The organism is Pelagicoccus mobilis (assembly GCF_016595505.1).
In the GTDB taxonomy this organism is placed as follows: Bacteria; Verrucomicrobiota; Verrucomicrobiia; order Opitutales; family Opitutaceae; genus Pelagicoccus; species Pelagicoccus mobilis.
Genome location: NZ_JAENIL010000048.1, coordinates 1 through 56,452, shown reverse-complemented (window position 1 = coordinate 56,452; position 56,452 = coordinate 1). Strand labels below are relative to the sequence as shown.

48 protein-coding genes and 2 tRNA genes (1 of these 50 cut by a window edge) are annotated in these 56,452 nt (G+C 53.6%); 18 read left to right on the top strand and 32 right to left on the bottom strand.

All coding sequences use genetic code 11. The features are described 5' to 3' along the window. A protein-coding gene (locus tag JIN87_RS21475; protein WP_200357682.1) for a glutaredoxin domain-containing protein crosses the window boundary here: on the top strand, positions 1-13 show its end. It extends 260 nt beyond the left edge of the window; 13 of the gene's 273 nt are visible here — the last part of the coding sequence; the start codon falls outside the window, past its left edge; the stop codon is at positions 11-13. A 133-nt stretch (positions 14-146) separates the two neighbouring features. Here JIN87_RS21475 and ilvB read toward each other — a convergent pair whose 3' ends face one another. The 4 genes from ilvB to queA form a co-directional block, all read right to left on the bottom strand. Beyond that, entirely contained in the window at positions 147-1,928 is a 1,782-nt protein-coding gene (gene ilvB / locus JIN87_RS21470) for a biosynthetic-type acetolactate synthase large subunit (protein ID WP_200357681.1), read from the bottom strand. 40 nt (positions 1,929-1,968) lie between these two features. Then, on the bottom strand, positions 1,969-2,973 hold the full coding sequence (locus JIN87_RS21465) for an acetyl-CoA carboxylase carboxyltransferase subunit alpha (RefSeq protein WP_200357680.1): 1,005 nt from the start codon (positions 2,971-2,973) through the stop codon (positions 1,969-1,971). A 101-nt stretch (positions 2,974-3,074) separates the two neighbouring features. Beyond that, positions 3,075-3,452, bottom strand: coding sequence for a tetratricopeptide repeat protein (locus tag JIN87_RS21460; RefSeq protein ID WP_200357679.1), 378 nt, complete (start codon positions 3,450-3,452; stop codon positions 3,075-3,077). A 57-nt stretch (positions 3,453-3,509) separates the two neighbouring features. Further along, positions 3,510-4,586, bottom strand: coding sequence for a tRNA preQ1(34) S-adenosylmethionine ribosyltransferase-isomerase QueA (queA, locus tag JIN87_RS21455; RefSeq protein WP_200357678.1), 1,077 nt, complete (start codon positions 4,584-4,586; stop codon positions 3,510-3,512). Between the two features lie 228 nt (positions 4,587-4,814). Between queA and JIN87_RS21450 the strand changes: the two genes are divergently transcribed. Then, complete coding sequence (locus JIN87_RS21450; RefSeq protein WP_200357677.1) at positions 4,815-5,681, top strand: SRPBCC family protein; 867 nt, start codon at positions 4,815-4,817, stop codon at positions 5,679-5,681. Positions 5,682-5,921: 240 nt separating this feature from the next. Here the strand turns inward: JIN87_RS21450 and JIN87_RS21445 are convergent. The 6 genes from JIN87_RS21445 to JIN87_RS21420 all read right to left on the bottom strand — a co-directional run bounded on the left by JIN87_RS21445 (position 5,922) and on the right by JIN87_RS21420 (position 13,104). Continuing rightward, a tRNA-Tyr gene (locus tag JIN87_RS21445) sits at positions 5,922-6,007 on the bottom strand. Positions 6,008-6,102: 95 nt separating this feature from the next. Then, positions 6,103-6,822, bottom strand: coding sequence for a RadC family protein (radC, locus tag JIN87_RS21440; RefSeq protein ID WP_200357676.1), 720 nt, complete (start codon positions 6,820-6,822; stop codon positions 6,103-6,105). A 162-nt stretch (positions 6,823-6,984) separates the two neighbouring features. Continuing rightward, positions 6,985-7,968, bottom strand: a complete 984-nt coding sequence (locus JIN87_RS21435; protein ID WP_200357675.1) for a peptidylprolyl isomerase — start codon at positions 7,966-7,968, stop codon at positions 6,985-6,987. Between the two features lie 22 nt (positions 7,969-7,990). Next, a complete protein-coding gene (gene mfd / locus JIN87_RS21430; RefSeq protein WP_200357674.1) occupies positions 7,991-11,425 on the bottom strand; it encodes a transcription-repair coupling factor in 3,435 nt (1,144 codons plus the stop codon). A gap of 51 nt (positions 11,426-11,476) precedes the next feature. Beyond that, positions 11,477-12,268, bottom strand: coding sequence for a ribonuclease III (rnc, locus tag JIN87_RS21425; RefSeq protein ID WP_200357673.1), 792 nt, complete (start codon positions 12,266-12,268; stop codon positions 11,477-11,479). A 47-nt stretch (positions 12,269-12,315) separates the two neighbouring features. Then, positions 12,316-13,104 carry a ParA family protein gene (locus tag JIN87_RS21420; RefSeq protein ID WP_200357672.1) on the bottom strand — a complete coding sequence of 263 codons (789 nt, stop codon included), beginning with the start codon at positions 13,102-13,104 and terminating at the stop codon, positions 12,316-12,318. A 164-nt stretch (positions 13,105-13,268) separates the two neighbouring features. Between JIN87_RS21420 and JIN87_RS21415 the strand changes: the two genes are divergently transcribed. Genes JIN87_RS21415 through JIN87_RS21405 form a run of 3 tightly spaced genes read left to right on the top strand, consistent with a single transcriptional unit; the run spans position 13,269 to position 16,631 of the window. Further along, positions 13,269-13,679 carry a hypothetical protein gene (locus JIN87_RS21415; RefSeq protein ID WP_234033546.1) on the top strand — a complete coding sequence of 137 codons (411 nt, stop codon included), beginning with the start codon at positions 13,269-13,271 and terminating at the stop codon, positions 13,677-13,679. A gap of 14 nt (positions 13,680-13,693) precedes the next feature. Beyond that, the gene (locus tag JIN87_RS21410; RefSeq protein WP_200357670.1) at positions 13,694-14,053 is read left to right on the top strand and encodes a PadR family transcriptional regulator; all 360 of its coding nucleotides are present in this window, start codon (positions 13,694-13,696) and stop codon (positions 14,051-14,053) included. Further along, the gene (locus JIN87_RS21405) at positions 14,046-16,631 is read left to right on the top strand and encodes a VIT domain-containing protein (RefSeq protein WP_200357669.1); all 2,586 of its coding nucleotides are present in this window, start codon (positions 14,046-14,048) and stop codon (positions 16,629-16,631) included. Before JIN87_RS21410 ends, JIN87_RS21405 begins: the two co-directional genes overlap by 8 nt. A 111-nt stretch (positions 16,632-16,742) precedes the next feature. Here the strand turns inward: JIN87_RS21405 and JIN87_RS21400 are convergent, their stop codons facing one another. The 4 genes from JIN87_RS21400 to JIN87_RS21385 all read right to left on the bottom strand — a co-directional run bounded on the left by JIN87_RS21400 (position 16,743) and on the right by JIN87_RS21385 (position 20,233). Next, positions 16,743-17,603 (bottom strand): TolB-like translocation protein, encoded by an 861-nt coding sequence (locus tag JIN87_RS21400; RefSeq protein WP_200357668.1) that lies wholly within the window; start codon positions 17,601-17,603, stop codon positions 16,743-16,745. A gap of 4 nt (positions 17,604-17,607) precedes the next feature. Beyond that, positions 17,608-18,468 (bottom strand): alpha/beta hydrolase, encoded by an 861-nt coding sequence (locus JIN87_RS21395; protein ID WP_200357667.1) that lies wholly within the window; start codon positions 18,466-18,468, stop codon positions 17,608-17,610. A gap of 107 nt (positions 18,469-18,575) precedes the next feature. Further along, positions 18,576-19,607: an A/G-specific adenine glycosylase gene (locus tag JIN87_RS21390; protein WP_200357666.1), complete on the bottom strand. Its 1,032-nt coding sequence runs from the start codon at positions 19,605-19,607 to the stop codon at positions 18,576-18,578. A gap of 44 nt (positions 19,608-19,651) precedes the next feature. Beyond that, on the bottom strand, positions 19,652-20,233 hold the full coding sequence (locus JIN87_RS21385) for a lipocalin family protein (protein ID WP_200357665.1): 582 nt from the start codon (positions 20,231-20,233) through the stop codon (positions 19,652-19,654). A gap of 120 nt (positions 20,234-20,353) precedes the next feature. On the opposite strand from JIN87_RS21385, the gene rnhC reads away from it, so the two are divergent. Together rnhC and JIN87_RS21375 are read left to right on the top strand one after the other, a co-directional pair. Then, on the top strand, positions 20,354-21,358 hold the full coding sequence (gene rnhC / locus JIN87_RS21380; protein WP_200357664.1) for a ribonuclease HIII: 1,005 nt from the start codon (positions 20,354-20,356) through the stop codon (positions 21,356-21,358). A gap of 52 nt (positions 21,359-21,410) precedes the next feature. Next, a complete protein-coding gene (locus JIN87_RS21375) occupies positions 21,411-22,166 on the top strand; it encodes a ribonuclease HII (RefSeq protein WP_200357663.1) in 756 nt (251 codons plus the stop codon). Between the two features lie 423 nt (positions 22,167-22,589). Here JIN87_RS21375 and JIN87_RS21370 read toward each other — a convergent pair whose 3' ends face one another. From JIN87_RS21370 to JIN87_RS21360, 3 genes are all read right to left on the bottom strand, one after another. Beyond that, entirely contained in the window at positions 22,590-22,829 is a 240-nt protein-coding gene (locus tag JIN87_RS21370; protein WP_200357662.1) for a hypothetical protein, read from the bottom strand. Positions 22,830-23,466: 637 nt separating this feature from the next. Beyond that, on the bottom strand, positions 23,467-24,165 hold the full coding sequence (locus JIN87_RS21365) for a 3-keto-disaccharide hydrolase (RefSeq protein ID WP_200357661.1): 699 nt from the start codon (positions 24,163-24,165) through the stop codon (positions 23,467-23,469). Positions 24,166-24,291: 126 nt separating this feature from the next. Next, positions 24,292-26,898 carry a PQQ-dependent sugar dehydrogenase gene (locus JIN87_RS21360; protein WP_200357660.1) on the bottom strand — a complete coding sequence of 869 codons (2,607 nt, stop codon included), beginning with the start codon at positions 26,896-26,898 and terminating at the stop codon, positions 24,292-24,294. 136 nt (positions 26,899-27,034) lie between these two features. On the opposite strand from JIN87_RS21360, the gene fdhD reads away from it, so the two are divergent. Both fdhD and JIN87_RS21350 read left to right on the top strand, forming a co-directional pair. Beyond that, positions 27,035-27,859, top strand: a complete 825-nt coding sequence (fdhD, locus tag JIN87_RS21355) for a formate dehydrogenase accessory sulfurtransferase FdhD (protein ID WP_200357659.1) — start codon at positions 27,035-27,037, stop codon at positions 27,857-27,859. A gap of 21 nt (positions 27,860-27,880) precedes the next feature. Next, positions 27,881-30,175, top strand: coding sequence for an FdhF/YdeP family oxidoreductase (locus JIN87_RS21350; RefSeq protein WP_200357658.1), 2,295 nt, complete (start codon positions 27,881-27,883; stop codon positions 30,173-30,175). 71 nt (positions 30,176-30,246) lie between these two features. Here JIN87_RS21350 and JIN87_RS21345 read toward each other — a convergent pair whose 3' ends face one another. The 3 genes from JIN87_RS21345 to JIN87_RS21335 are packed head-to-tail and all read right to left on the bottom strand — an operon-like array spanning position 30,247 to position 32,790. Next, positions 30,247-31,461: an immunoglobulin domain-containing protein gene (locus JIN87_RS21345; RefSeq protein ID WP_200357657.1), complete on the bottom strand. Its 1,215-nt coding sequence runs from the start codon at positions 31,459-31,461 to the stop codon at positions 30,247-30,249. Between the two features lie 4 nt (positions 31,462-31,465). Then, a complete protein-coding gene (locus tag JIN87_RS21340; RefSeq protein ID WP_200357656.1) occupies positions 31,466-32,560 on the bottom strand; it encodes a hypothetical protein in 1,095 nt (364 codons plus the stop codon). Beyond that, on the bottom strand, positions 32,560-32,790 hold the full coding sequence (locus JIN87_RS21335; protein WP_200357655.1) for a hypothetical protein: 231 nt from the start codon (positions 32,788-32,790) through the stop codon (positions 32,560-32,562). The genes JIN87_RS21340 and JIN87_RS21335 overlap by 1 nt, the downstream gene beginning before the upstream one ends. Before the next feature lie 124 nt (positions 32,791-32,914). Between JIN87_RS21335 and JIN87_RS21330 the strand changes: the two genes are divergently transcribed. After that, positions 32,915-34,531: a GH35 family beta-galactosidase gene (locus JIN87_RS21330; protein ID WP_200357654.1), complete on the top strand. Its 1,617-nt coding sequence runs from the start codon at positions 32,915-32,917 to the stop codon at positions 34,529-34,531. Positions 34,532-34,589: 58 nt separating this feature from the next. Here JIN87_RS21330 and JIN87_RS21325 read toward each other — a convergent pair whose 3' ends face one another. From JIN87_RS21325 to purE, 7 genes are all read right to left on the bottom strand, one after another. Continuing rightward, positions 34,590-36,818: a beta-galactosidase gene (locus JIN87_RS21325; protein ID WP_200357653.1), complete on the bottom strand. Its 2,229-nt coding sequence runs from the start codon at positions 36,816-36,818 to the stop codon at positions 34,590-34,592. Positions 36,819-37,018: 200 nt separating this feature from the next. Continuing rightward, positions 37,019-38,035: a lipase family protein gene (locus tag JIN87_RS21320; protein WP_200357652.1), complete on the bottom strand. Its 1,017-nt coding sequence runs from the start codon at positions 38,033-38,035 to the stop codon at positions 37,019-37,021. After that, positions 38,010-38,501, bottom strand: a complete 492-nt coding sequence (locus JIN87_RS21315; protein WP_200357651.1) for a hypothetical protein — start codon at positions 38,499-38,501, stop codon at positions 38,010-38,012. Before JIN87_RS21315 ends, JIN87_RS21320 begins: the two co-directional genes overlap by 26 nt. 107 nt (positions 38,502-38,608) lie before the next feature. Further along, the gene (locus JIN87_RS21310) at positions 38,609-41,170 is read right to left on the bottom strand and encodes a DEAD/DEAH box helicase (RefSeq protein WP_200357650.1); all 2,562 of its coding nucleotides are present in this window, start codon (positions 41,168-41,170) and stop codon (positions 38,609-38,611) included. Between the two features lie 55 nt (positions 41,171-41,225). After that, positions 41,226-42,167, bottom strand: coding sequence for an archaemetzincin (locus JIN87_RS21305; protein ID WP_200357649.1), 942 nt, complete (start codon positions 42,165-42,167; stop codon positions 41,226-41,228). Between the two features lie 89 nt (positions 42,168-42,256). Further along, complete coding sequence (locus JIN87_RS21300; RefSeq protein WP_200357648.1) at positions 42,257-43,381, bottom strand: 5-(carboxyamino)imidazole ribonucleotide synthase; 1,125 nt, start codon at positions 43,379-43,381, stop codon at positions 42,257-42,259. A 111-nt stretch (positions 43,382-43,492) separates the two neighbouring features. Beyond that, positions 43,493-43,984: a 5-(carboxyamino)imidazole ribonucleotide mutase gene (purE, locus tag JIN87_RS21295; RefSeq protein WP_200357647.1), complete on the bottom strand. Its 492-nt coding sequence runs from the start codon at positions 43,982-43,984 to the stop codon at positions 43,493-43,495. A 151-nt stretch (positions 43,985-44,135) separates the two neighbouring features. Between purE and JIN87_RS21290 the strand changes: the two genes are divergently transcribed. After that, complete coding sequence (locus JIN87_RS21290) at positions 44,136-44,984, top strand: ThuA domain-containing protein (protein WP_200357646.1); 849 nt, start codon at positions 44,136-44,138, stop codon at positions 44,982-44,984. Here JIN87_RS21290 and JIN87_RS21285 read toward each other — a convergent pair. The 4 genes from JIN87_RS21285 to JIN87_RS21270 form a co-directional block, all read right to left on the bottom strand. Beyond that, on the bottom strand, positions 44,981-47,095 hold the full coding sequence (locus tag JIN87_RS21285) for an FAD-dependent oxidoreductase (protein ID WP_200357645.1): 2,115 nt from the start codon (positions 47,093-47,095) through the stop codon (positions 44,981-44,983). The genes JIN87_RS21290 and JIN87_RS21285 overlap by 4 nt on opposite strands. A 152-nt stretch (positions 47,096-47,247) precedes the next feature. After that, positions 47,248-47,321: transfer RNA gene (locus tag JIN87_RS21280), tRNA-Cys, on the bottom strand. A gap of 98 nt (positions 47,322-47,419) precedes the next feature. After that, entirely contained in the window at positions 47,420-47,902 is a 483-nt protein-coding gene (locus JIN87_RS21275; RefSeq protein WP_200357644.1) for a cell wall hydrolase, read from the bottom strand. A gap of 85 nt (positions 47,903-47,987) precedes the next feature. Further along, on the bottom strand, positions 47,988-48,977 hold the full coding sequence (locus tag JIN87_RS21270; protein ID WP_200357643.1) for a helix-turn-helix transcriptional regulator: 990 nt from the start codon (positions 48,975-48,977) through the stop codon (positions 47,988-47,990). 209 nt (positions 48,978-49,186) lie between these two features. Between JIN87_RS21270 and JIN87_RS21265 the strand changes: the two genes are divergently transcribed. After that, a complete protein-coding gene (locus tag JIN87_RS21265) occupies positions 49,187-49,579 on the top strand; it encodes a hypothetical protein (RefSeq protein ID WP_200357642.1) in 393 nt (130 codons plus the stop codon). Positions 49,580-49,656: 77 nt separating this feature from the next. On the opposite strand, the gene moeB is transcribed toward JIN87_RS21265, so the two are convergent. Beyond that, positions 49,657-50,844: a molybdopterin-synthase adenylyltransferase MoeB gene (gene moeB, locus JIN87_RS21260; RefSeq protein ID WP_200357641.1), complete on the bottom strand. Its 1,188-nt coding sequence runs from the start codon at positions 50,842-50,844 to the stop codon at positions 49,657-49,659. 118 nt (positions 50,845-50,962) lie between these two features. Between moeB and JIN87_RS21255 the strand changes: the two genes are divergently transcribed. The 6 genes from JIN87_RS21255 (at position 50,963) to leuD (ending at position 56,352) form a co-directional block, all read left to right on the top strand. Continuing rightward, positions 50,963-52,051 (top strand): mannose-1-phosphate guanylyltransferase, encoded by a 1,089-nt coding sequence (locus JIN87_RS21255; protein WP_200357640.1) that lies wholly within the window; start codon positions 50,963-50,965, stop codon positions 52,049-52,051. A gap of 15 nt (positions 52,052-52,066) precedes the next feature. Next, positions 52,067-52,531 carry a Holliday junction resolvase RuvX gene (ruvX, locus tag JIN87_RS21250; RefSeq protein ID WP_200357639.1) on the top strand — a complete coding sequence of 155 codons (465 nt, stop codon included), beginning with the start codon at positions 52,067-52,069 and terminating at the stop codon, positions 52,529-52,531. Then, positions 52,531-53,268, top strand: a complete 738-nt coding sequence (gene truA, locus JIN87_RS21245; protein ID WP_200357638.1) for a tRNA pseudouridine(38-40) synthase TruA — start codon at positions 52,531-52,533, stop codon at positions 53,266-53,268. The genes ruvX and truA overlap by 1 nt, the downstream gene beginning before the upstream one ends. Before the next feature lie 74 nt (positions 53,269-53,342). Beyond that, positions 53,343-54,215 (top strand): helix-turn-helix domain-containing protein, encoded by an 873-nt coding sequence (locus JIN87_RS21240; RefSeq protein ID WP_200357637.1) that lies wholly within the window; start codon positions 53,343-53,345, stop codon positions 54,213-54,215. An 88-nt stretch (positions 54,216-54,303) separates the two neighbouring features. Continuing rightward, positions 54,304-55,728 (top strand): 3-isopropylmalate dehydratase large subunit, encoded by a 1,425-nt coding sequence (gene leuC / locus JIN87_RS21235; RefSeq protein WP_200357636.1) that lies wholly within the window; start codon positions 54,304-54,306, stop codon positions 55,726-55,728. 21 nt (positions 55,729-55,749) lie between these two features. After that, positions 55,750-56,352, top strand: a complete 603-nt coding sequence (gene leuD / locus JIN87_RS21230) for a 3-isopropylmalate dehydratase small subunit (protein WP_200357635.1) — start codon at positions 55,750-55,752, stop codon at positions 56,350-56,352. The last annotated feature ends 100 nt before the right edge of the window (positions 56,353-56,452 follow it).

The following is a 56,452-nucleotide window of genomic DNA, read 5'->3' as shown; positions in this document are numbered from 1 at the left end:
TGTGTTTCGGTAGTCGGTAGCGCGGTGCTTTAGCCCGCGTCCGTACCGTTTAAAATTACGCGGACTGAAGCATCGCGCTACGGCTATGAAAAAGCCGCTCCCATTTCTGGAAGCGGCTTTGAAATTTGGATACGTCTTTCGATCGATTAGCGGACGATCATTTGGTCGACGGTCTTGCCGGCTGGGATCATTGGCAAAACGTGTTCGTCGTATGGCGTGATGACGTCGAGTACGAAGGCTTCGTCGCTGTCGAGCATCTCTTGGATCGCGTCCTTGAGCTCGCTCTTCTTGTGGACGCGGCGACCCGGGAGTCCGAATCCTTCAGCGATTTTGACGTAGTCTGGGTAGAGTCCTCCGAGATTCTCGGGAGTTCCGATGTTGCTTTCGTCGCCGAGGATGGTGTTGCCGCGAACGCTGTTGTAGAAACGGTCTTCCCACTGAACAACCATGCCAAGGTGCTGGTTGTTGAGGATCATCGCCTTGGCCGCGATCTTTTCGATCTTAGCGGTAGCGAGTTCCTGAACGTTCATTGCGAATGAGCCGTCACCATCGATGTCGATGACTTCGCGATCTGGAGCGGCAACCTTTGCTCCGAGAGCGGATGGGTAACCGTAGCCCATGGAGCCGAGTCCGAGAGAGGAGATAAGGCTGCGTGGGTGGTTGAAGTCGTAGAACTGAGCGGCGAACATCTGGTGCTGGCCAACTCCGGTTGTGATGATGGCCTCGCCCTTGGTGAGCTCCATGAGGACCTCGACTGCGTGTTGAGGTACGATGTGCTCGCTCTCGTTGTAAGAGAATGGGTAGTCACGTTTCCACTCTGCGCACTGGTCGCGCCAGGCTTGGATCTCTGGCGCTTTGAAGCCCTTTTGATCCATGAGCTCGAGCATGCGGCCGAGGGCGTGCTTGATGTCGGAAACGATTGGGTGGTGGACGATCTTGTTCTTGTTGTGCTCGGATGGGTCGACGTCGATGTGGACGATTTCGGCCTGCGGAGCGAACTTGGTTACATCACCCGTGATACGGTCGTCGAAGCGAGCGCCAAAAGTGAGGAGGAGGTCGGATTGGTGAACTGCCCAGTTGCCGAATGCGGAACCGTGCATACCGAACCATTTGAGAGAGAGCTCGTGGGTTTCTGGGAACGAGCCGGCCCCCATGAGAGTCGAGGCGACAGGGATGCCTGCACGTTCAGCGAATTGGGTGAGCTCCTTGTGGGCTTCTGCGGATACGACGCCACCGCCGAAGTAGATCACAGGGCGCTTGGAGTCTTCTATTCTGCGAAGAACGTTTTCGAGTTCTTGGTCGGAAGCCTTAGCTGGCATCTTTGACTCGCGGTAAGGAACGTCTTCGTCGCTTGGCCAAACGGGAGAAACGAGGGCCTGCTGAACGTCCTTTGGAATGTCGACTACGACTGGGCCGGGGCGGCCGGTGGTAGCGATCTTGAAGGCTTCCTTGATGATGCGTGGCAGGTCGTTTACGTCGAGCACGAGGTAGCTGTGCTTTACGACCGGGAGGGTCATTCCGAAGAAGTCGGTTTCCTGGAACGCTGCCTTGCCGATGAACTTGGAGTAAACCTGACCGGTGATGCAAACGAGCGGGGTGCTGTCCATGAATGCGTCTGCGATCGCGGTCATGAGGTTGGTCGCACCGGGACCTGAAGTCGCCATACAAACACCAGCCTTGCCGGTGACGCGGGCGTATCCCTCTGCGGCGAAGGAACCGCCTTGCTCGTGACGAGGGAGGATGGTGCGGATGTCGTCCTTACGCTTGGCGAGGGACTGGTGCATTTCGAGTGACGCGCCGCCGGGGTAGGCGAAAATAACGTCGACGCCTTCGCGTATCAGGGACTCGACTACGACGTCGGCACCATTCATCTCTTGGCTTTGCGTAGCCGTTGCGGAAGACGATTCGAGGTCTGTTTTTGCGCTCATTGTTGTTTTCTTGGAAACGGTGTTCAGGAAAGGGATACGTTTAGGAAGCAGCTTCGTTGATGGGGACGATTTTTCCGTCTGCCAAATCGTTCTCGGTTACGCCCATGTTGCGGAAGCGTTGATAGCGTTGTTCGATGCGCTCTTCGGGAGTCAACTTCTTGAGTTCCTCGAGTTGGGCTTCGATTTCCTTTTTAAGATTTGCTGCAGCCTCGTCTGGGTCTGCGTGGGCTCCGCCAACGGGTTCGGCGACGACCTTGTCGACGATACCGAGCTCGTGGATTTCTGCGGCGCCGAACTTGAGGGCTTGGGCTGCTTGCGGGGCTTTTGCGCGGTCCTTCCAGAGGATAGCGGCGCAGCCTTCAGGGGAGATGACGGAGTAGTAGGCGTTTTCCAAGATCATGATCTTGTTCGCCACTGCGATGCCGAGCGCTCCGCCGGATCCGCCTTCGCCAATGACTGTAGAGATGATTGGGCATCCCATTTGGCTCATTTCGCGGAGGTTGACCGCGATGGCTTCTGACACGTGACGTTCTTCGGAGGCGACGCCTGGGTAGGCTCCTTGAGTGTCGACGAAAGTGATGATCGGCAGGTCGAATCTGTCCGCCATTTTCATGAGGCGGAGGGCTTTGCGGTAACCTTCCGGGTAAGGGCTGCCGAAGTTGTGCTTGAGCTTCTCGCGGGTGGTGCGGCCCTTGTGTTGGGCGATGACCATCACGGATTCGCCGTTGAGAAACGCGGTTCCGCCAATGATAGCGCGATCATCGCGGAAGGCGCGGTCGCCGTGGAGCTCTTGGAACCCTGTGAAAATACGCTCGATGTAATCGTAGGCGTAAGGGCGTTGCGGATGGCGAGCGAGCTGGACGCGCTGCCAAGGCGTGAGGTTTGAGTAGATGGACTTCTTCGTGTCAGAGATCTTCTGCTCGATGGCTTTGATCTCTTTCGACAAGTCGATGTTGTTCTCGGCGGACAGCTGGTGCAGTTGCTCCATCTGTTCGATTAGGCCGCGAAGCGGCTGTTCGAAGTCTAGCGAATAGTTGTTGTCCATAGGCCTGTCCGGTGAAAAGGGGTGGAATGTGGGTGTTATCTCGCCAATGTCGAGGATTTATGGAAAGTGTGCCAGTTGCTTATGCTGGAGCGGTTTCGCTCTCAGGTGAGATCGGAATCCGAGGGTGCGACCTCAGGGTTTGTGAGCTGTTCCTTCCAGCTGGCCATGCGGGCTTGGGCTCCGAAGTGCTCGGCCTTCTCTTTTGAGCCCTTTTCGAGCCAAATGCGTGAGAGGCTGGTGTTTACAAATAGATCGTCCGGTTTGAGATCATGGGCCTGTTCGGCGGCCTCAAGCGCTTCGTCGTAGCGTTTTTCGGAGTAAAAAATCTCGCAGAGGGCGTGCCAGCCTTCGAAGGCGTCGGGCTGTTCGGCGAGAGCGGCCTGCAATTTGGCGATGCCTGATTCGGCGTCTCCCATGGTGAAGTCGAAGGTGGCGTCTTCGACGATATTGGTGATCGTTGCTTTTTGGAATTCGCCCATAGAAGAGGTGTTTTGTTCAGAAAAACGCGCGGAGAGTACACGATTGGGGAACGCTTGTCAAAGGATGAGCATCGCGTCGCCGTAGCTGAGGAAGCGATATTCGAGGGAAATCGCTTCTGCGTAAATCTCTTTTAACCAATCAATTCCATCTGTTTTCCCCGGTGCTAGAAAAGAGGATACAAGACAGAGAAGGGTGGAGTTTGGCTGGTGGAAGTTGGTGATGAGAGCGTCTACGCCTTGGAATTGACGGGGCGGGTAGATGAAGATGTCTGCCTCGCCGGTGAATTGGCCGGGGGTGATGGAATCGGACTTGGCGAGGTAGTCCTCGACGCTACGTACGCTGGTGGTGCCGACGCAGACGCGGCGACGGCCCTGAGGCGTGCGGATGGCGTTTTGGGTGTTTTCGGAGATTTCGTAGATTTCTCGGTGAATCTCGTGGTCTTCGATATTCTCGGTCTGCAGGGGCTTGAAAGTGCCCATGCCGACGTGAAGGACGAGATCGTGGAATCGAGCGCCTTTTTGGGTGAGCGTGTCGACGATTTCGGGCGTGAAGTGGAGCCCGGCTGTGGGCGCGGCGGCGGCCACTGCTTTTTCGCCGGAGGCGTAGATGGTTTGGTAGCGCTCTTTGTCGGAGGCGTCGCGTTGGTCCGATTTTTCGCGTGAAATGTAGGGAGGGAGGGGCATTTTGCCGAGGTCTTCGGCGAGGGCGGGAACCGAGCTGTGGTGCTGGAGGGAGAATCGTACTCGGTACTCCGCCTTTTCCTCGTTTTTGTCCACGACTTCAGCGGAGAAGTAGCCCTCTCGCGAGAAGCTTGCGCCGGGGTTGAGGCGTTTGCCGGGGCGAAGGAGTGTCCACCATTCGAGACCGTCGTTGGAAGCGGGGCGGAGAAGCAGGCACTCGGCGGCGCCGCCTGAGGGGCGTTGGGCGAAGAGGCGGGCAGGGAGGACTCGAGCGTTGTTGCGAAAGAGGGTGTCGTTTTCGCCGAGGTATTCGGGGAGATCTGAGAATGTGCGATGCTCGATGCGGCGCTCTTGGCGGTGGACGACTAGGAGTCGGGAGGCGTCGCGAGCCGCGGCTGGCTCTTGGGCGATGCGTTCTTCGGGAAGGTGGTAGTTGAAGAGGGAGCTTTGCATTGTGTGGGAATTGACTGTCCTGACCTAGGGCCTCTGTTCCAAATAACGAGCAAATGCGGTCGCAAGAAAGATCAAGTGCATGCTGGAGCAAGCGAATTCGCATTCCTTGAGGGGCAGACGAAGCTAGAAGGTTTACTGAGGATGATGTCATTGGGCCTTATAGATTTGCTGAGCCGTTGAGTCTGGTGGTCAGTTGGCTTTAGTAATCCGGAAGGAAGGGGGAGCTGTATGCGAATCGGGATTCGTTTGGGGAAGGTCGTTGTTTTCGTGTTGTTGCTCTTCCTGACGTTGAAATTAACTTCATCGCCTGATTGTGAGTTTACTCGTAGTATTCGGGAGGCGATACGAGCGTACAATGAGCATGGACGTGAAGCTTTGCCCGAATTGTCGTCTTCGGAGATAGAGCGACTCTTGAGGGGGCAGGTCGTCAAGGTCCGCTCTCGCCTGAGGGCGGGAGAGCTCGAGGAGTACGCGGGGGAGTTTTTCCATCGGGTGGCAGGTTTCTATATCGTCGAGCGGAGCCAGCGTGACGTTTGGTTGGCTGCTATCGACCCGCATCTTTGGCAAAATGATCTGAATACGGGCTATCGGATCTTTTCCGATGGAAAGGGAGGTTGTCGGAGGTACCAGCATCTCGCGTTGCCGTGGCCGATCGCCGACCGGCATTGGGTGATCGATTTGAGCTTGGGAGTGGAGCTTGCCGAGGCTTCCAATGGGACTGTCTGGGAGTATTCCTGGAACCTGGCGCCAGATGGCGAAGCTATCGCTCAGGAGATTGTCGGCGACGGGAAGGTGGCTGGGCTTTGTTTGAAGGATCTGGAGGGGGCTATTTTTCTTCCTCTCGACTTTGGGGGATGGATTGCCGTGGCTTTGTCGCCGACCCGGACGTTGCTCATCTATCATGTGGCGACCGATGTCGGTGGGCGGATTCCTGACTGCTGGATCGCTCTTTACGCCATGTCGCAGCTCGATGCTATGTTGCGCGAGGTGGGCGAACTCTCTTTGCGTGCAGGTGAGCACTATCGAGAAGGCCACGAGCTTATCTGGGATGGATTGGGGCGCCCGTTACCGAAAATCGGGGATGGAGGAGCTTGAAGAGGAGGGGGCGTTTCCTCTGGGCACAAAAAAACGACCTTCGGCGGTCGCTTGGAGATTGAAAATGGTGGTAGGAACAGGATTGGTTGGGCTTTGCCCAAGTCCTTTGGACCTTCGCTTCGCGAATCCCTTCTCCGCTTCGCTCCGTCGAACCTTTCGGTTCTCATCCTGTTCCGCGAGGCGTTCCTTGTGTCTGGGCACAAAAAAAACGACCTACGACGGTCGCTTGGAAAATAAAAATGGTGGTAGGAACAGGATTCGAACCTGTGTAGGGTTTCCCCAGCAGATTTACAGTCTGCCCTCGTTGGCCGCTTGAGTATCCTACCGACCGGTGAAAGGTCGCCTAGAGTCCTCGTTTTGTTTCAAAGATCAAGTGTAAATTTGAGAAAATTTTCGTTCGGATTTCATGTCGAATTTTGGCCTAGAGCAGACCTGCTTCTTGAAAGCTGTAATAGCCTTGCTGGCGTGGGTCGTGTTGTTGGGAGCCGCAGATGACATGGTCGAGCAGGTCGATTCCGATGATCTTTGCGGATTCTCTTAGTTGGCGAGTTACTTTGATATCCGCGGCGCTGGGGGCGGGGTCGCCGCTGGGGTGGTTGTGCACGCAGATTACCGCTGAAGCTCCTTGCCGGATGGCCTCGCGGAAAACTTCCCTAGGGTGGACGAGGCTGTTGCTGGCTGTGCCTGAACTGACTTCGGTCCTGCGTAGCAGGCGGTTTTTGCGGTTGAGGCTAAGGGTCCAGAATTTCTCGACCTGAAGACTGTCGCTGTGGGTTTGCATGTGCTGGAAGACGAGATCGGGGCTATCGAGGATGGGCTCTTTCGAGGGGGATCGATCACGGACTCGTCTGCAGATCTCGATGATGGTGAGAAGTTGGAGGGCTTTGACTTTGCCGATGCCCTTAATGTTACGGAACTCGGCATCGCTCCAGTTTAGGAGGCCGTTGAGGGAGCCGCCGGCTCGAAGGATCTCGGAGGCGACGCTTAGGACATTTCGCCCTTTGCTGCCGCTGCGCAGGATCATGGCGATGAGTTCTGTATCGCTGAGGCTTTGGGCTCCGAGGGATTCTAGGCGTTCTTGAGGGCGTTCGCTGACGGATAGGTCGGCGAGCCTAGGTGTGAGGTAGGTCGAAGGGGGCATACGGGATAGAGTTGGTGGACGGAAGGTAACAGATTTCCGTTGGGGCAAGTAGAGTCGAGTAGGTGGGGGAATTCAAGCTATTGGTTGACCACCCTAGGAGCACAAAAAAGCACGGTCTTTTGGACCGTGCTTGGAAAGGTTTGGGATGTCTCGGCTCGAAGCCTAGTTGAAGCGGCGGACGTAACCGTCGCGGCGGAGGCGTTCGAGGAATTTGGCTTCCGCTTCACGGGCCATGCTAGAGATGAGAATGTCCTCGATGTCTTCGCGTACCTCTGGGAGTGGCAGGTAGCCTTCGGGGCGATGTTCTTCGCAGTAGAGGATGAAGAGGTTGTTCTTGATTATGACTGGTTCGCTGAAGTCGCCTTCCTGAAGAGCGAAGGCAGGCTCGCTGAGTTGCTCGATCAAGGAGCCGCGGGTAACCCAGCCCCAGTCGCCGCCTTTCTTGGCTTTGGAATCGTTGCTGTACTTGGAGGCGAGTTCGTCGAATGCGAATCCGAGCTCTAGCTTTTCGTAGATCTCGTCGGCTCTTTGGGTGAGTAGCTCTTCTGTCTCGTCGGCGAGTTTGGTGAGGCGGATGAGGCGGAGGTGGAGGGCTTCCTCTTGGAAGAACTCTTCCTTGTACTCTTCGTAGAATGACTCGATGCGGTTCGGGCTAACGATGGAGGCCGATTTACGCATCTTGCTGCGCATGTAGTTCACTATGATCTCTTCCTTGATCATCACGCGGTGCTCGTCTGGCGTCTTGCCGATCGATTTGAGGTAATCGAGGTAGAGGGAGCGTTTGCCTTCGAACTTGGTGATGATGGTTTCCTCGATTTCGTTGTCTACGAAGCTGGGGGGGATCTGGCCTTTGTCCTCGTAGAATTGCTTCACGATGAGGACGTTATCGGTGAGGTTTTGGATGATCTCGGACTCCATGTCCTCGATGAGCTGACGGAATTTCATGGGGTCGCCCTTCGAGTCTGCCTGGATTTGCGGCAGGTATGGCTCGAGCTCGCGACGCACTTCGTCGACGGTGATGATTTTTTCCTCGGCGATGGCGGCGATGCTGTTGGCGAGGCGTGCTCCCTTTGGCGTCTTGTTTTGGGCTAAGCCAAGGGCGAGGGGAAGGGAAAGGGCAATGAGTAGGGTCGCTTTTTTTATCATGTGACGTGGGATCGGCGGGTGCCTAAGAGCGATGGCTAGGTAAATTATTTAAGAAGACAAGGATTTCGTGTAATCGCTTCAAGGCATTATTGGCGTTCAAGCGGGGGAATCGGCTTCCGAGCTTAATGTAGTCCGACTCTCGTCCTTTGTAAATGCGGCACTTCAGACGGTTCCCTTGTGACTCGACTGAGTGTATGCTCTTTTGTTCCGCGAGGCAGCGAATTTCGGTGAGACGTAGAAGCGCTTCAACCTCGACGGGGAATTTTCCGAATCGGTCGGTGATGGCTTCGCGAAGTTCGCGGACTTCTTTGGGGCTGCCGGCGAGGGCGAGGCGGCGGTAGAGGTCGATACGAAGCCGGGTTTCGGTGATGAAGTCTGCGGGGATGCGGGCTTGGATGGGTTCGCAGTCGCCTTCTTTAAGATCGAGGCGCTTTAGAACGGTGTAGCCGTCTTCGTGGCGATTTGCTGCCTGCATGTTGCCTTCGCCTTGGTAGACGAAATCGAGCTTAACGTTGGCTCGGATCTGGGTGGCGGTGGCATCGCCTTTCAGTCGGGCGACGCTTTGCTTAAGGAGTTGGCAATAGAGTTCGAAGCCGACGCCGACGATGTGTCCGGACTGTTCGCTGCCGAGAAGGTTGCCGGCCCCGCGGAGCTCTAGGTCGCGCATGGCGAGGCGGAAGCCTGCTCCGAGCTGGTTGTGCTGTCGGATGGCGGCGAGGCGTTTGCGAGCCACGTCCATGAGCCGCTTATGTTTGTGTAGCAGTAGGTAGGCGTAGGCTTGGCGTTTGAAGCGCCCTACGCGGCCGCGGAGCTGATAGAGTTGCGAGAGTCCGAATCGATCCGCGCCTTCGATGATGATGGTGTTGCAGTTCGGGATATCGAGGCCGGATTCGATAATGGTAGTGCAAACGAGGACTTGGTATTTCTGGTTTACGAAATCCAGCATGACCCGCTCGAGTTTCTTCTCTTCCATTTGTCCGTGTCCTACGCCGATGGATACTTCGGGGAGCATCGCTTTGAGTCTGGCCGCGACGGATTCGATGGTTTGTACGCGGTTGTGCAGGTAGAATACTTGCCCGCCGCGAGCGAGTTCTCGTCGGATGACTTCGGAGACGAGGGCGTCGTCGTAGCTTTTGACGATCGTTTGGATGGGCTTTCGTTCGACAGGGGCGGTTTCGATCACGCTAAGCTCGCGGGCTCCGGTTAGGGCCATGTAAAGCGTGCGAGGAATGGGGGTCGCGGACATGGTGAGTATGTCCACGGTGGATCTCCATTCTTTGAATACCTCTTTGTGTTTGAGGCCGAAGCGTTGTTCTTCGTCGATGACGACGAGCCCGAGGTCTTTGAAGGAGACGTCTTTTTGAAGAATTCGGTGGGTTCCTACTAGAATGTCGACTTTTCCGGCGGCGGTCGATTGCAGGATCTTCTTTATTTCGGCTGGCTTGCGAAAGCGGCTGACGGTTTCGACGACGATTGGGTAGCCAGCCATCCGGTCGCGAAAATTGAGAAAGTGCTGCTGAGCAAGGACAGTGGTAGGGACGAGGATGGCGACCTGTTTGCCGTCCATGACCGACTTGAAGGCGGCGCGGATGGCGACTTCGGTTTTTCCGAATCCGACATCGCCGCAGATGAGTCGGTCCATCGGAGTGGCTTTCTCCATGTCGCCTTTGGACTCGTTGATCGCCTTTAGCTGGTCTGGCGTTTCCTTGAAGGGGAAAGAGCCTTCGAACTCAATTTGCCATTCGGAATCTGCTGCAAAGGCGTGCCCTCCGCCGCTGTCTCGTTTTGCTTGGAGCTCGAGGAGTTTGGCGGCGAGGTCCAAGGTGGCTCGTTCGGCGGCTTCGCGCGTTTTGCCCCAGCGGTTGGTGCCGATCTTTCCGAGTTTTGGTCGGGTCTTGGAGATGCCGACGTAGCGACTGATGAGGTGTGACTCCTGGAGGGGGATGTGCAGTACAACGTCGTCGTCGAACTCGAGAGAGAGAACCTCTCTCATTTGGCCTTGCATATCCACTTTTGTAATACCTCGGTAGAGGGCGATACCGTGCTGAAGGTGGACGACGAACTCTCCATCCACGAGTTCGGCGAAATCGAGTAGCTGGTCTACTTGGGACTGACTGACTAGGGCTTTGGAACGTGTGGGCGGCTTGCGGCCGCGACGTCTACCGAATAGCTCGGTTTCGGTAATGAATACGCATCCTTTGGATTTTTCGAGGAAGGGCCAGTCTAGCTTGCCTAGTTTGGGGCGGAAGTGGATGCGAAAGCCTTGGTTTTGATCGCCTTGCCAGAACAGGAATTTGATTTTTTTTAGCTCTGTTGAGTTGTCGATGAGCTCCTGGATCCGGTTTTTGTCGCTCTCGTTGGGGAGGGCGATTATGATCTGCTCGCCTGCGGCACTCCAATGTGCGACCTGTTCCAGGAATTGGATACGGGCGGATTGCTCATCGGCCAAGCGTTCGTCGGCGAGTTTCGCATTGTCGGGAAGAGGGCGGTAGAAGCTGAGCGATTCCGCTTCGAAGGTAACGCTCTTGCAGTTCTGGGAGTCGTTTGACTCGAGATCGAGGTCTGAGAAGGTCGCCCACTCGTCGTCTGTTTGGGAACGAAGGTTTTTTAGTTGGACCCAAGATTTTCCGAGGTTGTGGGAATGCTCTTGTTCGAGAGGAGAGTCGAATGTTTCGAGGAGTTGTTCCGGTTCGATGAGTCCCCATGCCACGTTTTCGGGGAGATGCTCGCTGAAGCCGTTTTTCGCGACTTTCAGCTCTAGGGTGGGAGAGGCATCTATTTGAAGTTCGCTTACGGCTTCCCCGGAGCGTTGGGTGACAGGATCGAGTTCTTTGATGGCGTCGATTTCGTCGCCGAAAAAGTCTAAGCGGTAGGGCTTGTCTGCCGAAATCGGATACACGTCGATCAAGCCGCCACGGCGGGCGAATTGGCCGGGCGCTTCGCAGAGCCCTTCGCTATCGTAGTCGAGGGCTTCTAGGGTTTGGATGAGTTTTTCGAACTCGAATTCCGAGCCGGATTTGAGGGTGATTTGAGAGTCAGCCAGTTCGGACGCCGCTGGGACCGCTTGGGCAATGGCTTTGGGGGTGGTCGTTATTACGAGCGGCGAATCGGTTTGGCGAATCGCAGCTAGGGTGGCGATTCGTTCGCTTCCTGTTTCAAATCGTTCGACGGGGCTATCTTCATCATCTCGAAGGTCCGACTCTTCTGGGTAGTAGAGGAAGCGAGTTCTCGTTTCAGAGGTTCGAATCTGGCTTTGGAAATAGGAAAGGTCGGCTGAGAGTTGTTCCGCTAGGCGAGCGTTTTTTATAACGATGATGCTGAGCCGTGCCTGCTTTTTGTGTATCCAGTTTTCTACAACAGGTGCGACGGCTTCTTCGCTCACTCCAATCAGCTGCTCCCAGCTGTCGAGTCCGTGGGGGAGTAGAATGGAGTTTGAGTCTGCGGAGGTATCGTGCACAGAGGGGGTACGATAGCGAGGGGCGAACTATTGCGGGGGAGAGCGCTTAGGCTACTGCTTTTTCTGCAGTTTGGCGATGGCTTGAAGGGCGGCTTTCTCGGCGGCCTCCTTTTTGGTTTTTCCTTTGCCGGTGCCGAGTTTGTCATCGTTGCAGTAGACGGCTATCTCGAAGGTGCGGTTGTGGGCTTCGCCTGTTTGGGAGACCGTATCGTAGCGAAGGGCGTGGTTTCCGTGGACGGGCTGGATGAGCTCTTGCAGCTTGCCCTTGGGGTTCGATATCTCGCCCTTGGCGGTTGGGGCGGTATCGAGGTAGTTGTAAAGGCCGAGCACGATCTTGCGGGCGGTATCGAAGTCGGAATCGAGGTAGAGGGCGCCCACGAGGGATTCGAAGGCGTCTCCTAGCGCGGAGTCGCCTTCTGCCACGCCTGCTTGCCGATCCTTCGGCTTGAGGATGAGGTAGTCGCCCAGTTTCAGCTCGCGAGCGATGTTGGCCATGAAATCGCCTCTGGCATAGCCCGAGCGGATTGCGGTGAGCTTACCTTCCCGGTGCCGTGGGTATTTCTCGTAGAGTTTTTCGGTTAGGACGAGCTGAATGACTGAGTCCCCGAGGAACTCGAGTCTCTGGTTGTTCTTTAGCTGGTCCTTGGTGTTGAGCAGGAACGACGGGTGGGTGAGGGACTGGTGTAGCAGACCCTTGTTGGTGAAGGTGTAGCCGAGCTTGCTTTCGAGCTTGCGGACTTTGGCGGCGGGTACCTCCGCCGCATTCGCGCTTTTGCGGGCAGCTTTTTTGTCAGTATCCTTGGATACGGACTTTATGAGGCGTTTCAGCTTGGAGGCGACCACTGCTAAATTAGGAATTAAGAGTGCAGAATGAGGAAGTGTCCGTGGGACTATTTCTTCTTAAGTTCGAAGCGTTTGATGACCTCTTTGGCGAGGTTGCGGTAGGCGGTGGCTCCGGGATTGCTCTTGTCGTATTCGAAGATGGATTGGCCGAAAGAAGGCGCTTCGCTGAGGCGAATGGTGCGCGGGATGACGGTGTTGAAGATCTGGTCCGGCAGGTTGGTGCGGACTTCTTCGACGACTTCGCGGGAGAGGTTGGTACGAACGTCGAACATGGTCATGATGATTCCGCCGACTTGCAGCTCTTCGTTGACGCCTGCTTCGTGGAGGCGGTCCACGACGGAGAGAATTTGGCCGAGGCCTTCGAGGGCCAGGTACTCGCATTGCAGGGCGACGAGCAGGTAATCGGCGGCGGCGAGGCTGTTCATGGACAGCATGCCGAGAGCCGGCGGACAGTCGATGACGACGGCGCGGTATTGTCCGGACTCGAAGAGTGGAGCGAGGGCGTTTTTGAGTTGGAGGAGGTAGTCCTCTTGCTGGGCGAGCTCGATCTCGGCCGCGGCGAGGTCGGTTTCGGAAGTGAGCAGGTAGAGGTTTTTACGTCCGGTCTCGACCACCATGTCCTCGATGTTTCCTTCTCCGAGGAGGACTGGATAGACGCTGCGTCCTTCCTCTTTTTCGATGCCCAGTCCGCTTGTCGCGTTCGCCTGCGGGTCGAGGTCGATGAGGAGGGTGGGAACCTTTTGCTCGGCGAGAGCAGCGGCAAGGTTGACTGCGGTTGTGGTTTTGCCAACGCCACCTTTCTGGTTGGCAATGGTGAATACAGTTGTGGAGGCCATAGGAATTAGATGCCTGTATGAGTGAAAAATTTCGGATGGCAATGGTATAGGCTGGGAAAGAGCGGCTTCTGGAAGCGATGGGAGATGCTCGGCATGGTGCGGCTCCTGGAGGGTGAGAAGCGAGAGCGAAAGAACGGGCGGAGATTTAGGTTTGACAAGTTACTATGCAATGCAAGGTACTGTTGGCGAATCGAGACTCTTCCGTGGTGCAATTGAGCAGGCTGTTATTCCCCGTTGTTTCAGCGATGCCCTTATGGGCGTACTTGTCGCTGGTGGGCTTCGCTCTGGTATCGATGGGTGTTTATGGGCACTGGCCGTATTATGGGCATCCGGATCCCAAGGAGCTTGAGATGCCGTTTTTAAGTGGAATGGTCGGCTTCTTGTTTGTGGCGGCGTTCTTTTTGTTGCCGGTTGTGCCGCTTTTCATCGGGGCGAAGGTGTTTGTGAGCTGGAAGGCAGGCTGGAAAGAGTCGTTGGGGTGGGTTTGGGCTTCTTTGGTTCTGTATCTGGCGGGAGTCGTTTTAGTGGTTTGGGACATCCAATTCTTTGGTTTGATTAATTGGATGCTGGATTGATGAGGGACTGACGGATGCCGGAAGATAAGTTCAACATCGATAATTGGGCGACGCAGGCTCGGAAGGGATTGTTGGAGTATTCGATACTGAACTCTTTAGTTGAGGGCGAACGCTATGGTTACCTGCTGGTGAAGCAGCTTGTGGGAATGGACGGTCTGGGAGTGAGTGAAGGGACGGTCTATCCGCTTTTGTCGCGCTTGAAGCGTCATGGTTTGGTGGAGACGCGACTTGAGGAGTCATCGGAGGGGCCTGCTCGAAAATATTACTCGCTGACACCGCTTGGGCGGGAGCAGCTGAAGCTCATGACGGAATATATTGGGAATCTTATGGAAGGAATCGAAACTCTTAAGAAAGGTGGAAACGAAAATGTCTAAGTGGAGCGATGCGGCCAGGTCCTATTTTGAGGATGCGTTGGGATTGGTGGGCGCGACTGAGGGGGGAGCTGAACTAGCTGAGGATATCCGGATTCATGTTGAGACTGAGATCAGCGAGCGTAAGCCGGGGCTCGTTACCAAGGAAATCGTGGAAGGTATCGTTGTCAGAGTTCTTGGATACGACCCGTTTGTTAAGGAGAGTCCGGCCAGAAAAGAGAGCAAGGCTCCGCGTCGCAGTTTAAGCGAAATCGTAGAGGATCGGAAAAACAAGAATGGTTGGACTCGGTTTTACGGATGGACGTTCGGTGTCATTTTGCCGGTTATCACTCTGATTTTTGAGATTGTCACGGGGGCTTGCGCGTCGGCGTTTTTCGATCCGATTCCTAGTATTGGGCACATTGTATTGATTGCTTTGGTTCCAGCCGGGTGCGCGTGGTGTTTGCTGGGAATTGGGCGGGGTGGTCCCTTGGGGGCGCGGAAGATCTTGGCATTGGGCGGGACTATTGCGATTTCACTTTATTACACGATCCCGTTGGCTGTTTTCATGCCGTTTGCAGTGATCGGCATCATTTTCTATGGATTTGGCTTTTTACCGCTTGCTCCTTTGTTTTCGATGCTGGCGGCTTTCGGGCTGATAAAGAGACTGGGGAAAGGAAACCCGGAGGTGCCTCGTTATTGGCGGAAGGCGGGAGTCGGATTTCTTTTGGGACTGCTCGTTGTTATCGGAGTGGAGTCGCCTCGCTACTTGACGACTTTGGGTCTGAATATGGCAGGATCTGCCGATCCGGAGCGAGCGATGAATGGTATTGGTTTTTTGCGTACGTTTGGATCGGAGAAGACGATTCTTGATTCCTGTTTGCCGGAATTCCGGAACCAGTCGGGGGTGTTATGGGTTGGCCCGAGGAACTCTCCAGAGCAGGCTCGGGAGATTTTCTATCGTGTGACGGGTCGAGAGTACTACGTGGATGCGGATCGTGAGGCTGCCTCCCAGGGGGAAGGTAGTGTATTGGGAATGCGGAGTCGTTGGGACTGGTATCGGGGGGATCAGGTTGTCGGTAGAAAAATCCACGGCGTGAGTCTGCAGCATTCGCGAATCGACGGTGTTGTGGAGGCCGATGCGGCACATGCCTACCTGGAGTGGACGATGGAGTTTCGGAACGATACGCCGATGCAGCAAGAGGCCCGAGCTCTTTGGCGGTTGCCGCCGGGGGCGGCCGTTACACGCGTGAATCTTTGGGTGAATGGCGAGGCGCGCGAGGCGGCTTTCAACGCTAAGAGCAAAGTGGTCGAAGCGTACAAGAGGGTCGTCACCCGTCGTCGAGACCCGTTGCTAGTTACGACTGCTGGCAAGGATCATGTGCTCGCTCAGTGTTTCCCAATTCCGAGGAATGGTGGAAAGATGAAGATTCGTCTCGGGATGGTCGTGCCCTTGCATTTGGAGAGTTTGGATCAGGGAAGCTTCGTGTTGCCGAGTCTTGTCGGGGAGAATTTTTATGCGTCAGAAGAGCTTGGAGTTCCTGTTTGGATCGATTCTCAAACGATGCTTTCGTCGCTAAGCTTGGAATCTCCAGATCTTGCCGATACGATTCGAACAACGGTGGACTTCTCTGACTTGAATGGCGACCCGATTGTCGTTTACGCGGAGCGTGATCCGGAGTTGACGCGTTTTTGGAGCGAGAATCCGTATTCGGGTGGGATTACCCAAGGGACTGTCTCGCTCGAAACTGTCGTTTCGGAGGATTCGAAATTGATCGTCGTTTTGGATACGTCGGTAGCTCTGTCTGAGAGCTTGACTGAGGTTCGAGCCGCGTTGGAGCGCTTTGGTGACCAGATCTCGAAGATTGTCGTAGTGGATGAAAGGCTAGGTTATCGAGTGTTTGATTCGCCGAGTGATTTCAAGTGGAAGGCGGAGGGCGGGAAGGATAATGCGCCTGCCCTCGAGCATGCGTTTCAGCTAGCGGAAAATTCTGCGACTGAATCGATTCTTTGGATACATGGTCCTCAACCTCGAGAGCTCTCAAGCGCTGAGGGGCTGTTGCGACAGCTATCTAGGCGAAAGAACACTACGCCAGTTTATAGTTTGAGCTGCGGTAAGGGGATGAATGGTGTGCTTACGACTTTGGAGAAACGCTTGGATGTGATGAGCGTGCAAAGATTTGCCAAATCGCCAGGGACGGATCTAAACAGTTTCTTGGACTCTCGGCAGTCGGGAAGAGGTCGCGTTGTTATCAACTATCAGCATCTAGATGGTTCAGAGGAGGCGAGAGGGAGGAAGGTCGCCGATCACGCCACGCGGTTATGGGCTTTGAGCGAAGCGAAACGGATCCTCTATAGCCGTGAGAATAAAGCTTATGAGCGATCGGCGAAACTTGCTGCTCAGCATCAGCTGGTGACTCCGGCTTCTGGCGCGGTCGTTCTTGAAAATGAAAGACAGTACAAGGAAGCTGGGCTTGAGCCGGTGAAGGAAGGGACGACTGCGTCGATTCCGGATGGGGTGAATAGCGTGATCCTCCTGGTTTTTGCTCTGGGAAGTATTTTGGCTATACGCCGGTTGTTGCCTGCTCGACGAGACATTTGATCATGGCTCTGCGGCAACGACGGAGCGTTGCCCTCCGGTTCTCGGTACAAAAAACAGCATATTTCTACCCGAACACTCTTACTTTTGCTTTCGCATCGTATGCTAGGTGTTTTAGCCTTCTGGCCTTAGCTTTTCGATCACTTTGGCGTCTACCCAGTAGATGTTCGCTTCGCCGTTGTCGAAGTAGGTGTGGTAGAAAAAGTATTTTCCGTCTGGGGTTACGCTGCCGTAAATGTTCTCACGTTCGGTGTTGATGTCAGGCCCCATGTTAATCGCCGGTCCCCATGAACCGTCTTTCTGTCGGAAGCTTATATAGAGGTCGGAGTCGCCGTATCCACCTTCTCGCACGCTATCCCAGATCAAATAGCTTTCGTCCGGAGCTATGAAGGGGTGGGCGGTCCATTTTCCCGAGTTTACTTCTTTTCCGAATGCTTTGGGTTGCTCGCGCTTCCCGTCTTTGAGGCGTGAATACCGCAGGGTACCAACTTCTTCTCGAGCGTCTAATACATAGGTGCCTTTTGTTGATGCGGTGAGACGCATGATTGGGATGTCCCGGAAGGGGGCTTCAAGCTGTTTCACTTCGGACCACCCCGCATCTGTACGTTCCATGTACTTGTTGCCGAAATACATCGTTTTTCCGTCTGGAGATATGAAGGGCTCGCCTACGGATGGAGAAACGACGGACTCGGTCCATCCGTTTTCCCCGTTTCGAAATGCAAGCAAGGTAGAGTCTTTGAACGCTCCGCCTCGTCTGACGAAGTAGAACTCTTGCATGTCTGGTGAGAAAATTCCGAAGACTTCGAGGTGTTTCGTGGAAACGATGCCTGGCGCGAAAACTTCAGGGACGAGTCCCGGTGGTTTCTGGCCGAGGTAGGGGCCAGCGGGAGCTCGTGTTGGCTGCTGAGCCTTGCCGCATGTTATCAAGGCGAGAGCGGAGATAATAAATGTGATCGAGAGGTAGATACGGTGCATTGTCTTAGCTTTCTGGTTTTAGGAGTTCGGATAGCCAAGTCATGCTGCGTACGGCGGTAATTGGAAAGGCTGTCAGATGATTTCCTTCGAGTTCCTCGCTTGTGAAATTGAGACTGGCATCCTGCTTTTCGCTTAGGAGTGTGACTAATGGTTCCCCGAGCTCCGCCAGTCTATTATCGGTGTTTCCATAAGCGATGTAGACGTTGGCGTTGAATCCTTTTCTGCTCGATGCGGAATTTGATTCGAGCTCGGAGAGGAAGGGGCCGTAGTTATCGCCAAAGGCGGGTGCGCCGAGAATGTAGTTTTTGAAGGTATTTGCCTGCCTCAGGAGAATGTAGGCTCCGAATTGACCACCGAGGGAGTAGCCGAAGTAGGAGCGATTCTCCGGTACGGTTCGGTAGTTGCTCTCGATGTAGGGAATTACGTCATTGCGGATGAAGCTAAGATGTTTGTTTGCCTGGCCAAATTGCATTTTCGCCTGAGTCGTGGGATCGCTGCTCTCTCGCATCCGGTAGTCTCGAAATCTGCTGGCATGCGCTCCAAGCTCATTCTTTCGCTCTTCGCTGATGTTTGTCTGCCACGATATGCCTACTAGAATCGAGTCTTGTGCCAGGAAATCAGCCATGGCAGACAAGGTTTCAATGTGCCAAACAGCATCCGTGTAGTAGATGACGGGATGCTTTTTGTCGCTGTTTGATGAATACGCTTCGGGCAACCTGATGTATAGCTCGTATTCTCTTCCTAATTCGGAATCTTGAATGGGAACCACTTGGGTTCTCGGCAATTCGTAGGCTTTAGGTTCTTTGGCTTCAGATAATGTAAGCTGAAGCGAGAGTAGAATGATAAACATCAAACACTTCTTCATAGTATCAGGCACTTGTTGGAGTTGTGTGAGAATAACCCTGATAGTGCCTGTGCTACTTCATCTTTTTGGCGGACCTGCCTGTCTGCTTATCGCCCGGAGGTTGTGCCTCAATCGTCGAGCAATTCCGTGATCCAGCGGCGGTGTGGGCCGGAGAAGGGGAGTTCGCCTAGTTTTGAATGCTCTACCCAGAGGTAATCGGTGGGGAGTTGTTGAGGGAGCTTTGCTGGGGAGAACTTGTAGATGTTCTCGGTGATCCGGTAGCGGGTGATGCTCCGTTTGCGTTTGGCGAGTGGCTTGGCCTTGGGAGTGGCGAGCTTCAGTGGAAGGAGCTCTGGGAGTTCGTGCAAGCCTTTCATGCGTTTGGCTGAATCGGGGATCTTGTGCAGCAGGACCCGTTTGCCATCTTGTATCCAAGCTCTGTTGACGGATTTATCTTCGAATTTGGTCTTGGCCAGCTTAGGGACCTCTTCGGCGATACCTTCAGCGTATCCCTTGCAGAACTCGCGAACGGGACAAAGCAGGCAGTTAGGCGATTGCTTGTGGCAAACGGTGGCCCCCAGCTCCATCATGGCTTGGTTGTGGTCGCCGGGGCGTTCAGGGTTGAGAAGTTCTTGGACGAGATCGCGGTAGGACTTTGCGGCGTCCGTTGAATTTTTGTAATCGGACTCGTCGGCGGTGATTCGAGACAGGATACGGACTACATTTCCGTCGACGACTGCGGATGGATCGTCGAACGAGATGCTGCAGATTGCGGCTGCGGCATAGGGGCCGACTCCTGGGAATTTGAGCCAACTTTTTGAATCTGTCGGGAGTTCGGATTCTGGTATTTCAGAAACTTCCTTTGCTAGTTTGTGGAGGTTGCGAGCTCGCGAGTAATAGCCGAGGCCTTCCCAGCTTTTGAGAACTTGCTCTTCGGAGGCGGTGGCGAGTTGCTTGAAATTTGGGTATTTTTTGAGCCAGGCGTCAAAGTAGGGTAGTACGGTTTTGACCTGAGTCTGCTGTAGCATGAACTCGGATACTACGGTGCCGTAGGTGGATGGAGCGCTTCGCCAAGGGAGGTCGCGAGCGTTTTGGTCGTACCAATCGATGAGGGCTGCTCGGAAGGCGGGAGCTTGCTTGGCGAGGTTGTCAGAGGGCATCGGCAAGGGACTCTGCAGATGCGGAAGGGGGAGGCTAGTGTTTTTTAAGGGAACGACGGAGGGGTGCTCTCCTGTTTTGCGATCGACGGGTGCACGGTGCTGTGGTCGACCCAGATGAGCTCCTTGGTGTCGAAACCGGCGATTTCTGCTTTGGCTAGCAGCTTGTCGAGGGTGGGTTGTGGAAGCGTGGGGGTTCGGGCAAGAATCCACATGTAGCCGTGGTGGTCACCGGCGACGAGGGCGTATTGGTAGCCTTCGTGGTCGAGTTCGAAGATATTGTAGCCGGCGTAGAAGGGCCAAAAGAATGTCACTTTGAGCTGACCTTCGTCTGGATCGCCGATTTTGTAGCCCTTGCCGTCGACCTCGCTCCACTTGTTTTTCCGCGTATTGTAGCCTCGGTTGAAGACGCGGACGGTTTCGTCGTCCAGCATGCTGTATTCCGCCGTAACGCTTTGTAGGTCGCGTTCGAAGCGATTGTCGGTGCGTGCGATTTCGTACCAGAGGCCTAGGTAGCGTTCGAGGTTGAACTTGTTCACCAGTTCTACCCCTTCTGGGGGCGTTTTAGCGACGAGCGGTAGACTGGAGCCGAGGGCGAAGAGGGCAATTAGGAGCGTTTTTGGGTGCATCGGGCGTTGGTGTACGTTTCCCGACTAACGCTTGAAGGTGGGGAAGCGATTGAGCGAGAGCGCTTTTTTGATTTTCAAAGCGGGTTTGCTCTGCCTTGCTCTGGATTTAGCAAACTACTGATGGCCAGAGGCAAAAAGAAAGCTGTCGTCGATCCGGACGCTCCCAAGAAGAAAACAATGTACACCCACAAGCTCTCCCAGGAGCAGCTGGACAAGCTTCAGCATATCTTGGAGATGAAGATGTGGGAGACCTATGAGGTGGAGTACGCCCAATTTGGTTTCAAGGGGCCGAAGGTAAATGTGGTCGGGTACAAGAGCGGAAAGCTCGTTGTGCAAGGCAAGGAGACAGAAGATTTCGTTATCAACACCCTTGAGCCTGAGGTGCTCGGAGAAGCTCGCTTCGGTTATGACGAGGTGTATCACCCTGAATGGTTCGAGTCGCATGCGGGCATGGACGAGAGTGGTAAGGGAGATTTGTTTGGCCCGGTGGTGACAGCCTGCGTGATCGCGGACAAGGTGCACATCGATCAATGGGTCAAGGAAGGTATCCGAGATTCGAAGACGATTACGGATGGGCGTATCCTGAAACTTGATAAGATTATCCGCGAGACGAAGGGGATTTCTGTGGAGACCTGTTTTTGCGGGATGCCCAAGTACAACGAGCTCATGGGGAAGCCCCGAGCGAACTTGAATTTGCTGCTCGCTTGGCAGCACGCGAAGTCCCTAACCGCTGCTCTAAAGAAGAAGCGGGTTCCCTGGGGGATGTTGGACCAGTTTAGTAAACAGGATCTTGTGGGCCGCTATTTCAAGGATCCGAAGTTCGATCTTCGTATGCAGACGAAGGCGGAAGAAGACCCGGTCGTTGCCGCGGCGTCAGTGGTCGCTCGCGCGGAGTATGTTCGCTACATGGATAGTCTGTCCAAAAAGTTTGGAGACACGCTTGGGAAAGGAGCGAGTGCCAAGGTGAAGGCTCAGGCATCGGAAATTTTGCAGAAGTTTGGCCCTGAACGACTTGGGGAGTTTGCGAAACTTCATTTTAAGACTTCTTATGAGGTCGTGAAAGATGCTGGTATGTTGGATCGGTTGCCATTGAAGGAGCCGAAGGTGTTCAAGTTTGGTAAGTAGTGATTGTTTGGGGACAGAATAGAAGTTTGACGCGAAAAGGAGGACCTACTCTATGAAGTCTCATCGTCTTCGGGCCTACGATCGCAAGCATCTGAAAAACCTCATCGGGCTCATCGGAGTCGATGAAGCTGGGCGTGGCGCTCTCGCTGGTCCGGTTGTCGCGGCGGCAGTTGCCGCTCGCGCGGATTTCTACGATAGCGAGTGGTGCAAGCGAAACGCCTCGAATATCAACGACTCGAAGTTGCTGACTCTGGAACAACGCGAAGAGCTCTACGGCAAGTTGCGCTGGCTCGAGCGGGAAGGTCGCATTTTTATCGGAGTCGGAAGGGGCAGCGTTTCGGAGATCGAGGACCACAACATTCTGGGAGCGACTCAAATCGCTATGAAGCGGGCGGTTGAGGAGATTTTGGAGACGGCGAACATTTTGCCGCACGATCCGGATCCGCTTTTTGATCAAGTTCCAGTTGGGGAGAAGGCTCCGGAGACGCTTTCAAGCTGGAAGATTCTCGTCGACGGGAAGCCCATGAAAAATTTGGGCTATTCGCATGACGCGGTTGTTAAAGGCGATTCAACGGCGCTCTGTATCGCGATGGCTTCGATCGTGGCCAAGGTGACGAGAGATCGGATCATGATGGCTCTCGACTGCGAATACCCGCATTACGATCTCGCTTCCTCTAAAGGTTACGCGACGGTGCTGCATCGCACTGCGATACTGGAGAACGGACCAACGGATATTCACCGCCCGCTTTTCCTCAGAAAGCTGCTTGAGGAGCCAGGTGAGGATGTGCAGGAAGAGTTCGGGTTTTAGCGAGACCGAAGATCCCCATACCTCGCTCATAGTAGCCAATTGACTTCGCATGTCAGCTTCGCCTTCGGTACGCGAGAGCACCGCACGCAGCGCCTCTGCTTCAGCCCAACGAAACGCCCCCCTAGCCAAGGTCGCCAGACTTGGGGCCCCGTCAGTCCTCATCTAAAAACCAGAAGCGTTGAAATCTATTTTGTAACCTTACAAAATAGATTTCAAGAGACTCGATTCACGGGAGCGCGTTTCAGAAGGGATTGGATCAACCAGACTGGAGACCAATCTCTCATTTACCGAAGGCGAAGCTGACAGGCGAAGCCAATTGGCTGCTGCGCCGCCCGCGGAGCGGCCGAACCACCTCTTTCGGGCACGAAAAAACCGGCCCTCTGCTGAGACGCCGGTTTAGAAAATTCGTTTTGAAGTGGTAGACTACTTTTTAGCCGCCTTGAGTTGGCGTTGGTGAGCGAGGGTCACCTTGAACATCTGCAAGCAGAGGTAGAACGTGCCCGCTGCTGGAAGAGCTGTGAAGCCTGCGACGAGGTTGATGATAGTCGCGTCTTCGCTTGGAACGTGTGGCTTGAACCAGAGCGTGAAGAGGAGCCAGACGATGCCGCAGAGGACGATGTCGAAGACGATAGTTTTAGGCGTTACTTTGAGCACTTTGGACATAACGGAAAAAGTGCTAGCGTGGGATTCGCGTCTGTCGACCTCTTTTATTCTCGTTTTGACGGAAAACTGCCGGAATTTGCATTTTGTTTACACTCACGGGTGGTTTTGCGGGCAGAACCTAGCGAATTTGCGGATTCACGCGCGAAAAACGGTATCTCTCACGGATTGTGGAATTTGGCTTCGTTTGTTAATCTATTTGCACGCTCGAGAGATCGGGCGGACAGGAAACGAAAGCAGTAAAGATTTTCATTAGTCACTGATTTTAGTTCCAAAACTGAGTCGTTGCTTGGCCGGGGCGGATGTGGGACCGCCCCGGTCTTCTTGTATCTGGAGCTCGAGATGCTCTGTTGGAAACAAGACCTAATTAGAGACCTTCATATAACGGGAGTTTTTCTAATATCGTACGTATAGGGCTCGGGTTCCGTTGACTCAAAAGGCCCCTTGGGATTAGCTATTTGTACAGTTCAGAAAAACGGCGCGGTGCCTGGCTCTGCTATATGCAACCAGGGGATGATAGCGTCAAACGGGCGGTTCAGCCGCCCGTTTTTCGTGTCTGGATGCAGGAGGGGTCGCATCCGCAGCTCGATCGTTTGGACGCTCCGGAAGACTTTGCTTCTGCTTCGGAATTGAAATTAGATTACTCCGTATCCAATTCGCGGATGCGGAAGTCTTTGATCTCGATATTCGATTCTTCTGCCTGAACCGAAATGAAGCCCGCTGAGGCGGAAGCGTTCTTTCCGTCGTTTACGAGTTCGCCGTTGAGGAACACTTGAATGGTGTCTTCTTTTGCGACGATACGCATGTCGTTCCACTGTTCGGGAGGGCGTTCGCGCTCTTTTTTGAGATGCTGAGTCGTGTAAGTCGTTTTCTTCTGAGGAATTCTCAGACGGCGATTTCTTTCGGCGGCTTTGTTCGGCATCTGGTTTTCTTCCACGTCGATTTCGTTATTCAGAAGCCAGAAGTCTCCGTTGTTTTTGGGTTCGAGCTGGATTTCGATGCCTTCGGGCCAAATGCCATGTGCGGTATCGCCATTGCAGTGGATGATGACTCCGCTTTTTCCTTCACCTTCGGGAAACTTGAAAGCGAAAGAGAGCTCGAAGTTTTCGTATTCGTCTAAGGTCTGGATATAGCCTTCGGGCTGATCCTCTCCCTTGATTACCAGAGTGCCGTCATCCTTGATCTCGAACACGTCGGCGGGCTCCGCTTCTTCGATAAAGTCGAAGTAGAACTCCTCTAAATCGATTCCTTTGAAAATGTGTTCCCACTCGGCGAAGGCGGGAAATGAGATGAAGGCAAGGCAAGGCAGCAGGATCAGAGCGGGTAACTTGTTTTTCATTGTGGGACAGGAACTTGGTACGCGAGAAACCTTAACTCGGTTTCGCTCAAGTGCAAGTGCGTGGAAGCATGCCCTAGGTTCAAGCGCTCCATTGGAATGTCTTGGTGGGAAGCGCTGGCTATTGGGTTACTCGTCGATGGTAACGCGGAAGAACGCGTTCTCGTCTGAATCGGTGAGGGGGCCTTGAACATTGGCTTCCGCATCGCTTGATTGCGGTGGGTTTCCTTCGACTTGCCAATCGGTCCAGGTGCTAAGATCTACGCTCTTCTCGATGGTGAAGGTTCGCCCCGGGGCTATCGGGAAACTCACCGTGAGAGAATTACCGTCCCGGTTGAAGTTCGGTCGCCAGACACTTTGTGGATCCAGGGGGAGCGTTCCGCTAAGAAACTCGAGGCGGTTGCTATTACCATCGAAATCGGGATCGGCATCGGGGGCTGCCTCAGGAAGTTGGGTGCTGGAGAAGTGCTCGATCTGCCAGGTCTCAAAAAGACCTTCGACTCCATGTCGGGCTATCCATTGCGTGATCAGGTTTATTCCCTCTTCGTCTAGCTCGTTAGAACCAAAAGGCGGCATACGTTTGAAACCGTCTCGAGCAGCCATCCTGTCGAGGACGATCGAGTTTTCGGGCGAACCTGCGACGACAAGGCGTTTATTAGTATCGCCACCATTGTTTGCGGCTTCTCCGTCGAGAAGGCCAGTGGCTTCGAGTGTTAGATGGGCGCGGGCATCCCATGAAGACGTGGTACCACCGTTTGGTTGATGGCAGGAAACGCAGTTGACTGCCAGATAAGAGCGAGCACGCGTTTCGAGCGATACCGAATCATCGCCTGGCAAGTGGTGACGCGGGAGATTGCTCGTATCCGAAATCTGGGTGTCGAGAACACCAAGGCGAGAAAAGTACTCGAGTGTGTTTTCGCTTTGCCCGTCATGCTGGCCGATTCGATTCAATTGACGGGTGTTGAAGCTCAATGCAAAGCCAGCGGCGGGAGTGTGACAGCCTAGACATTGTTGGCGGGAAGGAACTTGCCAGGTTTGCGTGCTTTGTTGGCCGTTTTCTGTAATCGGAAAATCGATACTTACGCCTTCCTCGGGAACTAGCGAGGCCTCGGTTTCGTCATCGTTCCACTGGTAGCTGAGTCCGTAGACTCCCGTTTCAGTTTTAACTAAGAAGCGGGTTTCGATTCGTTTTCTGCTGGCGGGGTTGCCGCGTTCGGATTCGAGTTCGAAGTGCTTAACCCAGACCGAACCTTCAGGGAAAGTCCAAGGGTCGTCCTGCGAATAAGCGACTTGTTCGCTACCGGGAATGGATACCCAGCGGCTTTTGATCGCATGGTCGGACCAGAAGGGCATCTGGGGCTCATAGGTGTAAATGCCGGCCTCTGGCGTAAGGTTAGCAAGGTCTGAGAATGCTCCGGTTTCGCTTAAGGTCTGAGGAAAGTCGGGTGCGTTTGAACTGTCGGAGCGTACGAGGGTGCCGAGCCCTCCCCATATGTTGCCAGCTAGAAGTTCCCCGTTGCGGGGATCACGGCCGTAGGCGGAGACGCTGGCTAATGTGCCGATTCGGGTCGCTTCGTAGTCGGACGACTCTTCGGACCATCTCAGTGCCCAAGTGTGGTTGTGGTAAAAATCGGAGAAGATATACGCACCGTAGAGTTCTGGGAGGCCGGCTCCACGGTAGACGATGCCTCCAGAGACTGACGGGCCCTGGTCTCGTCCGTATTCATAAACTGGATCGAGTAAGGGGCCAAATTCAGGAGGGACGGTGCGATTGTGCTCAAAAGGGTGGGAACCTTCTCGGTTTGGCCAACCATAGTTGCCGCCTTTTTGGATAAGGTTTATTTCTTCGTAGGAATCTTCGCCGACGTCTGAGACCCAGATTTCTCCGGTCAGTGGGTCGATGTCCATGTGCCATGGGTTACGCAGTCCAATGGCGTAAAACTCGAGCCGTAGATCTGAATCGAGCTCAGCCCCTGCCTCCTGCCAGGCGGAAACGAGCGGATTATCAGCGGGAATGCTAAAGGGCGCTAGGTTTTGGTTGTCGCGTGGAATCGCTGGGTGAAGCGTTGGTTCGAAATTTCCGGGTCTCTTGTCGACGTCGATTCGAAGGAGGCCAGCGAATAGATCACGGTCGATTCGTTGCCCGTTCTGGAAATTGTCTCCACCGCCTCCTTCATCTCCAACTCCAACGTAGAGATAGCCGTCCAAGCCGAAACTTAGAGATCCTCCGTTGTGGTTCGCCGCTTCATCGTGCTGATCGAATAGAATGAATTCGGAATTTGGATCGGCTAGTAGCGGATTTTGCGTTGAGCGAGTGAATCTGGAAAGGCGGTTGGTTGGCTGCCCGCTTTCTTGGGTCGTGTAGAAAACATAGAAAAATCCGTTCGTTTCGTATTGCGGATGGAAGGCAAGACCGAGCAGGCCATTTTCTAGGTTAGTCGTTACCTTGGAGGTGATGTCCAAGAAGAGGGCGTTTGTGGTTGTTCCGTTTTCCAGATCGTTTGCGATCGAAATGCGGCCTGCACGCTCAGCGAGATAGACGTTTTGTGTGTCGCCGGGCGGGGTCGCAATGGCGAGAATCGCCGTGACGTTGAGTATCTCTTCGAACTCGTAGTCGCCGGTCGAGAAGGAGGAAGGAAAGTCGAGCGTGTCGTTTGCGACTCTTTGGGCGAAGAGTGAGCTAGCTAGGCTCAGGATTAATAGCGAAACGGCAGCAGGGAGTAGGCAATGTCGCATTATTTGATGGAGATATTTCGTTTTTACGGCGTTTGGGCCAGCGGTAACGAGAATTAGATTGAGCGCAATTTGGGATTAGGCTGGTTAATTAAGGCAAGTGCCCCCTAAAGAGACAAATGAACAACGTGCAAGGACGGTGCGTTCTCGCATTCTCCGTATCGACGAAGGTCGTTATACACCTGAGGACGATCGCCTCACAGTGGAAGAGCCCCTAGAGATTGCTGTGAAAAATGGCAAAACGACGCTTCCTTTGGGCGTAGCGTTCCGAACTCCGGGTGATGATGAAGCGCTAGTCTTAGGTATGCTCCGCAATGAGGGGATCATCTCGCAGTTTTCCGATGTTCGCTCCATCCGCTTTACAGAGGAAAAAGGGGCGACAATGCCAGCGCGGCGTGCGGTCGTGAGCGTGGATGAAAACGTTGACCTTAATGCTGATCAACACAGTCGTGCGTTTCCGATTAGCTCCGCTTGTGGAGCCTGTGGGAAAAGCGCTCTTGAGTCCCTCCGGATCGATCGTGAGGAACGATTTCATGACCAGCAGGGGCCTCGTTTCACGGAAGAAGCTCTTATAGAGTTTCCGAGTCGACTCCTGCAGCAGCAAACTGATTTTCAGCACACGGGTGGACTACACGCCGCGGCGCGTTTCAACGCCAAGGGAGAGTTGATCGCGGTTGCGGAAGATATAGGACGGCACAACGCTATGGATAAGCTGGTAGGTGCTTGGGTGAGAGGCGACCACATCCCTTGGGAGGAACAAGCGATATTGTTCAGCGGCCGCCTTGGATACGATTTAATGCAAAAGGCCTTAACGGTCGGCTGCCCGTTTTTAGTGAGCATTGGAGCCCCCTCCAGTTTCGCCGTTGAGCTCGCGACTCTTTTCAATGTGACGCTTGTCGGATTTCTAAGGGGAGAGCGATTCAACGTATACAGTTCTCCGCATCGTATCCAGTTCACGGATTAAGAAGACGTTTTTACACCAGATATGCCAACTCGTCCTAACGAAAATACCCCCGAGACTTTCGAAAAATTAAACGTATCCACTCCTCCGAACAAAGCGGGCGGAGCCAGTGTCGTCTACCACGCGATGAAGCACGCGATCGGTAAGGCTGGCGTGGTGCGGGCAAAAGACGCTCTCACGAAACTGAACCAAAAGGGCGGCTTCGATTGCCCGAGTTGTGCGTGGCCAGACCCGGATGGTCACCGCAGCGCTTTTGAGTTTTGTGAAAACGGGGCGAAGGCAATTGCCAGTGAGACAACGGCCGCTCGGATCGATGCGAAGTTCTTTGCTGAACATTCCTTGGTAGAGTTGGCGGAGATGAGCGATTATTGGCATGACCAACAAGGCCGCTTGACGGAGCCTATGGTTTTGCGAGAAGGGGCGAGTCACTATTCTCCGATCTCTTGGGACGAGGCGTTTGGTCTGATTGCCAGCGAGATTGGAGAGTTGGCTAGCGCGGATGAGGCAATCTTCTATACTTCTGGGCGGGCGAGCAACGAAGCCGCTTTTCTCTATCAGCTGCTCACGCGAGCTTTAGGTACCAACAATTTGCCGGATTGCTCGAATATGTGTCATGAGTCGAGTGGTCTCGCTCTCAATCAGTCGATCGGTGTTGGAAAAGGGACTGTGTCGCTCGATGACTTGAAGAATGCCGAAGTCATTTTGGTGATTGGTCAAAATCCAGGTACCAACCATCCGCGTATGCTCTCGACGCTGCAGCAGGCGAAAGAGAAGGGGGCGACTATCGTATCCATAAACCCACTTCGTGAAGCTGGGCTTGTTGCTTTTGCTCATCCGCAGCGCGTGACGCAAATGCTGGGTGGTAAGACTCCTCTAGCGGATCTCTTTGTTCGTGTTCCGACGAATGGAGATCAAGCACTTTTCCAAGCGATTGGAAAGCGACTGCTGGAGATGGAGGAGTCGGGGCGAACGGTCGTAGATTCGGATTTTATCAACGAGTTCACCGCGGGTTACGGAGAGTATCGGGCGGCCTTGAAATCGATTTCGTGGGCGGAACTCTTGGATGCGTGCGATCTTGAAATGTCGATCATCAATGAGCTCGCGGAGCTGTTTGCTTCAAAGACGCGCATCATCTCGTGTTGGGCTATGGGACTGACACAGCATCGAAACGCTGTAGCTACGATCCGAGACTTGACGAACCTTCATTTGCTTCGCGGTGCGATCGGGAAAAAGGGCGCGGGAATGTGTCCTGTTCGTGGACACAGTAACGTACAAGGAGATCGGACAATGGGGATCTTCGAGCACATGCCAGAGTGGTTTTACGCCGCCTTGGAGAAAGAGTTCAAATTTGAGTGCCCGCGTGAGATTGGATTCAATGCGGTGCAAGCGATTCGCGATATGAAGGCGAATCCTGGCCGTGTATTTGTCGCGTTAGGAGGAAATTTCTTATCGGCTACACCAGATACTGAATACACAGCTGAAGCGTTAAGAAATTGTCGCCTTACTGTGCATATCTCGACCAAGCTGAATCGCTCGCATCTGATCACTGGCAAACAGGCATTGATTCTGCCGTGTCTAGGGCGTTCTGAGAAGGACGTGCAGGCGAGTGGCGAGCAGTGGGTGAGCGTTGAGAATTCAATGGGGATTGTACATTCTTCATCGGGGCGAATCCCGCCGGCTTCCGAAATGTTGAAGAGCGAGGTCGCTATCATTTGCGGTATGGCTAAAAAGGTTCTCAAGGATCGCAAATGCGAGATTGATTGGGAGAGGTTCGAGACAGATTACTCGACGATTCGGGAAGTCGTGGAGCGAGTGGTTCCTGGCTTTGAGAACTACAATGAGAAAGCGCGTCAACCGGGTGGCTTCTATCTGTACAACCCAGCCAAGGAACGCGTGTTCGAGACTGCTTCGGGCAAGGCAAACTTCGGGGTGAGCGAACTCGACATCGAAAAGCCGGAGCCGGGGCGAATGCTTTTGATGACCATCCGGAGTCACGATCAGTTCAATACGACAGTCTATGGTCTAAACGATCGCTATCGTGGTATTCGTGGGGAGCGACGTATCGTTTTCATGAATTCCGAAGATATGAACCGTTTGGATCTAAACGCGGAAGACGAAGTTGACGTGTATTCGTATTTCAAAGGCGAAGAGCGGGTGACGCGGTTGTATCAAGTGATTCCTTACGACATTCCGAAATCATGCATTGCAATGTATTTCCCGGAGGCCAATACCTTAGTGCCGATCGATCATACTGCTAAAGGTAGCGAAACTCCGGCCTCAAAGTCGATCCAAGTCGAGGTCCGGAAAAGAGTAAGTTAAAACAGGATAATGGACCAATGAGCTGGACGGAATTCGCACTAGTGAGGACATTTCGAATGTGCGCTAGCGATTTAGATTGGGTTAGCCACAAGACGGGCGAATAGCTCTTTGTTTAAGTCGATCAGAGTCTCAATTTTACCTTCGCTGTCAAAGGAATGCATGGTGCTGTTGTCGGTTGTAAAACTTGGGTCCATGCTCGCTTCGACTCTTACAGTGTAGCCGATTGTAAGCTCGTTCGTTGGGAATATCGCCTCAAGCATTAGGCCCTCGTCTGTTTGTTTGAACTGAAGACTCATTGCGGGAGTGGATGACGAGTCGTTCGGATTCGTTTGTGCTAGGTATTCAAATACGTTCGAATAACCATCGGCGTCTGGATCGGCTTGAATGAATGCGTCATTGCCGGTAAGACCCGTATCCGCGAGGTAGTCCTCAAAGGATAGCCTGACCGATATTTCTGCTACTGAGCTAACGATTTCTCCACCAGCATTACTCACTGTTACTGTGTAGGAGCCTGAGTCGGCTAGGGTTGAGGTCGCTATTGTTAGTGTTGCGCTGCTTTGCCCTTCCAGTGTTTGCTCGTCCTTTTTCCAGACGTAAGTGAGTTCGTCACCGGTCGCTTGTACGGAAAGCGTTAGCTCCGATCCGGTTGCTAGGTTTTGACTCGTGGGGTGCTGTGTAATCGATGGGGCCTCAACACTTATTCCTGCTTCTACTGAGTTGATCGCCTGTCTGAACTCGGTGATTGGTTGGTTATCTGCACCATAACCGAGGCGTGAGTATATGAGTTCCCACTGTTCGTGACTGGTTGAGTTTTCGACACCATTGATGATAGCGAAAATGGGTTGTCCGCCGACATGGAACTTGGAGGCAAGTGAGGCATCAGTATCCTGCAAAACGAGCTGGAGACTGTGTTCGGTAATGAATTGGTCGGTAAAGCCAGGATTGTCCGGCTCGAGATTTAGAGCGACGTGTAAGACGGGCACTCCGTTCGGATTTCCACCGCCTCCGTAGTGATCCACGATCCCTTGTTTCACTTGTTTGGCGGCAGCCTGGCAAAATGGGCACCAGTAGGCGAACCATTCGAGGAAGACGACCTTACCTTCGAAGTCGCTCAAACTCACCGGCTCATTAGTCGCCCGGTTCGTGAGGGTGAAGTTTTCGACGATATCTCCCACCTGATAGCGTTGTCCCCATAGGCTTGTGCTTGTTGAGAGAATACAAAGTAGGATTCCTGCAAAAGTCCTAGTGAGGACTTTCTTTCGTCTTGGTGATTGATTGCTGAGCATTGCCTTAAAAGGTTTTCCCAATCGCGAATTGGAAGTTGGTCCAATTGTCGTCGACGTATAGATTCTGGAAGAAATCCACGTTTAGATTTGTGGGGGCGAAGTCGGACTCGGAGTAGGTGTAAGCGAATTTCGCGGTCCAGTTTTCATTGGCGTAGCGAAGACCGAGTGTGACGGAGTCATTGTCCAGAGCAGGTGCGGCTGTTGTGAAAAGAAGAGCGTTTTCGATTTCACCCGAATCTTCGTAGTGACGGCCTTGTAGGTAGACTGCGGTTCGCTCTGTTGCTTGGTACTCGAAGGCGGTATCAAAAAAATGGGCATCGTATTGCGGGTCTTCAGTTGCTGCCCCGATTCGGTTTCTCCAGATCAGGTTTTGGCCAATCGCTGCGTTGAGCGCGATCTCTCCTGCATAGCGAATCTCTCTTGCTGAGGTGTCAGTGATCGTGAGCGCAGCTCTGGAACGGAGGCGTTCAGTGAGTACGTTTTCAGTGACGAAGCTAATTGAAGTCGTCGCAAGAACCAGTTCGCCGCGGCGGATCCCATCGAAGTCGATTTCGTATCCGGGGGAAACGTTGTCTTGTATTCGGGATAGAGTGACACTTGCGATCGCGTTTGCGGGAAGATACTCCCAACGTACCCCGGTGAAAACGCCGTAAGCGCTAGCGTCGAAATTCTCGTACAGTTCGTGTCCTTCAACTCCCTCGAGTGGGGCGTAGTGCTGATCGAAAAATGTATCGAGCCAAACTTCGCGATAACTCGAAAACCCGTCGCGGTAACTCAGGCCGAAATCAAAGCTGAGGTTGTCCTGAATTGCTCGAGACGCTGTGAGATCGATAGAGTAGGTTTCCTCGTTGATGATCGTGTCTTCGCCGAAGAAGTCGAAATCCGTTACACGGTAATCGATCTCGTAGTCTGTGAAGGAAAATCCCGTTTCAAGTTCCCAGTCACCGAGCGTTTGTGTGGACCGCATCGACCATAGATCGATCGAAAACAAATCACTTTCCAAGAGCTCAACCGAGGATTCCAGCGTTTCGAGACCGTTCGGCGCAGCTGACAGTGGAGCAGCGATCAGAAGGGTGCAGCTTAGGTACAGTGTTTTCATTATCTGCAAGCTGAGCAACCGGAGGCTTGGGCTCCTCCGGAGGTTTGAGATCCTGGTTCAAGTTGAGCTGTTAACGAGGCTTCATTCGACCCGGTGAGTGAGTCAGAGAAGGTCATTCCAGCTTTGGAGACGTGCTCCTGTCGGTAGGCGGGAACGGTTTCACAGCCAGCGAGAAAGACTGTCGCTGTCAGCACCATCAAAGCGGCACTTTTGGGTAGTAGGGATCGCATACTCTCTAAGATGTTTCGGGGGGTGATTTATTCCCAATAAATGGGCGAAGTTTGGCGGATTATTGAGGTTAACGACTTTTGCCTTTGTCTGATTGGGCAATGAGTGTTTGGAAATGGATATTGTATGCAAAAACAAAGCCCAATACCCCACCTCCGACGTAAAGGTACGGCTACTCAGCTCATTGTCGAAGGAGCCCCGTTTTTAGTAATTGGAGGCGAACTGCATAACTCTAGCTCGTCCAGTTTACGTTTCATGGCTCCGCAGTGGGCGAAATTGAAAGAAATGCACCTCAACACAGTGCTTGCGGCTGTGACTTGGGAACTGACTGAGCCCGAGGAAGGCCAATTCGACTTCACCCTGGTCGATGGATTGATTCAGCAGGCGCGCACGCACGGTCTGAAGTTGGTACTGCTTTGGTTTGGTACTTGGAAGAACGGCCTCTCAAACTACGCCCCAGCCTGGGTGAAAAAAGATAGTGATCGCTTCCCAAGAGTGAAAGCGGCTGGGGGAGCGCCTTTAGAGATTTTGTCTGCATTTGCTGGGTCGACCTGTGAGGCGGATTGTCGGGCGTTTGCGTCATTGATGAGGCATCTTAAGGGAGTCGATGGTGAGCAGCACACCGTGATCATGGTACAAGTCGAGAATGAGGTCGGGGTGTTGGGCGATTCTCGTGATCGAAGTGTTTCGGCTGAGAATGCGTTCAACTCTCAGGTCCCGGATACCTTAATTGCCCCATTGAAGGATGAGTCGTTGGATATCGGTGGGGACCTTTTGCGACTTTGGGAAGCGAACGGTAAGCAGGCCGCAGGGAACTGGGAAAATGTGTTTGGCGAAGGGGCGGCGACTGACGAGCTTTTCATGGCTTGGGCCTACGCCAGCTACATCGAAAAGGTGACCGCTGCGGGCAAGGCAGAGTACGAGCTCCCCATGTTCGTGAACGCTTGGCTTTGCAGCTTAGACAATGGTCCTGGCGGTGTCGCCAGCGGTGGACAGAAACCGGGTGAGTGGCCAAGTGGTGGTCCCTTGCCACATACTTTGGATGTGTGGCAAATCGTCGCCCCGAGTATCGATTTCCTAGCTCCCGATATCTACCAGCCTCAATTCGCGGAGTGGTGCCGAAGGTATGTCCGTCGCGGGAATCCTCTGTTCATCCCGGAAATGCATTGGAACGACTTGGCTGCGACCCAGTTGTTTCTGCCTATTGGTGAGCATGATGCGATTGGAGTTTCGCCCTTTGCTATCGATTCGATTGAGCCCGAGGAGGAAAATCGGATTCAGCGTAGCTACGATGTTCTGAAGCAAATGGCTCCGCTCATCCTAGAGCACCAAGGGGCCGGGAAATCGTTTGGTTTCATACTCGATGAGGAAACTCCAGAGGTTACGCGGGAGCTGGGCGGCTTTGAGATGCGTGTCATTCTCGATGAAGCCTTTGGGCAAGATGCGAAACGAGCGGGAGGCCTAGTAATCCAAATAGGCGAAGATACGTTTATCGGGGCCGGTTTTGGCTTTCAGATAGCGTTTGCAGTTCCTGGGGAAACCAAGGTGAAAGCGGGAATCCTCTCGATTGAAGAAGGGAACTTTGTTGAAGGCGAGTGGATTGCCGGGCGTCGCTTAAACGGCGACGAAGCTGGGCGTGGAGTCCATTGGCGTTTCCTCGATTTCGAATCGCCGGAAGGGGATTTGATCGCGAACAAGCAGGCGACGGGAATTAGTATCTGTAAACTGTATCGGTATTGGTGATACTAATTGTAGGTCGCCGCGATGAGGCGATCATCTAGTGGCGGGTCTGCGCCACGCCCTACAGTTTATTGCTTTCCCTGAACCGTTTCTCGTAGAGATCCTTGTGGAATTCTTGGGATGCGTCGACCATCGGCTGGTAAGGGATGTCTGATACACGGATGAAACCGTTGTTGTAGTTCTCTCCGTCGTAGACTCGGCCGGTCATGTTTGAGTCGATGTACTGGAACCAGTGGGCCCCGATAAAGTAGGGATTTGCAATGAGGGAGTCGAGGTAGTCGACAAACTTCGTTGCTCTGTCTTCCTGGTCTTCTGCATCGATTATGCCGAAGTGGTAGTGGCCGTCGTTGGTGGATCCGATAGAGTATTCGCCGATGATGCTCGGCATATCCATTTCTTCGAGAAAGGCCCAGGTCTCATGAAAGAGGCTTTCCTTGTAGAGATTGAAGCTTAGCACGTCTACATGTTTGGCAGCTCCGCGAACGGCTTCCATAGGCATGCCCCAATCTGGCATACGGGAGCCGAGATAGAGGTGATTGGGAAGGTGCGTATCCATCGATGCGGCGATGGTCTCATAATACTTGGAAGCGTATAGCTCCAAGAGTAACGCGTAGTCGGCGACCTGGGCTTGATTGTTTATGGTGGAATCGAAACCTCGGTTGAAAGCGTCCCAAGATGAAATATTCGTTTCCCAAACTGTATTGAGCGCTTCGATACTCGAATACTTCTCCTGCATTGCTCGAGTGAACGCGGCTTTCGTAGGAACTTCATTTCCATCGCGTTGGAGCGTGTGGATGGGGATGCCGTAACGTGTTTGCTGACTATTCGGCCGACCGAAACTGATTTCGTTGTCGATGAACACACCGACGCACCACGAATTGCCTTGAGTCTCTTTAGCCACTTTTCGGACCGCCTTGTCTGCGACCTTTTCCCAGGCTGGGTCGAAGACATCGGGTAGAGCGTGCCAGAAGTCGTTGCCGCTCGAAACTGTCTTGTGTTCGCCTGTAATCCACGCGTTGGCGAAGTAGGGGATTCGGTCGTTGTTGTAGAGTCCGGGTTCTGTCCAGTTTCCGAGCGAGGTGAAGCCCCAGTTCAACATGCGATCGATGGTTACCTCTCGCCATCGCTCATGGTAGTTGTCGCCGTATTTACGCTCTAGGTTCGCTTCGTAGAAGTTGTAGGAGATCCCTTTGTCCATAGCTCCGGAATGCACTCCGCGAGCGTAGTGGTAGTGTTTGGACAGAGGATCGCTCGAGTCTGGAAGCCACTGGAAAAGGTTTCGCCTAACAGGAGAAACGGTAACGTGTGTTTCTGTCTTACTGTGGTCCTCGTCTGATGGATACACCTTGCGGTCGAGTCCTGTCATCGTGGAAGTATCACCGAGGCGTATGACCGCCACGCCAGTTGCGAGATAGAGGTATCCATCGGGATCGACGAGGCTCCATTTTCCGTTGTGCTTCGCCGCACGGAAATAGCCGGTAGCCTCGAGTTTAGGGCCGTCTTTCCATCCTCCGTATTTCGAGCGATTTGTGAACGGTTTTTCTTTAAAGGATGCGAGTTCGGTATCCCGTGCTGCACGTAGCTCCTCAACGGAGTTTACCTTTCCTTCAAAGTCCTTTTTCGCCGCTTGGCCGAACTCGTCGAGGATGCCGGTAAGATAATCCTCGTGGTAGGGTGGATTGCCGGCGATGCGGATATTATCGATGAGAAGCTCCTTATTGTGGCTGGAGTTCATCGAGCTCAGCTTAATCAGCGAGATACCGCTCAGGTCCAAATTCTTGGTTCCCCAAAGCCATGCGGTTTGAATTGCGTCGGTGTTGAACGGCGGAGGATTGGAGCGCATACCTGAAGCCAGATTGAGCTCAACGGTTTCGTCCTCTGCATCGCTTTTTAGATCGCTGCTGGATAGAACCGCGTAGTACGTGTTCATCTTCCCCGAGCGGATGACGGCGCTACGGGAATGGCTCGCTCCGTTTTTGTCGGTGATGTTGATGAAGAGTTGAGTGGTGTGTTCGCCTAGGCTTGCTGCATCAAATACGAGACTTATTGGACCCATTTTGCTTAGGTCCAGCGGCTGGCTTGGTTTGAGCTCGAGGCCGGCCCACTTGTTGGAGGAGGTTGCCAGTGATACTTTGAAAGCGTGTGAACTCCCTGTTTGGATGATTTCCCCATTAGAGGCATTTGTCACAAGCAGCTCGGGGACGTTTTTACCCTCGAAGTTTGCCAGCATGAGTTTCGTTTCGAAGTCTTCGGTGCTATCCGTCTCGTGGACGGATCCGTTAGAGTACATGTTTTGACAGAGCGTTAGGATGCCGATTGCACACGCTAGTAACAGGGGGTTAGGGCGAAGTTTCTTCATGGCGTCTCTTGATCCAATGCGTTGATTGGATCTTAAAACTGAAACCACCTAGCGGCTACGCACAAGTTAATACATGCATATTGCATGCAATTTACGTTTCGTGATGGAGGATCTTCCAAACGATTTGTAATTTATTCTAAAGCGAGGGCTTGTAGCGCTTCGACGTAGAACAGAGGAGAGTGATCGACAAAGTAATCTGAGGGAATTGCGGAAAAATCTGCCTGTGCCCAATGCTCCTCGATCAGCCTTCTTGCGAATTGGCCATGACCCTTGAGTCGATCCTTCCACTTACGGCTTTTGGGTGGATCGATGATGAGTTGTCCCTCCGAAGTCAGAAAATACGTGGGACCGATATGTTGATAGAAAGGAGGACTAGGGACGCGTGTGACGAGGTCGTTGTTATTGACGATCCGAAACAGAGGCAGCCGTTCGTGCCAGTGTTGAGCGAGTGCTTTGTTTACGGTGCGTGGACTGCCGATCGCATAGACGGCGTCAACCTCTTCCGGGTACTTGATGGCGAAGAGCGTCGCTAGGGCCGCTCCCATACTGTGTCCGGTTAACCAAACCTTTTTGTCGGGAGCGTCGGAGGTTCGTTTTTTGATAGAGTACAGGATTTGGCTCTCTACTTTTGAGAGCGCGAGTATGAATCCGGAGTGGGCTTTTCCGTGTATGGTGAAGTCTTTTTGAATGAAGCGGGCGTCAGTAAGGTAGTCGATCCTGTCCGCTGACTCTGTCCCTCTGAAGCTAACGATGATGTTGCGCTCGTCTTCGGCGAGGTAGGCGAAGGTACCCTCTCTATCAAAGAACTCTGTGGAGTCGTATCCAATCTCAGCGAACGTCTCGGTGATGAAATCCTGCTCGGTTACGTACGCGAGCATGCTGGATTGAGCGAGCATGGATGCGTTTGCGGCTGAGAAGAGGCGGGGGCTTTCCGTGACGAGCTCGCTGTTCTTGGCGAAGTAATCGAATGATTTGTTCGGGCCGAAAAGGGCTTCGTGGGAAAGGGAGCCGCTAGGGGCAGCGAGGAGCGAAACTTGGAGGGTGAATAGGAAAAACAAAAAAGCGCTCCATGGCCGTTGTGGACCAGTCTCCGCCAAGGCTTCGACCGGCATGCGATGGCCGCTACCTTTGAGGGAAATGCGTTTCACGAAGGGTTTGATGCAGCTTGGTATCGTTTAGTTCCTTCTCGGTTATTTCGAGGGCGTCGATTTCTGGCATGATCAACTCGAAGAGCTTGGGTTCGATCTCGCCTTCGATGATTCGGCCGACCGGTTTGGGGCGGGGTTCGATCGGGATGAAAACCTGCCAGGTGAACTCGTGCTCTTTGCTGAGAAAGGCAAGCATCTCGAAAAGTGTTAGGGTATCGACGGCTCCCATGAGAACGTCGTCACGGTATTCGACTTTGCGAGCTTCTCCTGTCGAGTCCTCAATGTAGCGGTGCATGAGTTTGGTGAGCCCGCTGAGGAGGTTTGGGTTTCGTTTGTCGGCAGAGAGGGAGAAGGGCTGATTCCACCAAACGTGCTCGCTTGCGACATCGGCTGCCTCTTCAACGAGAGCTTCGATGTAGTCGTCTTCAAATTCTTCTAGGGAAGTGTAGGAAAGGGCAGGAAGCATTTAGCTGAATGAAGAGTTAAGAGTTCAGAATGAGGAGGTAGGCGATAGAGCCATGTCGACCGTGAAAAATGCAACGTTGCGCGTTTCGCGGTCGGGGTGGTGGGCTGCTAGCTGATTGGTTTTAGGCTTTGGAGTTGGAAGACTACTTTTTCTTTTTCGCTGGAGGCGGGGATGTCGACTGTAACTGTGAGGGCCCAGTCGTTGAGTTCTTCGGAATCGATTATCATTTGCTCGACGGTCCAGGTGAGGCGGTCGTCGGATTCGCTGATGTGAGTGTGCTCCTTATTGCGAGCAGCCGGATCGAGGCGTATCCAGGATCTGGTGTCGTAGAATGCATTCATGCGATTCTCCAACTCTACATCCATCCACTTCGGAGCTTCGTCGTGGGTGTCTGCAAAAAGGGGCGTGAGGTCGTAGGTCTCGTCGAGGTCCTTGTAGCGTCCTGCTGCGAGCATGCTGATGAATTGGAATACCTCGTTGCGAATCAGGCGAGTAAAGGACGACTTGTCGCGAGTGATGTCGATAGCTCGGGGAGAGTCTGGAAGAGAATCGGCATCCAGGTCGCTGGCCTGGTAATCTGGGTTGCGCATCAGTTCCCACTCGTCGATCAGGCTGGAGTCGACGTGGCGAAGGAGGTGCTCAAAGTAGATGATCATCTCATCCACTTGATCGTCTCGGAAGCCTTCAGGTATGGTATTTGTCAATACGCGATAGACGTTCGTGATGTGTCTGAGGACGAGGCCTTCCGCACGCTGGAGTCCGTAGAGCTTAATGTAGTCCGAGAAGCTGCTGTAGCGCTCGAACATCTCGCGGGCGATGGACTTAGGTTTGATGTTTTCAGAACCAACCCAGGGGTGGTTGCGTGCGAACTCGTTGAAGGTTTCGTAGATGAATTCGGCTTCCGGTTTCGGGTACTCGAGCTCTTCGAGTTTTTCCATGCGCTCCTCGTACTCGATGCCGGCAGCTTTCATCTCGGCGACCTTGTCGGTTTTCAATTTGTCGAGCTGCTTGCGAAGAATGGCGTCGGGGTTTTCGACGATAGACTCGGCTAGACTGAGCAGTTTCAGGGCGTACTCGGGATCCTTCTCCTCGAGCAGCTCAAGTGTGTCGATACAGTAGAGGGAAAGCGTCTGGTTGAGTGAGAAGTCGTCTTGGAGTTCGACGTTAACGGTGAGTTTCTGGCCCTCGCTCCCTGGAGGAGCGATTTCAATGATCTGCCGCTCGACAAGTGCACGAAAAAGCTGGAACGCTTGGCGGCGGAGTTTGGGTTTGGAGCCGGGGGAATTATGGCAATCGTCGATGAGGTTTCGCATGGCGCGACACCCATCACCTTCGCGGCTGAGCACGTTTAGCAGCATGCCGTGGGAAACCTTGAAGCGAGACTCGAGCTGCTCCGGTTTGGAGGCTTGGAGTTTCTTGTAGGTTTCCTCGTCCCACTGGACGTAGCCACGGGCGGGTGGCTTCTTTTTGACGATCTTACGTTTCTTTTTCGCGTCGTTTCCAGCTCGAGTTTCAGCTCGCTTGTTTTCGACAACGTGTTCTGGGGCAAGTGAGACGACGTATCCAACGTTGTCATACCCTTTTCGTCCTGCCCGACCTGAGATCTGATGGAAGTCGCGCACTGAAAGAATGGAGGTCTTGCGGCCGCCGTACTTGCAGAGCTGAGTGAAGAGAACCGAGCGGATCGGAACATTGACTCCGACTCCAAGCGTATCTGTGCCGCAGATGAATTTAAGAAGTCCTTTCTGGGCGAACTTTTCCACAAGCACACGGTACTTGGGAAGGAGGCCGGCGTGGTGGAGTCCAATGCCGGCGAGCAGGAATTTTTTGATCTCTTTACCAAAAGGACTGGTGAACTCGACGCCTTTTAGCTCTTCCTTGAGGATCGCTTTTTCCTCTTTGGTGAGGACGTTCAGCGAGAGCAGGTTTTGGGCGGTGTCGGATGCGGCCTTTTGCGTGAAGTGGACGATGTAGACGGGAAGCTTGTTTTCCTTTTTCAGATCCTCGAGGGCTTCGACGAGAGTGGACTCCTCATAAGTAAACTCGAGTGGAACTGGTCGTTCTTGGCTGGATACGGTTACGCATTCCTTGCCGGTCAGGTCCTCGAGTCCGCGAGAGAAAAAGGCGGTATCGCCGAGGGTAGCTGAGATCAGAAGAAATTGGGCATGTGGTAGAGTGAGGAGGGGCGTTTGCCAAGCGACACCGCGTTCGTGGTCCGAGTAGTAGTGGAACTCGTCCATGATTACATCGTGAACTCGGGCCTTCTCTCCATCACGCAGGGCGATGTTTGAGAGAATCTCCGCGGTACAGCAAAGAATGGGAGCATCGCGGTTGACGGAGGCATCACCCGTCATCATGCCCACGTTGTCCGGGCCGAAGTCGCGGCAGAGAGCGAGGAACTTTTCGTTTACCAGTGCCTTGATTGGGCAGGTGTAGACCGAGCGACGTCCAAGCGATGCCGAATAGAAGTGCTGAGCAGCTGCCACGAGCGATTTGCCGGACCCGGTGGGGGTGTTGAGGATCACGTGTTTGCCGGCGAAGATCTCGAGTATGGCCTCCTCCTGGGCGGGGTAGAGCTCTATACCTTTTTCGAGGGTGTACTCGAGGAAGCGTTCTAGAAGAACGTCCGGATCTTTGGTATCGGTGACTGGCTCGAGAGGGTACGGCATGAAAGCCGCGGAGATTGGAGAGGGATTGCGAAAGAGTGAAGGGAGAAATTTCCGATCATAGACTGCTTTCCAAGCTGGATGATATCAGTTTGCGGACTCGCTTTTTGGTGAACTCGGCTGGGGGCTCTAGGTTTTCATGCTGGTAGATCTTTTTCAGACGGGTGTAGCGCATGAGGTGATCCGGCTTCACCGAGAGATCGAGCTTTCGCAGACAAACCGGGCAGAGGTGCATCGGGGCGGCGTCTGTTTCCTCTAAATGGTTCGAGCCGTTCATAAGGCAGTGGTAGTAGATGCAGTGTTTGATCCCGTACATGTGCCCGATTTCGTGGGTCATGACTTTCAAGGCCCGTTCCGTGTACAATTTGGGTTCGCTGGCGAGATTGCCATAGCGGGCGATACTAAAGACGCCGACGCTTTCGCGGAGATTGGCTAGGCCGAAAACGAAGTTCCACGTTTCCTGCGGGTAGAGGTCGGTGGTGGTAAATGCGATGACGGCGTACGCGTCGTTCGGTTTTTGCACTTTCAGAACTTCGAGTATGTCCGCTGCGTTCAGTTGGCGTTTCCCAGTGAATTGATTGATGCGGGTCGAAATGAGCCGAGTGTCTATAGGCATCGTTTCTAGCAGCTTGACCTTAGTATCGAAAAAGGCGCTACAGTATTTGATTAGAAGTTCCTGGAATTCGATTGGGAGATCGCTAACACCGATTGGTTGCAGGTATAGGTACGTCGAGTCGGTGGGCTTCGCGTAGTCTTCTTGTAAAAAGCGAGAGCAGGTTTGGCCGCGTTCGATATGGCTGGATAGCCAATCGATGGGGCCGGGGTCGGGGATTGTTGTGAACTCTTCGGTATCTAGGAAGAGAATACGCTCTGTTGGTGTGAATTCGTCGGTCGGACCGACCGCTTCGAGCTGCTTGACAACGCTAGGTGGATGGAAGTCTGGAGCAGCAGCGAGGTGAAGTGTCAGAAGGGCGGGGAGCAGGAGGGGCAACAACTTCATGACTTAAATCCTACGAACGTAGGATTTAGTGTCAAGTTGGGTGCTTTGTTTTTAGGTTGTTGGCAATGACGGAGCATTGCCCTCCTGGTTTATAGCTTCGCTTTGAGCTCTTTTGCTTTCTCGTAAGAAGCGTCAGCTGTTTCGCCGAGGACGCAGAAGTGGCCCATCTTTCGTCCGGGGCGTGCTTGGGCTTTTCCGTAGAGGTGAAGCTTTGCTTCCGGGTGTTTGAGAAGTTCGGCAAAGTCAGGAGCGCGGCCAGTCCAGGCGTCGCCTAGGATATTAACCATAGTGACTGGGCTGAGCAGTTCGGTCGAACCTAGAGGGAGTCCGCAGACGGCGCGTACGAATTGTTCGAATTGGGAAGTGACGCAAGCGTCGATCGTGTAGTGCCCTGAGTTGTGCGGACGAGGGGCGAGCTCGTTTACGGCGAGTGTTCCGTCCTTCAAGACGAAGAGTTCAACGCCGAGCAGGCCGACCAATCCAAGCTTTTGAGCGATTTCCTTGGCGAGTTCTTCGGCTTTTTCGCGAAGCTCTGGCGAGATGCGAGCAGGGATGATCGAGTAGTCGAGAATGTGGTTGGTGTGGATGTTCTCAGCTACTGGGAAAGTGGAGACTTCACCTTGTTCATTGGCAGCGACCATGACCGAGATTTCCATAGAGAAATCCATCCAGCCTTCGAGGACAGCGCGGTGTTCACCGAATTCCTTCCAGATTGCGGCAGTATCCGGATTTTCGCTACTGATTTTTAGCTGTCCTTTACCGTCGTACCCGAAGGCAGCGGTCTTGAGGACGGAGGGTGTGCCGATTTCAGCGAGCGCTTTCTCGAGGTCTTCGAGGGAGTCGATGATGGCGAAAGGGGCGCATGGAATCCCGTTGTCGCGCAGGAAATTCTTTTCGCGTTCGCGGTTCTGGCAGATGTGCAGAATCTCGGGACGCGGGTGGAGAGCGATCTTCTCCTTTAGCTCTTGGGTTGCCTCGCTTGGGACGTTTTCGAACTCGTAGGTGACTACGTCGGAGGATTTCGCGAGGAGATCGAGAGCAGATTGATCCGAGTACTTGGAGTTGATTTCCAAGTCGGCTACATGTCCCGCCGGGCAGCGGTCCTGTGGTTCGTAAACAACGAAACCGTAACCGAGAGAGCGGGCTGCTTGCCCTGTCATGCGACCGAGTTGGCCTCCGCCGAGGATGCCGATAGTGGAACCGGGTGCTATCATTTGTGTACCGAGCGAGTTGAGAGTTTTTTAACCACAGATTACACAGAATGGCTCAGATAATCTGTTGAATGTGTTTGGTGTTTAGCGAGCGGCTTCTAAGTGTTTCAAGGCTTAGTCGAGCTCCATGGCGTCGACTTTGGCTTTGAGTTGCTCGCGGTAGTCCTCGAGCTTTTCGCCGAGCTCGTCGTTGGAAGTGGCGAGGATGGAGACGGCGTAGAGAGCGGCGTTTTTGGCTCCAGGAGCTCCGATCGCGAATGTGGCCGTTGGGATACCGCCGGGCATTTGCACGATGGAGAGGAGTGAGTCCATGCCCTTCAAGGACTTAGACTCTACAGGGATTCCTAGCACGGGGAGAGTCGTGAGGGCGGAGACCATTCCTGGTAGGTGGGCTGCTCCACCAGCTCCAGCTATGATGCACTTGAGGCCGCGTGCTTTGGCGGTCTTGGCGTAGTCGTACATCTTCTCGGGAGTGCGGTGAGCTGAGACGACCTCAGCCTTGTAAGGGACTCCGAAGTCTTCGAGGACTTCGGCGGCTGCCTTGAGGGTGGGCCAATCGGAGTTGCTGCCCATTATGATTCCGACGAGTGGTGTTTCTTCTGACATGGCTTTGTGCGAGGAGGCTTGAATAAGTATTTTGAGTAGCGCTCGGGCAAGGTTAAAAGCGGGGCCGCTCTCTCTATGGAATTTGGCGACAAATTGCTGGTCCGAATGGAGCGAGATGACTAGCGTGCGAGCCATTATCCCGACACGTACTATGGAAGTAGCGAATTCTCCCCGAATCAAGGTTCTCCTCTTAACTGGACAGTCCAATCAGTGGCATAATTGGAAGGTCAGTAGCCGAGCTCTTGCCTCGGTGGTTGAGGACGAAAGTATTTTTGAATTGGATACGATTGTATCGCCGTCAGCCGGGGAGGACTTTTCGGAGTTCAGCCCGAACTGGGGCGACTACGACGTGATCCTTCTCGACTACGAGGGGGATGAGTGGGCCGAGGATGTTAAGTCGGCCTTTGTCGACTACGTGCGTGGAGGAGGTGGAGTGGTGGCCTTTCACGCGGCGGACAACGCGTTTCCGAACTGGGTTGAGTTTAACGAGATGATCGGTGTCGGTGGCTGGGGAGATCGAGACGAGAGCGTTGGCTCTATGGTGCGTTGGCGGGATGGCGAGATGGTTTTGGACGATGCGTCGGCGGGAGCGATGCATCCGGATGCCTTTGAGTTTCAGGTAGAAACGCGTGCTCCGAAGCACCCGGTTATGAAGGGGTTGCCTGCGAGTTGGCTGCATGCGATCGACGAACAGTACAGCTGTTTGAGAGGGCCGGCGAAGAACTTAACGGTGTTGGCGACCGCTATTGCTGGACCGGAAATCGAGAACGGGACCGGAGAGCACGAGCCGATGCTGATGGCGATCGATTTTGGCGAAGGACGTGTTTTTCACACCACTCTGGGCCATGTGGGAGCGGATGATACTGAAACCCCGCTGGCTATGAAGTGTGCCGGTTTTATTGAAACCCTCTACCGAGGTCTCGAATGGGCGGCGACTGGAAGCGTCACTCGCGACGTTCCAGCGGATTTCCCGAGTTCGGAAAAGACGAGTGTCCGCTAGCCTTCTTTTATCAGGTAAGGGCCCCAGCCTTTTTCGAAGAACTCGCGTTCGACGGTGGGGCTTAGGTCAACGCTTTGTTCGCGGACTTCGAATTGGTCGCCATTTTGTCTGATACAGATTTTGAGGGCTTTGTCCTTGTCCTGCTCTGTTTTGAATCGGAAGCGGCTTAGGTCTTCTGTCTTGGCCTGTGGGCAATCGTCGCCAGCTGGGGTGCAGATGGCGCGAGCCCCGCGACTGCCGCCGCCGTTTTGGATATAGTGGTCGAGAGCGGTGAGGACTGCCTCGGAGACATTGGCCATTTGCTTCCAGCGGATGGCGCTGCCAACGAGCGAGGGCGAGTTTACGGTGATGCCTTGCTCTTGGACGAGGCATCGTAGGGCTCGGGCGTCGGAGAGGGCTTGGGAGACTTCGTCGGCTGTGCAAATGATGCCAGCGCGATCGCTCATGCGGGCTTGGATCTCGGTTTTGATCTCGTTGGTGGATTTGCCTGTTGGTGACCCGACGAAGGAGGCGGCTTCTGAAAGGGCGACTGAGAGTTGATCTTGGAGGTCGCTCGTATCCAATTCTGCAGAGGTTTTGTTGAGGCTGGATCGCTTGATGGCGACCGCGACGCGTTTACCGAAGACCTGGCCGGAATTGAGGGCGGCGCCTCCGGGACGGGTCACGCCATGGCTGCCGGCGGCTTCGCCCACGGAGTAGCAGCCTCTGAGGTTCGTTTTACCCCAGTCGTCGATGAGGATGCCGCCGTTCATGTGCTGATTGTTCATGGCGAACTCGAGCGGTTCTTTGCAGAGGTCGGTGCCATGCATGCGGTAGAGCTCGATAGCGAGCGGGTTCATGCGGCGAAGGCGGTCGATCGGGAGGTCGTAGAGGGCTTCGTTGTTTTCGAGGTAGTCACGGACGTCGGAATCGAGGTCCTCGAGTGAGAATTGTTCGTCGGGATTGACGGGGTCCGGATTTTTGAGGAAGTCGAGGAAGACTTTGCGGCCGGCTTTCTGCTCGAGGAATACGGCGAGATCGAAAAGGCTAGAGCCGTAGTCGAGCATGCGAGTGGAGTGGAATGGCCATTGGTATCCTTTGCGGAATGTATTGGATACCATCTCCCGAGTGGTGCGGTAGTAGTTGGCGAGGAAGTTGATTTCGTTTCCGTCTTCGTCGACTGAATACACTCGGGGCATAACCTGCACGTAGGTGCCTGAGAGGTTCCAAGGGAACGTTGTGCGAGGGGTGCCGATTCCGAATTGGCTTTCGGTGAGATTGCAGAGTTCAACGCCTGCTTCGAGAGCTATGCCAAGTCCGCCATGGCAGTGGTGTGGGTAGACGCTGTCGCGGTAGAGTTCGCCCGGTCCCCCGGTAGCGATTACTAGGTCCTCGCACTGGATGAAGATGAACCCGTAGGGATTTCGCTTTTCGGAACGATGAGCGGCCAGAACGCCGACGACTCGTTCTTCGCCGCTGGTGCTTTGTTTGATGATTTTGAGTCCGCTGCAGCCAGAAAGTATGCGCATGCCGAGTGTGATGGCCTCGTCGAAGAGGACTTTGACCATGAGCTTGGAGGTGCGTGGTCCGCAGCTCGTGGCGCGGCCAGCTTCGTCGTGGTCGGTCTGGTAGCGAAGGATAGCGCCTTGGTCGTCATGTGGGAGGGGGAGGCCCATGAACTGTAATCCTCCTAGGGCGTCGATTGATCCGACGGCTTCGACGTAGGCTGTCGAAAAATTCATGGCGCCGCCTGAGCAGAGACCTTCGGCGTATTTGAGGAAGTTGTCGCCCTTGTAGTCGGTGCTGGCGGTATAGAGTGTCTGCTTGTCGGATCCGGAGCAGGCCGAGGTGCCTGCGAAGAGGCCGGTGCTTGCGACGAGGACGTCGATCTGGCGGCGCTTCAATTCAACGGCTGCTCTCATCCCCGCCGCGCCGCTGCCAAGAACGAGTGTTTCGCACCTGTAGGTAGGGATGGTGGCGCCTGCGACCTCGATTGTATCTTTGGACGCGGGGATGTCTTTTACGTTTGGCATATCGACCCGTGTGAGGCGGTCGAGGATCTCCTGAGGGATGGAGTCGAAGCCGTCTTGAGCGTTGTCTGAGGATGCGAGGTTTCCGTTTTGTGCTGCCATAGTTGGATTGAGGAGGCTGGGAAAGGTGGGGGAAAAGGCAAGGAAACTTTCTTATTAGAGAATAAAGTGAGTAAAAATTATCGCTAGAGAAAATATGCCATTTTATGTGGGCACAAAAAAACCGCCAGAACTGGCGGTGAAAATTGGGAAATTGGAGGCGTGGGCCGGAATCGAACCGGCGATAGAGCTTTTGCAGAGCTCGGCCTTACCACTTGGCTACCACGCCCTCCGTTGCAAAGGACGGTCACCTTTGCGTTTTGGTATCGAGTTTCAAGTAGAAACTTCGAAAAATTGTAGCTTGGGCCAATTGGGCTGCTGATAGCCCTAGCGTTTGAAGAAGAGGTGGTCGCCGATGACGGTGGTGGCTCGCATGCCGTGGCTCCAACTGGGTAGCTCGTCTTTTCTAGAGTAGTGGTCTGCTCCGAAAGTGACGTCGACCAGGCTGTTTTGGTAGAGCTCGTCTACAATCGATAGAGCTAGGCTCCAGTTGTAGTCTTGCGAAGCTCGGCGTACGAGCTGGTCGTATCCAAACTTTCCAGTCTTGTCGGTGCTCGCCTTGTTTAGGGCTGTGAACGCGTAGGGTTGTTTGACGATGAAAATGTAAGGTTTTGAGTCTCGGTCGGCGCGATTGGCGATGACGGAGGCGACGGCGCGGAGTCCTTCCTCGCCCTGGTTGGACGCTTCGAGGATGAGGCAGCTCGCGATGATCTGTTTTTCCCAGGCGAGATTCTCTGGTGTGGTGGACTTCGCTAGACCGAGTTGCGTCAGGAGGTGCAAAATCGTGAGAGCTGCGATTGGGCGGATCATTTTATAGAAGTAGAGGTTGGTTCAGCCATACTACAACGTAAAGGCGGCGGTGTTCCTTTTCGTTCGGTTGAATGTAGGAAAACGGCTAATAGAGAGCGTCGATTTTCTGAGCGGTGGATTTGAGGTTCGCCCTGAGTTCTGGAGGGGAGAGGGCTATGGCGTTTTCGCCCCAGCTGAGAATCCACGAGCTGACTTCTACTAGGTTTCCGAGTCTGAATCGTATGGTGACTGAGCCGTCTGGATGATATTCCACTTCTTGGGAGGGGTGCCAGACATTCTCGGCTATGTATTCAGAAATAGGGTTCAGGAATTTAATCGCGATCTCGTGATCGCCTTCTGGCGAGTAGATACCGAAGCTGCTTCCTAGATATTCTTCTGCGGAAAAGTTTTTCGGGATTGTAAAGCGTGTTTCAGTTAGCTGAGCGGAGCTTGCTCGGCTGAGATGAAAGGTACGAATTGCGTCGCGTTTCGCGTCGAGGCCGATGGCGTACCACTTGCCGAGGAAGTTGGTCAAATGGTAGGTTTTGAGAGTGCGGGCTTCTGCTTCTTTGGCGCCTAGTTTTCGATACTGGAAGGTGATCTCACGTTTTTCTAAGGCCGATTTGGTGAAGGTATTTAGTATTGAGTCCTGAATTTGGGAGGAGCGGCCTTGGCGAAATGATATGGTTTCGCTCAGTTGCGTGAGGTTGGCGGTAATGGTTTCCGGAAGGCTGGCCGCGAGTTTGTTCAGCGCGTTGGAGAGAGGTTTTTCAAATGGGGTGCCCTTGTAGTGGTCCATGGCTTTGCGAGCGATGGAGAGGGCGAGGAGTTCACCTTCGGAAATGTCGATTGTGGGGAGGCTCTGAACTTCTTTTGTGTAATAGAAACCGTGTTTGGATTGGTGGTATTCTAGGGGGAGCAGCATGCGGTCCCTCATGAAATCGAGATCTCTACTGATGGTTTTGGTGCTTACTTCCATTTCCCGCGCGAGTGTCGTGCAGTTTGGATACGAGCCCGTTTTCAGTTCTTGGTGGATACGGAGCATGCGCTCGATGGCCGGGCGTTTGAGAGAGTGTATTTTGGAATCGTTATCCATGTATTGAGAGGTTTGCTCGCTTCGTGAAAGCCGGCGGTTTCTGATAGATGAAATAGTGTTTAGCGCACTGGAGAGGGACTTGTAATGCTACTAGTCCCTCGTAGAACTACGGTAAATAGAAGCTGAAAATCTGATATAAAATGCCTAAAATACTATTTTATAGTCAATTTAGGTTGAATAATGAACATTGTGAACTTTGTTACGAATCGATGATCACAGATACGCAAAAACAAATTGCCGCGACAAAGGCTAAATTGGAAGCTCTCGAAAAGAAGGCTGCTGCTGAAATCTCCAAGAAGCTGACAAACTTGCACAAGACTGTTGGGTTCGCTTCCCGCGCGGAGCTGATCGACGCTTTGCAAAGCCTCGAAGGTCCGACGCGTGGCCGCAAGCCTAAGGCGGCTGCTAAGCGTGGACGTCCAGCGGCCAAAAAGCGTGCGAAGCGCACAAAGATCACTGAAGAGCTAAAGGCTGCAGTGATTGAAGCTGTGAAGGCTGGCAAAAAGGGAGCTGCGGTTGCCAAAGAATTCGGCATCTCTATTCCATCACTTCAGAATATCAAAAAAGCTGCTGGCCTCACAAAGGCTCGCGGCAAGAAGTAGGTATTCTGCTTTTATATTCTTTTTCGAAGCCTGCTCTCGTTTTGAGGGCAGGCTTTTTTGCGTTTTGGAAACGTTGTCTAGTAGCGTTGCAGGGACGGATCGATTTGAAGCGACCAAGCATCGATGCCGCCTGCTACATTGGTGGAGCTCTCGATGCCGTTGTCTCGAAGGAAGTGTACTACCTTGAGGCTTCGTCCTCCGTGGTGGCAGTGTACTAGGATGTGCTTGTCCTTGGGGATTTCGGCCAAACGGGCGGGGATTTCTCCCATGGGAATCAGTATGCTGCCGTCAATATTGCAGATGTCGTATTCAAACTTTTCGCGTACGTCGATGAGGACTGTATTATCCTGAGCGAGGAGTTTATTGGTGGTGGCTACATCGATTTCGAGAGGTGTTTCGCTCATGTTATTTGATTCTGTTGATTCGTTGGAGGCTGCTGCTTTTGTTTCGCAGGTTTCCTGATAATTTTCGGGACTGATGCTTTTATATTTGGGATTCTCTCCGCAGAGAGGGCAGTGGGGGTCTTTCTTCAGCTTTAGCGTTTTGAAGTTCATGCCCATGGTGTCGATATAGAGTAGCTTTCCGGATAGGGAATCTCCGACGCCGGTTAGGTGCTTTATTGTCTCCATCGATTGGATACTACCGACTATTCCGCAGAGAGCTCCCATGACTCCGGCTTCGCCGCAATTGGGAACGGTGCCCGGGGGTGGTGGTTCCGGGAAAAGGCAGCGGTAGCATGGTCCGCCGTTTGTTGGATGAAAAAAGGAGGCTTGGCCTTCGAACTTGAAGATGGAGCCGTAGACGAGGGGCTTGCCGGCGAGATAGGCAGCGTCGTTGTTCAAGTATCGAGTGGCGAAATTGTCAGTGCCGTCGACAATGATGTCGTACTGGCTGAAGAGCTCCACGGCATTGTGGGGCTGGAGACCCTCTTCGTGAAACTGGAGTTTCACGTGTGGATTTACTTCCTGAAGCGTTTCTTTGGCCGATTCTATTTTAGGACGATCGATATCTGACTGGCCGTGTATTATTTGACGCTGGAGGTTGTGTAGCTCGACTTTATCGAAGTCGGCGAGTCCGATCGTTCCGACTCCGGCGGCTGCCAAGTATAGAGAGACGGGGCTGCCTAGTCCTCCCGCTCCGATGACGAGAGCTTTGGCGTTCTTTAGTTTTTCCTGACCGGAGACGCCTATTTGTTCTAATAGAATGTGGCGACTGTATCGTGCTAGCTCTACTGAGCTGAGCGGTTCGTTGGCTGTCGAAGACATATTGGGTGTTTTTGAAGATAGCTAAAACGGAATCAACCGTTTTTGACGCGAAAAGGTTGCTTAGGTGTATGTGGGTTCGCGATTGACGGATGGGGCGTCTTCCGGTTTGTGGTGTGGCATGGCTGATCGTTATGCAGTAATCATGGCTGGTGGAAAAGGTGAGCGGTTTTGGCCGGCTAGCCGTTTAGCACGTCCGAAGCACTTGCTTCCGATCGTTGGGGAGAAGCCGATGCTTACCCAAACGGTTGACAGGCTAGTAGGACTTCTTCCAGCGGAGAATATTATAGTAATTACCAATAGCGAGCAGGTGGACGGGGTACGCGATGTTTGCCCGATGCTGCCCGAAGCTAATATTGTGGCGGAGCCGGTAGGGCGTGACACGGCGGCAGCGGTTGGTTTGGCGATGTTGTTGGTCAAGCAGCGAAATCCAGGCGCTTCTATGGCGATGCTTCCAGCGGATGCGTTGATCAATGACGCGGAATCATATCAAGCAGCCCTCGACACTGCTTTCAAGGCGGCGGAAACGTCGCCGAGTCTCGTTACATTAGGTGTGCAGCCAACCGAGCCTGCGACCGGGTACGGGTACATTCAGTGCGGCCCGGTGAAGGATGTTATCGACGGGCGTGACATATTTAGCGTTCGCCAGTTTAAGGAGAAGCCGGACCTGGAAACTGCTAAGCTTTACTTGCAAAGTGGAGAGTACTTCTGGAACGCGGGTATGTTCGTTTGGAGCGTAGATACTATTTCTGCAGCTCTGGAGGAGTTTACGCCGACTCTCATGACGGGACTCAAGGAGATCGAAGCAGGAATGCAGGGAGGTCAGGACCTCGTCGGACTGCTGAGCGAACTCTACCCAACGTTGGAGAAGATCTCTGTGGACTTCGCTATAATGGAAAAGGCTACGAATGTTCTTACTCTCGCAGCTACGTTCGATTGGGATGACGTTGGAGCTTGGCCGGCGATCGAGCGTCACTACCCGGCAGACAAGTCGGGGAATGTGAACAAGGGTGAAGCCCGCTATCTTGGCGCTTCCAATAATATAGTTGTTTCCGAAAAGGACCACCTCGTGGCTTTGATAGGCGTTGATGACTTGATCGTAGTAAATACCGGCGATGCCACTTTGATTTGCCCGAAGGATCAGGCGCAAAAGATCAAGGACATGGTTCGCGCCCTGGGCGAAGAGGAAGCGCTGAAGCGTTTGATGTAGTTTTCGCTTTTTAAAATGCGTTGTATTGGCGTCGATTACGGGGAGCGGAGGGTTGGTGTAGCCTACGGAGATGATATAGGTGTGGCCACCCCTCTTCCTGCAATTGTCGAAGATACCGAGCCAGAGCGAATCGACGCTCTGGTGGCGCTCGCTAAGGAGCGTCGCGCCACCGACCTCGTTTTCGGCTATCCCTATAATATGGATGGTTCTGTGGGGTTTAAGGCTAAGGAAGTCGACGCGTTCATCGAGAAGCTGCTAAAGAAAATCGATCTTCCAGTACATCGACTGGATGAGCGGCTAACGTCGGTGGAGGCTTCGAAGGCGTTTCCGAAGGGCCGGAATGACGAGTTGCGTCGCTCTGGGAAAATCGATTCCGTGGCGGCGAGCCTGATTCTTCAGGATTATCTGAGTCAGAATATCCAGCTCCCGGAGTACGATCCGTACGAAGAGTACGATGAAGGCGAAGAGGAGTATTATTGATGCGTTGGAAGTGTACGTGCTCGTATGACGGGACCGAATACGCTGGCTGGCAAAAGCAGCCAAACAAGCTTTCGGTCCAGCAGGTCATTGAGGATGTGCTGGGCAAGCTCTTCAAATCACCTGCGGGTATTCAAGGCAGCGGGAGGACGGATGCTGGGGTGCATGCTCTCGAGCAGGTTTTCCATTTTGATCGTGACTGGAAGCATGGTGGGGAGGCCTTGGTTAAGGCCCTGCGTGCCCTATTGCCGAAATCGATTCGGGTAGAGTCTGCGGTGGCGGTTGGCGACGACTTTCATTCCCGTTTTTCGGCGGTGTCCAAGCGCTACCAATACAGGTTGAAGCTTGGTGAGGCAGATCCGTTTCGATGGCCCTACTGCTGGGAAGTGCCTGCTAGTCTGAATCTTAATTTGGTAGAGGCGGCAATGGGGCGTTTAGTTGGAAAACACGATTTTGCAGCGTTCGCCGCGAGTCGAGGGGCGGGATTGGAATACGAGTCTACAGTTCGGCATATCACAAATGCTCGCTTAACTCAGGATTCGGAGTGCGTGACGCTTTCGTTTCAAGCCGATGGATTCATGTATAAGATGGTACGAAGTTTGGCTGGCACGGTGGTGAACGTCGGGCTTGGCCGTTTGGCGCTAGATGATGTTGATACACTGTTGGAGTCGAAAGAGCGTATTCCGCTCGTTCAAGCAGCCCCCGCGAGAGGATTGTTCCTCGAAAAGGTGTTTTACTGAGGGTTGTTGCGGTATGTTGCTTTAAGTTGAAAGGAAGTTGAGTTGAGTCATAAAATGACTCTATCTTTCTTGGCATGCTTCCCAATTGGCCTAAAGTTGAAATCGATTGTCAGTCGATAGTTGTACAAGAGTTTGATGGTAAGCTTTTTAGAGACTCTCTGCACGAGCATGAGGACTTCGAGTTTTGTTTTGTTTCGCGTGGTTCGGGCGATTGGCAGATCGGTGGATTAAAGGGGCGGTTTCGGGCTGGGACATTGTTGCTTTGCCCGCCTCGGACTTTGCACGCTTGGAATAGCGATGCTGTTTCTCAAAACTCGGAAGGCGTGTCTGCGATTGTGCTTCGATTTAAGCGGGATGTTTTGGGCGCGTCGCTGTTTCGAATTCCCGAAATGAGCGGATTGGAAAGAGTTCGAAACGCGATGGCTGAACCTCTGCAGTTCTCCGTTTCCGACCGCGATCGTTTGCGGGCTAGGTTGCGTTCTGTTGAGCGGGCCCAAGGGGTGTTGAGGCTTGCTCGTTTTCTGGTGGCTTTGGAGCTTGTTGCTGGGTTTGACTTTAGGCAAGTCTCAGATAGAGAGGGGAATAGGGATTCTTTAAACGCTAGGGACCTGGCTCGCGTGCAGGCCGTGAAGCGATTTGTCGAGGGGCGATTTAGGACCGAAATCTCGCGAGAAGAAGCGGCGGAAATGGTTGGTTTGGACGAAGCTTCGTTTTCCCGTTTTTTCCGCCGAGCAATGGGGACGACCTTTGTGGATTTCGTGGCTAGTTTTCGGGTGCGTCACGCAGCCGCATTATTGGGAAATCGCCGCGGTATTTCACTTCAGGAAGTGGCGGAGCAAAGTGGGTTCGGCAGTATGGCATCGTTTCACCGGCAGTTTCGGAAGCGTCTAGGAACGACTCCTGATTCCTATCGAAAAGCGGCGAATTCCGAGGTTTTGGCTCCATAGTCAAATTGGTGGATTATGATTGCTCAAAGGGGTGGGGAGTTCGATTTTCTGCGCCCTCTAATTTCAAAATCCGAAAACTAAACGAATTATGGGAAAATCGTTATTCCAGAAAGTATGGGACGCCCACACAGTGCGTACCTTGTCCAATGGTCAGACTCAGCTTCTGATCGGCACCCACCTCTTGCATGAGGTAACTAGCCCGCAGGCCTTCGGCATGCTTCGCGACCTCGGCCTCAAGGTTGCTTACCCGCACCGCACCTTCGCAACAGTTGACCACATCGTACCAACTGACTCTCGCGTTGAGCCATTCGCGGATCCTCTCGCGGATGCGATGATCAACGAGCTCCGCAAAAACTGTGCGGAAACCGGCGTGACCTTCTTCGATATGAGCACAGGCAAGCAGGGCATCGTGCACGTTGTTGGTCCTGAGCAGGGTATTACTCAGCCAGGTACGACAATCGCTTGTGGTGACTCTCACACATCTACTCATGGTGCCTTTGGTGCGATTGCTTTCGGTATCGGTACCACTCAGATCCGTGACTTGCTCGCGACTCAGACAATGGCGCTTGCACCTCTCAAGGTTCGCAAGATCGAGGTGAACGGTGAGCTCCGTCCGGGCGTTTACGCGAAGGACGTCATCCTCCACATCATTCGCCAGCTCGGCGTGAATGGTGGAACTGGATACGCTTACGAGTACGCGGGCGAAGTTTTCGAAAACTTCTCCATGGAAGAGCGTATGACGGTTTGTAACATGTCTATCGAAGGTGGTGCTCGCGTGGGGTACATCAATCCAGACGAGAAGACTTTCGAGTACCTCAAGGGCCGTCCATACTCGCCAAAGGGCGAGGAGTGGGATGCTGCGGTTGAGAACTGGAAGTCCTTCGCATCGGATGCAGACTGTGAATACGACGACATCGTCACAATCAACGCAGCCGACATCGCTCCAACCGTGACTTGGGGAATCAACCCAGCACAGGCGATCACTATTGAAGAGAAGATCCCAAGCGTGGACAGTGTCTCTGAATCAGAAAAGGCGATCACTGCCGAAGCCCTCGAGTACATGAAGCTCGAAGGTGGTGCTCCTATCGCGGGCACTAAGGTCGACGTTTGTTTCGTTGGTTCCTGCACCAATGGCCGTCTCTCTGACTTCGAGGAAGTTGCGAAGTACATCAAGGGCCACAAGGTCGCGGAAGGCGTAAAGGCAATCGCAGTTCCAGGTTCCCAGATCGTTGACGCGATCTGTAAGGAAAAGGGAATCGACGTGATCTATCGCGAAGCCGGATTCGAGTGGCGTGAAGCAGGTTGCTCTATGTGCTTGGCGATGAATCCGGACAAGCTCATCGGTGATCAGCTCAGCGCGAGCTCCTCGAACCGTAACTTCAAGGGACGTCAAGGTAGCCCAACGGGTCGTACGGTTTTGATGAGCCCGGTGATGGTAGCTGCGGCTGCTGTTAAGGGGGTGATCGCTGACTCTCGCGAAGTGTTCGGCATCCGTGAAACTGCAAACGCGTAACCATAAAGGAACTACACGAAAATGGCTTTAGAAAAAATCACTCAAGTAGCAGGTCGCGGCGTAACTGTAGCTGGCGACGAAATCGATACAGACCGTATCATCCCCGCGCGTTTCATGAAGTGCGTGACATTCGATAGCATGGGCGAGTACTTGTTCTACGATGTTCGTAAGAATGAAGACGGTAGCGACAAGGAGCATCCGCTGAACGAGGAGCGTTTCCAGGGCGCGAGCATCTTGCTCTCCGGCGCGAATTTCGGTTGTGGCAGCTCTCGCGAGCACGCTCCGCAGGCGATCTTCCGTTACGGTTTCCGCGGCATCATCGCTGAAAGCTACGCGGAAATCTTCTTCGGTAACTGCACGACTCTCGGTATCCCTTGCTTTATCGCAGCTAAGGAAGACATCGCTAAGATCTCCGCAGCGGTTGAAGCCGATCCGAGTGTCGAAATCACAATGGACGTGGAAAACCTCCAGATCCGTTTCGGTGAGGAGAGCGTTCCCGCAGTTCTCCGCGAGTCAGCTCAAGTCGCATTGGCTGCGGGCAAGTTCGACATGATCGGCGAGCTCAAGGAAGCGGAAGCTGAAATCTCAGCTGTTGCTGCTAAGCTCCCGTACTTGGCTAAGTAAGCCAAGTCGCTAGTCAAATTTACAGGTCGCGGTCCGAGGGCGTTTGTCCTCGGGCCGTTTTTTTGTCTAGGGGCGATTGTATTGAGCGTTTGCGCAGTTT

What these genes read in the sequence shown, in the direction of transcription:
- ilvB (WP_200357681.1), bottom strand. Translation starts at nt 1,928, where the DNA reads ATGAGCGCAAAAACAGACCTCGAATCGTCTTCCGCAACGGCTACGCAA.
- JIN87_RS21465 (WP_200357680.1), bottom strand. Translation starts at nt 2,973, where the DNA reads ATGGACAACAACTATTCGCTAGACTTCGAACAGCCGCTTCGCGGCCTA.
- JIN87_RS21460 (WP_200357679.1), bottom strand. Translation starts at nt 3,452, where the DNA reads ATGGGCGAATTCCAAAAAGCAACGATCACCAATATCGTCGAAGACGCC.
- queA (WP_200357678.1), bottom strand. Translation starts at nt 4,586, where the DNA reads ATGCAAAGCTCCCTCTTCAACTACCACCTTCCCGAAGAACGCATCGCC.
- JIN87_RS21450 (WP_200357677.1), top strand. Translation starts at nt 4,815, where the DNA reads ATGCGAATCGGGATTCGTTTGGGGAAGGTCGTTGTTTTCGTGTTGTTG.
- radC (WP_200357676.1), bottom strand. Translation starts at nt 6,822, where the DNA reads ATGCCCCCTTCGACCTACCTCACACCTAGGCTCGCCGACCTATCCGTC.
- JIN87_RS21435 (WP_200357675.1), bottom strand. Translation starts at nt 7,968, where the DNA reads ATGATAAAAAAAGCGACCCTACTCATTGCCCTTTCCCTTCCCCTCGCC.
- JIN87_RS21420 (WP_200357672.1), bottom strand. Translation starts at nt 13,104, where the DNA reads ATGGCCTCCACAACTGTATTCACCATTGCCAACCAGAAAGGTGGCGTT.
- JIN87_RS21415 (WP_234033546.1), top strand. Translation starts at nt 13,269, where the DNA reads ATGCAATGCAAGGTACTGTTGGCGAATCGAGACTCTTCCGTGGTGCAA.
- JIN87_RS21410 (WP_200357670.1), top strand. Translation starts at nt 13,694, where the DNA reads ATGCCGGAAGATAAGTTCAACATCGATAATTGGGCGACGCAGGCTCGG.
- JIN87_RS21405 (WP_200357669.1), top strand. Translation starts at nt 14,046, where the DNA reads ATGTCTAAGTGGAGCGATGCGGCCAGGTCCTATTTTGAGGATGCGTTG.
- JIN87_RS21400 (WP_200357668.1), bottom strand. Translation starts at nt 17,603, where the DNA reads ATGCACCGTATCTACCTCTCGATCACATTTATTATCTCCGCTCTCGCC.
- JIN87_RS21395 (WP_200357667.1), bottom strand. Translation starts at nt 18,468, where the DNA reads ATGAAGAAGTGTTTGATGTTTATCATTCTACTCTCGCTTCAGCTTACA.
- JIN87_RS21390 (WP_200357666.1), bottom strand. Translation starts at nt 19,607, where the DNA reads ATGCCCTCTGACAACCTCGCCAAGCAAGCTCCCGCCTTCCGAGCAGCC.
- JIN87_RS21385 (WP_200357665.1), bottom strand. Translation starts at nt 20,233, where the DNA reads ATGCACCCAAAAACGCTCCTAATTGCCCTCTTCGCCCTCGGCTCCAGT.
- rnhC (WP_200357664.1), top strand. Translation starts at nt 20,354, where the DNA reads ATGGCCAGAGGCAAAAAGAAAGCTGTCGTCGATCCGGACGCTCCCAAG.
- JIN87_RS21375 (WP_200357663.1), top strand. Translation starts at nt 21,411, where the DNA reads ATGAAGTCTCATCGTCTTCGGGCCTACGATCGCAAGCATCTGAAAAAC.
- JIN87_RS21370 (WP_200357662.1), bottom strand. Translation starts at nt 22,829, where the DNA reads ATGTCCAAAGTGCTCAAAGTAACGCCTAAAACTATCGTCTTCGACATC.
- JIN87_RS21365 (WP_200357661.1), bottom strand. Translation starts at nt 24,165, where the DNA reads ATGAAAAACAAGTTACCCGCTCTGATCCTGCTGCCTTGCCTTGCCTTC.
- JIN87_RS21360 (WP_200357660.1), bottom strand. Translation starts at nt 26,898, where the DNA reads ATGCGACATTGCCTACTCCCTGCTGCCGTTTCGCTATTAATCCTGAGC.
- JIN87_RS21350 (WP_200357658.1), top strand. Translation starts at nt 27,881, where the DNA reads ATGCCAACTCGTCCTAACGAAAATACCCCCGAGACTTTCGAAAAATTA.
- JIN87_RS21345 (WP_200357657.1), bottom strand. Translation starts at nt 31,461, where the DNA reads ATGCTCAGCAATCAATCACCAAGACGAAAGAAAGTCCTCACTAGGACT.
- JIN87_RS21340 (WP_200357656.1), bottom strand. Translation starts at nt 32,560, where the DNA reads ATGAAAACACTGTACCTAAGCTGCACCCTTCTGATCGCTGCTCCACTG.
- JIN87_RS21335 (WP_200357655.1), bottom strand. Translation starts at nt 32,790, where the DNA reads ATGCGATCCCTACTACCCAAAAGTGCCGCTTTGATGGTGCTGACAGCG.
- JIN87_RS21330 (WP_200357654.1), top strand. Translation starts at nt 32,915, where the DNA reads ATGCAAAAACAAAGCCCAATACCCCACCTCCGACGTAAAGGTACGGCT.
- JIN87_RS21325 (WP_200357653.1), bottom strand. Translation starts at nt 36,818, where the DNA reads ATGTACTCTAACGGATCCGTCCACGAGACGGATAGCACCGAAGACTTC.
- JIN87_RS21315 (WP_200357651.1), bottom strand. Translation starts at nt 38,501, where the DNA reads ATGCTTCCTGCCCTTTCCTACACTTCCCTAGAAGAATTTGAAGACGAC.
- JIN87_RS21310 (WP_200357650.1), bottom strand. Translation starts at nt 41,170, where the DNA reads ATGCCGTACCCTCTCGAGCCAGTCACCGATACCAAAGATCCGGACGTT.
- JIN87_RS21305 (WP_200357649.1), bottom strand. Translation starts at nt 42,167, where the DNA reads ATGAAGTTGTTGCCCCTCCTGCTCCCCGCCCTTCTGACACTTCACCTC.
- JIN87_RS21300 (WP_200357648.1), bottom strand. Translation starts at nt 43,381, where the DNA reads ATGATAGCACCCGGTTCCACTATCGGCATCCTCGGCGGAGGCCAACTC.
- purE (WP_200357647.1), bottom strand. Translation starts at nt 43,984, where the DNA reads ATGTCAGAAGAAACACCACTCGTCGGAATCATAATGGGCAGCAACTCC.
- JIN87_RS21290 (WP_200357646.1), top strand. Translation starts at nt 44,136, where the DNA reads ATGGAAGTAGCGAATTCTCCCCGAATCAAGGTTCTCCTCTTAACTGGA.
- JIN87_RS21285 (WP_200357645.1), bottom strand. Translation starts at nt 47,095, where the DNA reads ATGGCAGCACAAAACGGAAACCTCGCATCCTCAGACAACGCTCAAGAC.
- JIN87_RS21275 (WP_200357644.1), bottom strand. Translation starts at nt 47,902, where the DNA reads ATGATCCGCCCAATCGCAGCTCTCACGATTTTGCACCTCCTGACGCAA.
- JIN87_RS21270 (WP_200357643.1), bottom strand. Translation starts at nt 48,977, where the DNA reads ATGGATAACGATTCCAAAATACACTCTCTCAAACGCCCGGCCATCGAG.
- JIN87_RS21265 (WP_200357642.1), top strand. Translation starts at nt 49,187, where the DNA reads ATGATCACAGATACGCAAAAACAAATTGCCGCGACAAAGGCTAAATTG.
- moeB (WP_200357641.1), bottom strand. Translation starts at nt 50,844, where the DNA reads ATGTCTTCGACAGCCAACGAACCGCTCAGCTCAGTAGAGCTAGCACGA.
- JIN87_RS21255 (WP_200357640.1), top strand. Translation starts at nt 50,963, where the DNA reads ATGGCTGATCGTTATGCAGTAATCATGGCTGGTGGAAAAGGTGAGCGG.
- ruvX (WP_200357639.1), top strand. Translation starts at nt 52,067, where the DNA reads ATGCGTTGTATTGGCGTCGATTACGGGGAGCGGAGGGTTGGTGTAGCC.
- truA (WP_200357638.1), top strand. Translation starts at nt 52,531, where the DNA reads ATGCGTTGGAAGTGTACGTGCTCGTATGACGGGACCGAATACGCTGGC.
- JIN87_RS21240 (WP_200357637.1), top strand. Translation starts at nt 53,343, where the DNA reads ATGCTTCCCAATTGGCCTAAAGTTGAAATCGATTGTCAGTCGATAGTT.
- leuC (WP_200357636.1), top strand. Translation starts at nt 54,304, where the DNA reads ATGGGAAAATCGTTATTCCAGAAAGTATGGGACGCCCACACAGTGCGT.
- leuD (WP_200357635.1), top strand. Translation starts at nt 55,750, where the DNA reads ATGGCTTTAGAAAAAATCACTCAAGTAGCAGGTCGCGGCGTAACTGTA.